The sequence below is a fragment of the Nocardia sp. NPDC004711 genome, from assembly GCF_053601595.1.
The window spans coordinates 1-57,671 of sequence record NZ_JBSGCB010000006.1 but is presented as its reverse complement, the minus strand read 5'-3'; the positions used below and the strand labels follow the sequence as shown (position 1 = coordinate 57,671).

At 67.6% G+C, this 57,671-nt stretch carries 45 protein-coding genes and 2 pseudogenes (1 of these 47 running past the window's edge); 33 read left to right on the top strand and 14 right to left on the bottom strand.

From position 1 onward, the window contains the following. The 4 genes from ACWEKS_RS07330 to ACWEKS_RS07315 form a co-directional block, all read left to right on the top strand. On the top strand, positions 1-885 hold the end of the coding sequence (locus ACWEKS_RS07330) for a putative bifunctional diguanylate cyclase/phosphodiesterase (protein WP_452339288.1). 984 nt of this gene lie to the left of the window's left edge; only the last 885 of its 1,869 coding nucleotides appear in the window; its start codon lies off the left edge, out of view; the stop codon is at positions 883-885. A 148-nt stretch (positions 886-1,033) separates the two neighbouring features. Beyond that, complete coding sequence (locus tag ACWEKS_RS07325) at positions 1,034-2,401, top strand: MFS transporter (protein WP_452339287.1); 1,368 nt, start codon at positions 1,034-1,036, stop codon at positions 2,399-2,401. Positions 2,402-2,584: 183 nt separating this feature from the next. Continuing rightward, complete coding sequence (locus ACWEKS_RS07320; RefSeq protein ID WP_452339426.1) at positions 2,585-3,517, top strand: DMT family transporter; 933 nt, start codon at positions 2,585-2,587, stop codon at positions 3,515-3,517. 56 nt (positions 3,518-3,573) lie between these two features. Then, entirely contained in the window at positions 3,574-4,227 is a 654-nt protein-coding gene (locus tag ACWEKS_RS07315; protein WP_452339286.1) for a MauE/DoxX family redox-associated membrane protein, read from the top strand. 48 nt (positions 4,228-4,275) lie between these two features. On the opposite strand, the gene ACWEKS_RS07310 is transcribed toward ACWEKS_RS07315, so the two are convergent. Together ACWEKS_RS07310 and ACWEKS_RS07305 are read right to left on the bottom strand one after the other, a co-directional pair. Beyond that, complete coding sequence (locus ACWEKS_RS07310) at positions 4,276-5,820, bottom strand: Rieske 2Fe-2S domain-containing protein (protein WP_452339425.1); 1,545 nt, start codon at positions 5,818-5,820, stop codon at positions 4,276-4,278. Between the two features lie 45 nt (positions 5,821-5,865). After that, a complete protein-coding gene (locus ACWEKS_RS07305; protein ID WP_452339285.1) occupies positions 5,866-6,708 on the bottom strand; it encodes a hypothetical protein in 843 nt (280 codons plus the stop codon). 99 nt (positions 6,709-6,807) lie between these two features. Between ACWEKS_RS07305 and ACWEKS_RS07300 the strand changes: the two genes are divergently transcribed. After that, on the top strand, positions 6,808-7,554 hold the full coding sequence (locus tag ACWEKS_RS07300) for a lysophospholipid acyltransferase family protein (RefSeq protein WP_452339284.1): 747 nt from the start codon (positions 6,808-6,810) through the stop codon (positions 7,552-7,554). 64 nt (positions 7,555-7,618) lie between these two features. Here the strand turns inward: ACWEKS_RS07300 and ACWEKS_RS07295 are convergent, their stop codons facing one another. Together ACWEKS_RS07295 and ACWEKS_RS07290 are read right to left on the bottom strand one after the other, a co-directional pair. Continuing rightward, positions 7,619-7,867, bottom strand: a complete 249-nt coding sequence (locus ACWEKS_RS07295; RefSeq protein WP_452339283.1) for a hypothetical protein — start codon at positions 7,865-7,867, stop codon at positions 7,619-7,621. After that, the gene (locus ACWEKS_RS07290; RefSeq protein ID WP_452339282.1) at positions 7,864-8,100 is read right to left on the bottom strand and encodes a hypothetical protein; all 237 of its coding nucleotides are present in this window, start codon (positions 8,098-8,100) and stop codon (positions 7,864-7,866) included. Before ACWEKS_RS07290 ends, ACWEKS_RS07295 begins: the two co-directional genes overlap by 4 nt. A 479-nt stretch (positions 8,101-8,579) precedes the next feature. Here ACWEKS_RS07290 and ACWEKS_RS07285 point away from each other — a divergent pair, with 479 nt between their 5' ends. Both ACWEKS_RS07285 and ACWEKS_RS07280 read left to right on the top strand, forming a co-directional pair. Next, on the top strand, positions 8,580-9,461 hold the full coding sequence (locus ACWEKS_RS07285) for a helix-turn-helix domain-containing protein (RefSeq protein WP_452339281.1): 882 nt from the start codon (positions 8,580-8,582) through the stop codon (positions 9,459-9,461). Next, entirely contained in the window at positions 9,458-9,652 is a 195-nt protein-coding gene (locus ACWEKS_RS07280) for a DUF397 domain-containing protein (RefSeq protein WP_452339280.1), read from the top strand. The genes ACWEKS_RS07285 and ACWEKS_RS07280 overlap by 4 nt, the downstream gene beginning before the upstream one ends. Before the next feature lie 60 nt (positions 9,653-9,712). Here ACWEKS_RS07280 and ACWEKS_RS07275 read toward each other — a convergent pair whose 3' ends face one another. Genes ACWEKS_RS07275 through ACWEKS_RS07255 form a run of 5 tightly spaced genes read right to left on the bottom strand, consistent with a single transcriptional unit; the run spans position 9,713 to position 15,879 of the window. Next, complete coding sequence (locus tag ACWEKS_RS07275) at positions 9,713-10,327, bottom strand: hypothetical protein (protein WP_452339279.1); 615 nt, start codon at positions 10,325-10,327, stop codon at positions 9,713-9,715. A gap of 38 nt (positions 10,328-10,365) precedes the next feature. After that, positions 10,366-12,048, bottom strand: a complete 1,683-nt coding sequence (locus ACWEKS_RS07270) for an ABC transporter family substrate-binding protein (RefSeq protein ID WP_452339278.1) — start codon at positions 12,046-12,048, stop codon at positions 10,366-10,368. A 44-nt stretch (positions 12,049-12,092) separates the two neighbouring features. Beyond that, entirely contained in the window at positions 12,093-13,952 is a 1,860-nt protein-coding gene (locus ACWEKS_RS07265; protein WP_452339277.1) for an ABC transporter ATP-binding protein, read from the bottom strand. Further along, entirely contained in the window at positions 13,949-14,902 is a 954-nt protein-coding gene (locus ACWEKS_RS07260; RefSeq protein ID WP_452339276.1) for an ABC transporter permease, read from the bottom strand. The genes ACWEKS_RS07265 and ACWEKS_RS07260 overlap by 4 nt, the downstream gene beginning before the upstream one ends. Continuing rightward, positions 14,899-15,879 carry an ABC transporter permease gene (locus tag ACWEKS_RS07255; protein WP_452339424.1) on the bottom strand — a complete coding sequence of 327 codons (981 nt, stop codon included), beginning with the start codon at positions 15,877-15,879 and terminating at the stop codon, positions 14,899-14,901. The genes ACWEKS_RS07260 and ACWEKS_RS07255 overlap by 4 nt, the downstream gene beginning before the upstream one ends. Before the next feature lie 260 nt (positions 15,880-16,139). Between ACWEKS_RS07255 and ACWEKS_RS07250 the strand changes: the two genes are divergently transcribed. Further along, on the top strand, positions 16,140-16,940 hold the full coding sequence (locus ACWEKS_RS07250; protein WP_452339423.1) for an HAD family hydrolase: 801 nt from the start codon (positions 16,140-16,142) through the stop codon (positions 16,938-16,940). A gap of 4 nt (positions 16,941-16,944) precedes the next feature. Here the strand turns inward: ACWEKS_RS07250 and ACWEKS_RS07245 are convergent, their stop codons facing one another. Beyond that, complete coding sequence (locus tag ACWEKS_RS07245; protein ID WP_452339275.1) at positions 16,945-18,987, bottom strand: N-acetylmuramoyl-L-alanine amidase; 2,043 nt, start codon at positions 18,985-18,987, stop codon at positions 16,945-16,947. Positions 18,988-19,306: 319 nt separating this feature from the next. On the opposite strand from ACWEKS_RS07245, the gene ACWEKS_RS07240 reads away from it, so the two are divergent. Next, positions 19,307-20,728, top strand: a complete 1,422-nt coding sequence (locus ACWEKS_RS07240; protein WP_452339274.1) for a SpoIID/LytB domain-containing protein — start codon at positions 19,307-19,309, stop codon at positions 20,726-20,728. Positions 20,729-20,745: 17 nt separating this feature from the next. On the opposite strand, the gene ACWEKS_RS07235 is transcribed toward ACWEKS_RS07240, so the two are convergent. Then, on the bottom strand, positions 20,746-21,246 hold the full coding sequence (locus tag ACWEKS_RS07235; protein WP_452339273.1) for a MarR family winged helix-turn-helix transcriptional regulator: 501 nt from the start codon (positions 21,244-21,246) through the stop codon (positions 20,746-20,748). Between the two features lie 107 nt (positions 21,247-21,353). Between ACWEKS_RS07235 and ACWEKS_RS07230 the strand changes: the two genes are divergently transcribed. Both ACWEKS_RS07230 and ACWEKS_RS07225 read left to right on the top strand, forming a co-directional pair. Then, positions 21,354-22,292, top strand: coding sequence for an EamA family transporter (locus ACWEKS_RS07230; RefSeq protein WP_452339272.1), 939 nt, complete (start codon positions 21,354-21,356; stop codon positions 22,290-22,292). A gap of 29 nt (positions 22,293-22,321) precedes the next feature. Continuing rightward, complete coding sequence (locus tag ACWEKS_RS07225) at positions 22,322-22,960, top strand: NAD(P)-dependent oxidoreductase (RefSeq protein WP_452339271.1); 639 nt, start codon at positions 22,322-22,324, stop codon at positions 22,958-22,960. A gap of 117 nt (positions 22,961-23,077) precedes the next feature. Here ACWEKS_RS07225 and ACWEKS_RS07220 read toward each other — a convergent pair whose 3' ends face one another. Continuing rightward, the gene (locus ACWEKS_RS07220; protein WP_452339270.1) at positions 23,078-23,809 is read right to left on the bottom strand and encodes a S1 family peptidase; all 732 of its coding nucleotides are present in this window, start codon (positions 23,807-23,809) and stop codon (positions 23,078-23,080) included. A 284-nt stretch (positions 23,810-24,093) separates the two neighbouring features. Here ACWEKS_RS07220 and ACWEKS_RS07215 point away from each other — a divergent pair, with 284 nt between their 5' ends. Continuing rightward, a complete protein-coding gene (locus ACWEKS_RS07215; RefSeq protein WP_452339269.1) occupies positions 24,094-24,546 on the top strand; it encodes a DUF4189 domain-containing protein in 453 nt (150 codons plus the stop codon). A 113-nt stretch (positions 24,547-24,659) separates the two neighbouring features. Beyond that, positions 24,660-25,415 (top strand): MerR family transcriptional regulator, encoded by a 756-nt coding sequence (locus ACWEKS_RS07210; protein ID WP_452339268.1) that lies wholly within the window; start codon positions 24,660-24,662, stop codon positions 25,413-25,415. Positions 25,416-25,621: 206 nt separating this feature from the next. Here ACWEKS_RS07210 and ACWEKS_RS07205 read toward each other — a convergent pair whose 3' ends face one another. Beyond that, the gene (locus ACWEKS_RS07205) at positions 25,622-26,440 is read right to left on the bottom strand and encodes a hypothetical protein (RefSeq protein WP_452339267.1); all 819 of its coding nucleotides are present in this window, start codon (positions 26,438-26,440) and stop codon (positions 25,622-25,624) included. Positions 26,441-26,476: 36 nt separating this feature from the next. Beyond that, positions 26,477-26,854, bottom strand: a complete 378-nt coding sequence (locus ACWEKS_RS07200) for a hypothetical protein (protein ID WP_452339266.1) — start codon at positions 26,852-26,854, stop codon at positions 26,477-26,479. A gap of 376 nt (positions 26,855-27,230) precedes the next feature. Here ACWEKS_RS07200 and glf point away from each other — a divergent pair, with 376 nt between their 5' ends. The 20 genes and pseudogenes from glf (at position 27,231) to ACWEKS_RS07100 (ending at position 57,565) form a co-directional block, all read left to right on the top strand. Next, positions 27,231-28,427: a UDP-galactopyranose mutase gene (glf, locus tag ACWEKS_RS07195; RefSeq protein WP_452339265.1), complete on the top strand. Its 1,197-nt coding sequence runs from the start codon at positions 27,231-27,233 to the stop codon at positions 28,425-28,427. A 23-nt stretch (positions 28,428-28,450) separates the two neighbouring features. After that, the gene (locus tag ACWEKS_RS07190) at positions 28,451-30,370 is read left to right on the top strand and encodes a glycosyltransferase (RefSeq protein ID WP_452339264.1); all 1,920 of its coding nucleotides are present in this window, start codon (positions 28,451-28,453) and stop codon (positions 30,368-30,370) included. Further along, positions 30,367-30,951: a phosphatase PAP2 family protein gene (locus tag ACWEKS_RS07185; RefSeq protein WP_452339263.1), complete on the top strand. Its 585-nt coding sequence runs from the start codon at positions 30,367-30,369 to the stop codon at positions 30,949-30,951. The genes ACWEKS_RS07190 and ACWEKS_RS07185 overlap by 4 nt, the downstream gene beginning before the upstream one ends. A 26-nt stretch (positions 30,952-30,977) precedes the next feature. Next, positions 30,978-31,925 carry a decaprenyl-phosphate phosphoribosyltransferase gene (locus tag ACWEKS_RS07180; RefSeq protein ID WP_379387520.1) on the top strand — a complete coding sequence of 316 codons (948 nt, stop codon included), beginning with the start codon at positions 30,978-30,980 and terminating at the stop codon, positions 31,923-31,925. A 1-nt stretch (position 31,926) separates the two neighbouring features. Next, positions 31,927-33,912, top strand: coding sequence for a flagellar motor control protein ZomB (gene zomB / locus ACWEKS_RS07175; RefSeq protein ID WP_452339262.1), 1,986 nt, complete (start codon positions 31,927-31,929; stop codon positions 33,910-33,912). Between the two features lie 271 nt (positions 33,913-34,183). Beyond that, positions 34,184-35,227, top strand: coding sequence for an alpha/beta hydrolase (locus ACWEKS_RS07170; protein WP_452339261.1), 1,044 nt, complete (start codon positions 34,184-34,186; stop codon positions 35,225-35,227). A 336-nt stretch (positions 35,228-35,563) separates the two neighbouring features. Further along, complete coding sequence (locus ACWEKS_RS07165) at positions 35,564-36,652, top strand: alpha/beta hydrolase (RefSeq protein ID WP_452339260.1); 1,089 nt, start codon at positions 35,564-35,566, stop codon at positions 36,650-36,652. 289 nt (positions 36,653-36,941) lie between these two features. Continuing rightward, positions 36,942-37,988, top strand: a complete 1,047-nt coding sequence (locus tag ACWEKS_RS07160; RefSeq protein WP_452339259.1) for an alpha/beta hydrolase — start codon at positions 36,942-36,944, stop codon at positions 37,986-37,988. A gap of 204 nt (positions 37,989-38,192) precedes the next feature. Continuing rightward, on the top strand, positions 38,193-39,197 hold the full coding sequence (locus ACWEKS_RS07155; protein ID WP_452339258.1) for an alpha/beta hydrolase: 1,005 nt from the start codon (positions 38,193-38,195) through the stop codon (positions 39,195-39,197). Positions 39,198-39,552: 355 nt separating this feature from the next. Beyond that, complete coding sequence (locus ACWEKS_RS07150) at positions 39,553-40,596, top strand: alpha/beta hydrolase (RefSeq protein WP_452339257.1); 1,044 nt, start codon at positions 39,553-39,555, stop codon at positions 40,594-40,596. Positions 40,597-40,714: 118 nt separating this feature from the next. After that, positions 40,715-42,067: pseudogene (locus ACWEKS_RS07145) on the top strand (alpha/beta hydrolase-fold protein); the annotation flags it as partial. Between the two features lie 193 nt (positions 42,068-42,260). Further along, the gene (locus ACWEKS_RS07140) at positions 42,261-43,238 is read left to right on the top strand and encodes an alpha/beta hydrolase (RefSeq protein WP_452339256.1); all 978 of its coding nucleotides are present in this window, start codon (positions 42,261-42,263) and stop codon (positions 43,236-43,238) included. Between the two features lie 264 nt (positions 43,239-43,502). Next, positions 43,503-45,299, top strand: a pseudogene (locus ACWEKS_RS07135) (alpha/beta hydrolase-fold protein); the annotation flags it as partial. Positions 45,300-45,816: 517 nt separating this feature from the next. After that, entirely contained in the window at positions 45,817-46,353 is a 537-nt protein-coding gene (locus tag ACWEKS_RS07130; protein ID WP_452339255.1) for a DUF732 domain-containing protein, read from the top strand. A gap of 38 nt (positions 46,354-46,391) precedes the next feature. Further along, positions 46,392-47,333, top strand: a complete 942-nt coding sequence (locus ACWEKS_RS07125) for a cutinase family protein (RefSeq protein WP_452339254.1) — start codon at positions 46,392-46,394, stop codon at positions 47,331-47,333. 472 nt (positions 47,334-47,805) lie between these two features. After that, positions 47,806-49,728 (top strand): long-chain-fatty-acid--AMP ligase FadD32, encoded by a 1,923-nt coding sequence (gene fadD32, locus ACWEKS_RS07120; protein ID WP_452339253.1) that lies wholly within the window; start codon positions 47,806-47,808, stop codon positions 49,726-49,728. Between the two features lie 168 nt (positions 49,729-49,896). Then, positions 49,897-55,038: a polyketide synthase Pks13 gene (gene pks13 / locus ACWEKS_RS07115; protein WP_452339252.1), complete on the top strand. Its 5,142-nt coding sequence runs from the start codon at positions 49,897-49,899 to the stop codon at positions 55,036-55,038. Between the two features lie 54 nt (positions 55,039-55,092). Further along, entirely contained in the window at positions 55,093-56,637 is a 1,545-nt protein-coding gene (locus tag ACWEKS_RS07110) for an acyl-CoA carboxylase subunit beta (RefSeq protein WP_452339251.1), read from the top strand. Between the two features lie 127 nt (positions 56,638-56,764). Beyond that, positions 56,765-57,241 carry a hypothetical protein gene (locus ACWEKS_RS07105; RefSeq protein WP_452339250.1) on the top strand — a complete coding sequence of 159 codons (477 nt, stop codon included), beginning with the start codon at positions 56,765-56,767 and terminating at the stop codon, positions 57,239-57,241. Positions 57,242-57,358: 117 nt separating this feature from the next. Further along, on the top strand, positions 57,359-57,565 hold the full coding sequence (locus ACWEKS_RS07100; protein WP_354851037.1) for a DUF5988 family protein: 207 nt from the start codon (positions 57,359-57,361) through the stop codon (positions 57,563-57,565). Positions 57,566-57,671: the final 106 nt, after the last annotated feature.

The window sequence follows — 57,671 nt, the reverse complement described above, 5'->3', positions numbered from 1 at the left end:
TCCTCGCGGCAGCTGCCGCTGGCGGTGGAGCTGCGGGAGGCCATCGATCGCGGCACGCTGGACGTGCAGTACCAGCCGATCGTGAGTCTCACCGATGGCGCGACCCGCGCGGTCGGCGTGGAAGCCCTGCTGCGCTGGTCTTCGCACGCGCAGCCCGATGTGACCACCGAGGGGCTGATCCGGGTCGCCGAGGAATACGACCTCATCTCCGATCTGGACGAGCTGGTGCTGCGACGGGCCTGCGCCGATGCCGCCCGGTTGCAGGAGACCTTCGCCCAGCTGGATCTGACCCTGAACGTCAATGTGAGCGGGCTGGAGCTGGCCGAAACCGAGTACGCCGACCGGGTTTCCGGCATCCTCGCGGAATCCGGCTGGCCCGCCGAGCAACTCGTGCTCGAGGTGACCGAGAGCGAGCTGGCCGCCGAATCCGAGACGGCCATCGCGAACCTGCACAAGCTGCGCGAGTTCGGCGTCCGCATCGCCATCGACGATTTCGGCACCGGCTACTCCTCGCTCAGCCGGCTGGCCACGCTGCCGTCGGACATCCTCAAGGTGGACCAGTCCTTCGTGGCGTCCATCCAGTCGGATTCCCCCGCGCCGCCGCTGCTGGGCGTGATCGCGGCGCTGAGCAAGTCGCTGGACCTGCAGGTCATCGCCGAGGGGGTGGAGACCGAATACCAGGCCGCCGTGCTCACCGAGCTCGGTTTCGCGCTGGCCCAGGGCTACCACTACAGCGATTCGCACCCGGTGTCCGAGCTCATCAGCGACCTCAATGACCGGCACGGTCTGGTCGGCGCGGCGGTGTCGGAGGGCGAGCCGTCGACCAATGGCTGGGTACCGCTGGACAATCCGCTTGACGGTGGGGCGCCCGGCGCGCAGGGTTGATCCCATGCGGCTGCTCATCTACGCCTGTTGATTCGTACTCCGTAGTGCGCTGCCCCGGGCTCACGCCGAGCGCGTGGGCTCTACGCACGCACCGACCCACCCGATCCGGGTACCAACCCACTCGATACGCGCACTGACGCTGCGGGCGATGCTGTTCGCCGTCACGGCGGACCTGATCCCGCTCTATGCGATCTACGCGCTGCTGTTCGCCGACCACGGCCTGAACACGGCGCAGATCTCGTCGCTGTTCGCCATCTGGTCCGCGACCTCGTTCCTGCTGGAGATTCCCTCCGGTGCCTGGGCCGACACGGTCTCGCGGCGCGGCCTGCTCGTGCTGTCGGGTGCGCTGCTGGCGGCGGGCTTCGCGGTGTGGACGCTGTACCCCTCCTACCTGGGATTCGCCGTCGGCTTCGTGCTGTGGGGTACTTCGGGCGCGCTCCGCTCGGGCACCTTCGAGGCGCTGATCTACGACGATCTGCACGCGCGTGCCGCGACGGCCGAATACCCGCGGCTGATGGGCTATGTCCGCGCCGCCACCGAATCGGCTGCGCTGGCGGGCATTCTGGTCGCGGCCCCGCTCTACGCGTGGGGCGGCTACGCGCTGGTCGCCTGGTCCAGTGTGGTGATCGCCGCCGTGCACACTGCCACCGCGGCCCTGCTGCCGACCGCACCGAAGTCGGTGTCCGCGGCGGAGGTGGAGGAGCTCGAAGACGCGGACGGTGGTGTCGAGGCCCCGGCTGACGATGCCGAGGACACAGACGGCGGTGTGTCCGGGCAGGAGCCGTACGTGCGAACTGATGACCGCGACCCCCCGTGCGAAACCCGCACAGCCGAATCGGAATCCATCGGCTACCTGGCCATGCTGCGCTTGGGTATGCGAGAGGCCATGCGGGTCAGGGTGATTCGGCGCGGGGTCATGCTGGTGGCGCTGCTGAACGGCATCACCGCGTTCGACGAGTACTTCGCCCTGCTGGCCGATCACGCCGGCGCCGGCCCGTCCCTGGCCGCGGTCCTGGTGGGTGTCACGGTGGCCGGAGCCCTGGCCGGCGCGACGCTGGCGGGCCGCACGGAGGGAATCCCGGCGCGAGTCATGGCTGTGGTGCTGGCCGTGGCCGGTGTCCTGTTCATCGCCGGTGTGCTGCTGGCGGGCGCGGCCGCCCATCAGCCGCAGGCAATGTATGTGCTGACGGCCGTGGGCTTTTCGGCGGTGGGCGTCGCTTACGGCATCGACTACAACGCCGACGTCATCGCCTCGGCCCGACTGCAGGACGCCATCTCGGGCCCCGCCCGTGCGACCGTGACCTCGGTGTCCGGCTTCGCCACCGAGATGATCGCCCTGCTGGTCTTCGTTTTCGCCGCGGTGGCCACGACCTGGCTGTCCTTGCCGGTGATGGTCGCTCTGCTGGGGGTGCCGCTGCTGCTGGCCGCGGCCCTGGTCCCTACCTGGCTGCCCCGGGCGGCAGCGGACTCGGATCGGGTGCCGGGGCCTGCTGCACGGGATTCGGAGCAGCCCTGATCCGGAGCGGCAGGGCGGCGGAGGTCGTCGGACGCTCGGGGTTGCGCCCGACAGTGGTTGCGGGTCGTCCTGTGCCGGAACGGGATCCGAGCCCAGTGTGGTGCGGTGTGTCGGAGCGACGCGCGACATGATCCGGTTGGTCGGTGCGGTGCCGGGGAAGGCGGGGACAATCGGGCGGTGGCAATGCGGCAGTGGGCGGGGTTGGGGTTCGGGGGGTCCATCGGCGCGGCCGTGGCCATTCAGGCGCGGATCAATGGGGAGCTGGGGCAGCGGCTGGGCGATGGGATTGCGGCGGCCACCATCAGTTTCGGGAGTGGATTGCTGATCCTGGCCGTCGTGTACGCGGGCAGCGGGCGCTTGCGGGCGGGGGTCGGGCGGGTGCGGGCCGCGCTCGGTACCGGGGAGTTGCGATGGTGGCAGCTGCTGGGTGGGCTGTCGGGCGCGTATTTCGTTGCGTGTCAGGGGCTCACGGTGGCGACCATCGGGGTGACGGCGTTCACGGTGGCCGCGGTGGCCGGGCAGCTGGTGAGCAGCCTGGTGGTGGATCGGCTGGGTTTGGGCCCGGGCGGACCGACGCCGGTGACGGCCGGGCGGATCGGTGCGGCGGTGCTGGGGCTGGTCGCCGTGCTGCTCGCGGTGCTCGGCCGGAGCGGCACCGGCCCGGTCGCCGGGCATTCGACGGCCTCGATGCTGCTGGTGGCGTTACCGCTGGTCGCCGGGCTGCTGGTGGCTTGGCAGCAGGCGGTGAACGGCCGGGTCGGTGCGGTTGGCGGACCGCTCTCGGCGACGCTGGGCAACTTCGCGACCGGCACGGCGGCGCTGGCGATCATCGAGGCGGGCGTACTGGTCCGGCGCGGTGGTCTCGGGCCGCTGCCGAGCGAACCGTGGCTGTATCTCGGTGGCCTGATCGGCATTTCGTTCGTGGCGCTGGCGGTGCTGGTGGTCCGCTGGATCGGGGTGCTGTTGCTGGGCCTGACCTCGGTGGCGGGCCAGCTGCTGGCGTCGCTGGTGCTGGACGTGGTGGCGCCGACCGGGATCGGGCTCTCGGTGTCGGCGATCATCGGCTGTGTGCTGACCTTCGTGGCGGTCGCCGTGGCCGCCCGATCGCGCGGATGAAATCTGTTCCCCGGATTCGTAATTCGCTGTCCACATGAGTGTGCGATGGTGCGATCATGGCTATCGACTACGTGGTGTGGGTCGCGCGTCTGGTGCTGGCCGTGGTGTTCGGCCTGTCGGCGTGGGGAAAGCTCGCCGATGGGCCCGGCACCCGGAAGGCGGTGGGGGAGTTCGGGATCCCGCTTGCCTGGACACCCGCGGTGGCCTGGGCGCTCCCGGCGGTGGAGGCCGTGGTGGCGGTGGCGCTGCTGCCGCCGTGGACCGCGGCCGGTGCGGCGCTGGTGGCGATACTGCTGCTGGGAATGTTCACCGGTGCGGTGGTGCGCCTGCTGCGCCAGGGAAAACGCCCTGTCTGTTCATGTTTCGGGGCCGCCAGCGCCGCCCCGATAGGGCGAGGCACGGTGGCACGCAATATCGTGCTGATCGTCCTGGCCGGCGTGACGGCCGTGGCGACGCTGGCGGAGCCGCAGGTGCCGGGCGGTCTGCCGGTGGACCATGTGGTCGCGATGGGGGTGGCGGCCGGATTCGGTGCGGTGCTGGTATCCCTCTGGGGTGAGCTGCGAGCCCTGCGCCGCCGCCTGGACGAGAAGGGGCTGCCGCCGGGTGCGGTCGCGCCGGAATTCGAGGTGCTGAAGACCGCGGGCGCCCGGGCCGGAGACCGCGCTGCGGTATCGCGTGCGCGGGACTCCCTCAGGCGTCCGCAGCACTGAGCAGGCCGGTGGCGGCCGATGCACCGGGCATCGGCCGCGATCACCGCATCAGACCAGTTTCTTCGAGCGCAGCTCGTGGCCCTTGGAGGTCTTGCAGCGGCCCGATTCCAGATCCCACTGCCAGCCGTGCAGGTTGCAGGTGAGCGTATTGCCCTCGACCACACCGAATTTCGACAGGTCGGCCTTGAGGTGGGGGCAGCGGCGCTGCACTTCCCAGCCGCTGAGCGCGGTGGAGGCGGAATCGTCGTGTGCCTCGGCGAACCAGCCGTCGGCGTAGGCGATGCGCTCGTCGGTGAGGCACTTGAAGAAGGTGTAGAGGAATTCGTTGTAGCCGCCGATGCGCCAGGTGGTGAAGCGCGTCGACAGGAAGATGGTGTTCACCCAGTCCGGCTCGTCGTCGCGCAGCACGGTGCGCACCAGCTGCGGGTCGATGCGGAATCCGTAGCGGTACTTGCCTTCTCCCTCGATGGGCTCGCGCACCACCCGTTTGGGGAAGTCGAGCACCACGGTCTCGCCGCCCATGACCAGGCCGACCGGGTAGCCGATGCCGTCGCAGATGAGGTCGCTCTGCGCCATGATCGGCTCGAACTTGGCCTTGAGCGCGGGCAGCAGCGGCTCGCCCTCGGCCGGGGCCCAGGTGGCCTTCTCGGCGGCCAGCACCGGCGCCATGCGCTGGGCCATGGCCTCGATGTAGGCGGCCTTGTCGCCGTAGATGGTGTCCGGGTCGACCGGGTGGGTGAGCGAATTCAGTTCCTTGCCACACAGATCCGCGGTCGAGCCGGGGATCATGAGCAGCCCGCCCTCGTTGCCGTGGATCTTCATCTGGTCCAGGAAGACGATCTGGTCGGGGAAGATATTGCCCTCGTCGCCGCGGTCGTCGTTGAGGTAGCGCAGCTCGTCGTCGAGGAAGACCGGCGGGCCGGCCGACGGGACGACCCAGGTGGCCCCGACCTGTTCGATGTAGGAGCGGCAGCGGTCCATGCCGCGCTGGCGCTTCTGCTTGCCGAAGTTGGCCTTGGTCTTGGTCGGAATGTCGTACACCATCGGATACCAGATGGCGCCGGAGTACTGCAGCAGGTGGATGTCCACGTGCCCGAAGGCGTCGTGCAGCATGTCCATGTCGACGGGCCGGGCGTCGTTCATGTTGAAGCACACGGTTTCCCCGTCGGCGACGACCAGGGCCGAGTCGCCGATCGGGCCGTCGGCGGGCGCGCGCAACGCGATGATCATGATGTCCAGATCCCCGCCGGGACCGGTGACGGTGGTCTTGACCGAGTCCTCGGTCTCCACGAACTTGGTGAAGCCGAGCTTCTCGAGCTCCCGCTTCAGGTCCGGCACCGGGTAGTCGGGCAGCAGGACGGTGGCGTCCTTGTTGACCTTGTCGGCCAGGTGCTTGGCGTCCCAGTGGTCACGGTGCAGGTGCGAGACATAGAGGAAATCGCAGTTGCCGAGCTCGTCCCAGTCCAGCTGGGTGTTGTCGGGGAACGGGAACCACGATCCGAAATAGGCCGGATTGACCCACGGATCGCAGAGGATCGTTCCGGCAGCGGTTCGAATGTGGAATCCGGCGTGTCCGACGCTGGTGATCTGCACGAGCTTCATTCCTCCCTGACCGTTACCAGCCACCCAGAGTACTGGCTAGCCGGAGACGTCGCCGATGCAGTAACCCTCGGAGCCCGACTTCAAGGTGTATATCTGTTTTGTCTGGTCCCCGGCGGCGGTGGTGACGGGAACCGACACCGTGATGTACCCGCCGCGCGGCCACTCCGACTTGATGGACTGGTCCACGAAGGTCCTTACCGCCCCCGGCTTCGACGGGTTCACCGCCAGCGGTGCGGTGGCAGGTTTCCCGGTGGCGTCCGGATCCCAGGTCCGGCCCGCGGCGCAGACCAGTGGATACGCGTCCTCCCGGTCAGTGGGATGCAGCGGCCGGCCCATGGAGCGAGAGAGGAAGCGCCGCACCGTGTGTCGCGCGTCGGCGTCATTGAAGCCGAGTTCGCCCCCGGTCGGGTAGACGTGCGGGCAGGCATAGCCGGTGGCGATGTCGCGGTCCTGCGCGGTCACCGTGACCTCGGCGTTCTGCCAGGTCACGGACTGGCCGCTGGACACGCCCGGTCCGGCGAGCGCATCGATGATGGCCTGCGGCTCGGCGTACATGCTCCGAATATTGGGCGGCGCCATGGTCCAGCAGCGGTCGGCCAGTTCGTCCAGCCCCCTTCCCTGCAGGTCGGCCGCCCAGCGCGCGACGGCCGACGCCGCATTCGGTTTCCCGGGCGCCGCCCCGACGCCGCCGCTCACCGCCGCGACGGGGCTGGGGCTACTGCTGGTTTCACGGGACATATCCAGGTCGGCCCCGAAATCCGTGCCCTCGATTCCGGCTTTCGAATCGCAGCCGCCGGCAAGGCAGGCCGCGCCGACTATCAGCGTCCCGAGCAACCCCTTGTGGATTTGTGCACGCAACGCTGTCCGGCCGTTTTCCACTCGTGCGAACCTCTTTCAGTGTCGAGAAGTCACATCAATTGAATTGCTGTTACCGGGATCACTGGATGCCGCGCGGGCAGCGACTAGGCTAGCGGAACTGTGGAACCCGTCTATTACCCCGTCATCGGCCTGGCCCGCACGATCTTCGCGCTGCAGGGCCTGAAGTTCACCGTCAAGGGCGACGAAAACATTCCGGCGACCGGTGGCGCGGTGATCGCGATCAACCACACCGGGTACATGGACTTCACGTACGCCGGTCTGCCCGCGCGCACCACCGGGCGGTACGTCCGCTTCATGGCCAAGAAGGAAGTCTTCGACAGCTCCGTCTCGGGGCCGATCATGCGTGCCCTCAAGCACATTCCGGTGGATCGTGCGGCGGGAGCGGAGTCCTACCACGAGGCCGTGAAGCGGCTGCGCGCCGGCGAACTGGTCGGCGTCTACCCCGAGGCCACCATCAGCCGCAGCTTCGAACTCAAGGAGTTCAAGTCCGGCGCGGCCCGCATGGCCATCGAGGCCGGCGTCCCCATCATCCCCATCGTCATCTGGGGCGCCCAGCGCGTATGGACCAAGGGCTTCCCGAAGCGCCTGGGCCGCACCAACACCCCCATCTCCATCGCGGTCGGCAAGCCCATCTCCCCCTTCGAGCCCGCCGCGGCCCTGACCGAGCAGCTACACAAGACCATGTCGGAAATGCTCCTGGACCTGCAGAAAGACTACGTCCATGAGCCCGGCGCGTACTGGGTGCCCGCGCGCCTGGGCGGCAGCGCCCCCACCCTCGAGGAGGCCAACGCCATGGACGCCGCCGAGGCTGCCGAAAAAGCAGCCCGCCGCGCTCAGACCGAATAGCTCTCTCGAAACCGGACACGGCCCGTCGCGGGGTGGAGCACCCCCGTGACGGGCCGTGTCCCGTTCAGCGATCGCTCGCGCGGAACAACGGCCGTACGGTCTTCCTACTGCGTGCGCGGGCATCGAATTTCTCGAAATAGCTTGTGTCGTCGGTCTTTCCCCGACGCAGATGCGCGATCATGAACCGCTCGCCGTTCGACAGGGTGATTCCGTGGTCGGTGGCCCGATCGACTCGGCATTCGACTGCCTCTCGTCCGGTCACTCGAAAGCGAACAACCGCAGTTGGTTCGGCCCACGATGGCAGTTTGTTCACGGCCGGGAATCCCCCTTCCGGCCTCGCCCGCACTCGTCGAGCAGGTACAGCCGCAGCGCACAGCCCGCCCGTCGGCAGGCGTCGTTGTCGTGCGCTTGTAGGAGGGCCTCGATGTCGCGGTCCGAGAGCGCCACGTGTGCCGACGGTTTCGCATGCCAGGCCGGGTGGCGGCGAATCGATTCCTCGGGATCGCGCCTCGGGAAGTTTCCAGGGGCCACATAAGGATTCGTCATCTCATCACCCGGCCCGATGCCTGCCGTGCACCCGATGCCGATTCTCTAGCGGCACCCGACGCAGCTCGAAGCCACCGGCCACGAGCACCGGATCACCCGTCCTCGCCGGAGCGGGGAGGCGGTCGTCGCCGACGCTCCAGCGCACACCTGCGACGAGAACGACGCAGGAAGCCACAACGAGAAGAAAAGTCCATGTGTCCAAAGGCATTTCGACATCCCTCGAGTCAGCTCGTTCTGATCTTCGTATGAATTCAGGGCGTCCAGTTCGGGGGAGGGCGGTTGCTCCGGACGCGCAATCAGCTCACCGTGAAACCAACTGCCGAACAACGGAATTTGGAGAATTCACCAGGGTTGCTCCAAACGGCCAGCGTAGAATTCAGGGGCATCGATCACCCAATTCACCGCGCGTATCACCTGATTCAGGGCTGCTTGAAACGTCATCCAGGATGCGAGTGTTTCGCATTCACATAGGAGGGAAGATGTCTCAGAACGGGTCCACAATCCCACGCCGGCAACTCGGGAGGCATCTGCGCGACCTACGGCAGCGGTCCGGTCTGACGATCGCCAACGTCGCCAAGGCAATCGAACGGGGCGACTCCACCGTGCAGCGACTGGAGACTGCTGATCCTGCCGTGCGGATTCGACTCTGGGACATCGAAGCGATCTGTCGCGTGCTCGGTGCCGACGAGACGACTACCGAGGGACTGAAGGGACTCGCGCAACAGGCCAACACCAAACACTGGTGGCACGAGTACGGCGACCTGATTCCGGAGGACTTCGACGTATACATAGGGCTGGAGGCCGATGCGACGAAGCTGACCTCCTACGCCGAACTGGTTCCCGGATTGGCACAGACTGCCAACTTCGCTCGATCGCTTTTCGCGACGGTCCACCCCGAGGCAACTCCCGCCGAGATCGACCGCCGCGTCGAAATACGCCTGAACCGACAGGTGCTGTTCACCCGCAAAGCGCATCCGATCGAGGTGGATATGGTGCTGGACCAGGCTGTGCTGCACCGAGTTATCGGCAGCGCCAAAATCATGGCTACCCAGCTTCGGCACCTCGCCGACCTGAGCACCCGTGACAACTTCACCATCAGGGTTCTGCCCTACTCGGCCGGGCTTCCCCTCGGTGACCTGACTGGCCCCTTCATCGTGCTGGACTTCGGCGCCGGAACGGACGGCCAACCCATCGAGCCGACCGTGGTCTATGTTGAGAGTTACACGGGAGCAATGTATTTCACTGATCAGCGCGTGGTGGAGCGATACCGACGTGCCGCCGCCGAACATCGCAAACTAGCGTTGAACGAGCCGGCCAGCAGGGACCTGCTCCGTAAGACGGCAAGGGAGTTCATGGCGTGAACATCGACTGGTCCACAGCGCAATGGCGCAAGAGTACACACAGCGGCGGTAGTGGCGGCGAATGCGTCGAAGTCGCGTTCGCAGGCGGCCAGGTCGGAATCCGCGACTCCAAAGACCCCGCCGGTCCCGCTCTGGTGTTCGCTGGCGAGGACTGGGATGGGTTTCTCGCCAGCGGGATATGGAAGCGCTGAAGCAACTTCCCGGAGCGCATTCGCCAGAATGTCTGGGTGGGCACGCTTCTGCTGCACGGGTCAGCTCGGATCCGAGCCGCGAACGGCCGAAAGCCAGGTAGCCGTGGCCGCCGCCACCACGGTGGCGGCCACGAAGGCCATCGATCCGCCGCCCGCCACGTACACCCACAACAGACCCGCGAACGGTCCGACGACAGCGGACTGCGCGTCCAGCAATATCCTGCGCCCCGGCCCGGTCCGGCCGATCGCCTCGGGATCCGGCCGCGTCGGATTGTCGATCAGCCGCCCCACCGGCTCCGAATTCCGCAGTCGCCCAGAGGGATACACCCGCAGTTGGCCGACACGCACTGTTCGCCCGGCCAATTCGGCCGTGTCCGGTGGGAGCGTCACCAGCCCCGGGTCGAAATACACCGGCAGCCACAAGTTCTTCCCGCCGATCGTGAACTCCAGCCACGACCGGCTCACCAGCCGATGCTGCTGCCGCACTCGCCGTACCGCGACCTCGCGACCGTCCTTGATGGTGGTCAACCCGGCGGGCAGGTACCCGACCGCGACGGCGAACCGGATCCCGGTGTAGCCCAGAATGATCGCGGCCACCGTGCCCAGCATGGCCACCTGCTCCGAATCGGCGAACGGGACCCAGGCGAGGGTGATCGCCAGGGTCCCGATCGTCACGAGTGCCGGATAGGCCAGGGGGTGGCCCGTCCGGGAATTCACTTCAGGAAGCCGATTTTGGTGTAGTCGAGGCTGGCCAGACCGGCCGCGCCGTAGTTGGCGAGGTTGGCGCGAACGGCGAGATTGCCGGGCGACTGCATGAGCGGCATCGAATGGCCTTCGGCGAACACCTGCTTGTCGACCTGGTTCGCCAGGTCGATCGCCTTGTCAGGATCGAGTTCGGAGACGGTCTTCTCGATCAGGTCGTTGAGCTCGGGCGAGCCGACTCGGCCGTAGTTGCCCTGGATGTTATCGGGGTGGTAGCCCCAGATCTGGTCGATGCTGCCGAGCGGGAACAGGTCGCCGACCCAGCTCCAAAAAGCGATATCGAAATCGCCGGGCTGAATGACCTTGGTGAAGAAGTCCTGGCCGGGCTTGGTGTCGATGGTGAGCTTCACACCGATCGCGGACAGATTCTGCTGCATGATCTGCGCCATCTGCACCCAGGTGTCGTCGTTGTACATGACGTCGCGGATCTCGAGCTTGCGCCCGTCCTTCTCCCGGGTGCCGCCGCCGGCGGGCACCTTCCAGCCGAGATCGTCGAGCTCCTTGGCGGCCTCGGTGGGGTCGAAGGCGGGCGCGTTGTCCTGGTAACCCTTCTGCCCGGCCATGTAGATGTGGTTGTTCAGCGGCTTCGGGTCGTTCACCAGACCGCTCTGGATCGCGGTCGCGATGCCCTGCCGGTCGACGGCCTTGCTGATGGCCACGCGCAGCTTGGGGTCGGCGAGAATCGATCCGGGCGCGCCGTTGAAGGTGAAGTGCGACCACTGGTTGCCGGGTGCGCGGCGGATGGCGATGCCATCGGTGCTCTGCGCGGTCTTGAGATCGTCGCGGCTGCCGATGCCGACGGCGTCGATCTCATTGTTCTGCAGGGCCGGAATCAGCGCCTGGCTGTTGAGGACGCTGAACGTGATGGTGTCCAACTTCGGCGTCGCGCCCCACCACTTCGGGTTGTGGCCCAGGACGATTCGGCCCTGGCCGCGGTCGGTGGACTGCACGACGAACGGGCCGGCGGTCGTCGTGATGGCGTCGACCAGGCTCTTGTTGAAGGCCTCCGGCGTGCTGGTCACGGACTTGGGGTAGAGGAAGGAGTTGCCCGCGAACTGGCCCTTCCACTCCGCGAAGTGCTTGTCGAAGGTGATGACGGCCTGCCGGTCGTCAACCCCGCGCTCGACCTTCCCGACGCGGTCGAAGCCCTGGTTGTTGGCGATCAGGAAGTCCTTGTTCTTGCCGCTGAGCGCATTGGCCTGGGAGGCGATGTCCTCCCAGGTGATCGGCGACCCGTCGGACCAGACGGCCTTCGGATTGATCGTGTACGTGACCTGCTGCGGATTCGTATTCGTCAGCTGGACATCGGTGAAGTAATTGGTGTCGACGGACAGATTGCCCGCCGCGTCGGACACGAACGCGCGCGGCATCATCGACCGCTCCACGCCGGTGATCTCGATTTCATTGCCGTCGATGTTCAGCGTGTTCCAGTTCGCCGGATACGCCGAAATGGCAAGCCGCAGATTGCCGCCGTCCTTCAGGTCCGCGACATCGTGCGGGTTGATATCGCTGGTGGTGCCGAGTTCGGCCTTGCCCTGCGGGGAGGTGTTGTCACCGCCACCGCATCCGGTCGCCACCATTGCCACGGCGACCAGTGGGACCGCGAGCCTCGAGCCGATCGAGCGAATCCTCACCGGTTGCTCCTTCCGTCGGAGTATTGCTGGAACACTGTGCGCCCCTATCCCGAAACGACCGGGACCGGGACAGCGTCGATGAGGGCGCGGGTGTACTCGTGCCGAGGATCGCCGAAAACCTGCTCGGCCGCCCCGTATTCGACGATCCGACCGCTATACATGACCGCGATATCGTGCGCCAGATTGCGCACCACCGACAGATCGTGTGATACGAACAGATACGACAGTCCGCGCTCGGCCTGCAGGTCGCGCAACAGGTTCAGCACTCCGGCCTGGATCGAGACATCGAGCGAGGACACCGGCTCGTCGAGCACCAGGATCTCCGGATCCAGGGCGAGCGCCCGCGCGATATTGATGCGCTGCTTCTGCCCGCCGGAGAAGTCGGCGGGATAACGGTCGGCGTGCTCGGGGCGCAGGCCTACGATGTTCAGCAATTCCTTTACCCGCCGCTGGATTTCCTCTCGCGGGCGGCCGTCGATGCGCAACGGCTCGGCGAGCGTGTCGGAGATCGGAAGCCGGGGATCCAGCGAGGCCGACGGGTCCTGGAACACGATCTGCAGCTTGCGCCGAATCTCGCGCCGCTGGGCCTTGGTGAGGGTGGCGACATCGCTGCCCAGCACCTCGATCCGGCCGCTCTCCGGCGCGATGAGGTCCATGATCTGGGTCAGTGTCGTCGATTTCCCGGAGCCGGACTCTCCGACCAGGGCCAGCGTGCGACCCGACTTGATCTCGAAGCTGACGCCGTCGACCGCCTTCACCTCGCCGGTCCGGCGTTTGAAGACCACGCCGGAGGTGATCGGGAAGGTCTTCCTCAGGTCCGAAACCCGGAGTACCACTTGCTCATCGGTGGGTATCGGAGCTTCGGTTGGCGGCACCTCGCGTCGGTAGGCCGTGAAGAGGTCCGCGGTTCCGACTTCGGCGACGCGGATGCAGGCGGCGCGATGTCCGGGCTCGGTGTCCTGCAGGGGAGGTTCCGCCGCCTGGCAGTCCTCCACCGCGACCGGGCATCGCGGTGCGAACGGGCAGCCGGGCGGTAGCGCGTGCATGGCCGGCGGCGCGCCGAAGATCGGTACCAACGGTACGCGTGCTGGACCGTCCAGCCGCGGGATGGAACCCAGTAGACCCACCGTGTACGGCATCCGTGGCGCGTTGAAAAGATCTTCGGTGCGGGCGGTTTCGATGATCCGACCGGCGTACATGACCGCGACCCGATCGGCCAGCGTGGCCGCGATGCCCATGTCGTGGGTGATGAAGACGACGCCCGCGCCGGTGATGTCGCGTGCCTTGCGGAGCAGATTCAGGATCTGCTTCTGCACAGTGACGTCCAGCGCCGTGGTCGGCTCGTCGCAGATGATGAGCTCGGGGTCGTTGGCAATGGCGATGGCGATGACCACCCGCTGCCGCATGCCGCCGGAGAACTCGTGCGGGAAGGCCTTGGCGCGCAACGCCGCATCGGGGATACCGACCAGATCGAGCAGTTCCACCGCCCGTTGGGCGGCCTCGCGCTTGCTCATCTTGCCGTGTGCCAGCAGCGCCTCGGCGATCTGGTCGCCGACCCGGTACACCGGCGTCAATGCAGAGAGCGGGTCCTGGAAGACCATGGAGATCTTGTTGCCGCGCAGCGTGGAAAGCTGCCGGTCACCCATGCCGAGCAGTTCCTGCCCACGCAGCCGGATGGATCCCTGCACCCGGGCCTGATCCGGCAGCAGCCCCATGATCGCCAGTGACGACACTGATTTACCGGAACCGGATTCGCCCACGATGGCCAGGACCTCGCCGTCCTGCACGGTGTAATTCACTCCGCGCACGGCGTCGATGCGGCCCTCTTCACTCGGGAAGCTCACCCGCAGATCGGAGACCTCGAGCAGTGGCGCGGTGGTGGTCCGGTTCATCTTGTCGGTCATGCCGCGGCCTTTCCGGCGGATTTCTGTGTGGCCACCCGGTCCCTACGGCGCGATCGCGCACGTCTCGCGCTCGGGTCGAAGGCATCGCGCAGACCGTCGCCGGCCAGGAACGTGCACAGCACGGTCAGGATCAGGAATCCGCCGGCGAAGAGGAACAACCATGGGTACGTGAGAGCCGACTTGGTGCCCGAGGCGATCAACGTGCCCAGCGACACGTCGGGCGGCTGCACACCGAATCCCAGGTAGCTCAGGCCGGTTTCGCCCATGATCGCCGCACCCACCGCGAGAGTGGTGTCGATGATCAGGAAGGATGCGACGTTCGGGATGATGTGGGTGGTGATGACCGTCCAGGTGGATGCGCCCATATAGCGTGCGGCCCTGACGAATTCACGCTCACGCAGGCTCAAGGTGAGTCCGCGCACGATGCGCGCGCTGATCATCCAGCCGAAGCCGCCGAGGAGCAGGATGAGCAGCACGATGCTGCCGCTGCCCTTCGCGCGCGGTGCGAAGAGGGCGACGATGATGAAACTGGGGATGACCAGCAGCAGGTCCACCAGCCACATGATCGCCAGATCGGTCCAGCCGCCCAGCAAGCCGGCCACCGATCCCGTGAAGGCCGCGATCAGGGCGGACATGAGGGCCACGGCGAAGCCGATGATCAATGACTTCTGTAGGCCGCGCAGCGTCTGGGCGAGGACGTCCTGGCCGATTTGGTTGGTGCCGAAGGGATGCCGTGAGCTGGGTGGCTTGAGCAGCGCTGTGTAATCGAGTTGCTGGTAGTCGTATTTCAGGAAAGGCGGCAGCGCGAAGGCGAGGATCAGCATCAGGACCAGAATCGCCAGTGCGATGACCGCGGGCTTGTTGCGCAGGAAGCGGCGCACCACCAGCTTGCGCCGGCCTGCGGCCATCGGCTCGGGAGCGCCCTGGGCGATGAGTTCGGTTTCGGTCATGACGCACGCACCCTGGGGTCGAGAATCGCTGTGACGATGTCGGACAGCAACCCGGACAACAGGATCACCAGCGCGACGAACCCGGTGATGGTCACCACGGGATACAGGTCCTGGGCGGTGATCGAGTCCACCAGCCACTCTCCGACGCCGTGCCACCCGAAGATCTTCTCCACGAAGGCAGTACCGGTGATCAGCGCGCCGAAGCTGTACGCGAACAGCGTCGCCATGGGGATGAGCGCGGTGCGCAGGCCGTGCTTGTACAGCGCCCGGGAGCGGGTGAGGCCCTTCGCCCGCGCGGTCCGGATGAAGTCGTTCTGGAGTACGTCGAGCATGGCAGCGCGCTGATAGCGGCTGTACCCGGCGGCCGCGCTGAGAATCAGGGCCCCCGTGGGAACGATCATGTGCTGCAAACGGTCGACGAACTGATCCCATGCTCCGTGGACCGCGTTCGCCGAGGTCTCGCCGGTGTAGTAGAAGATCTGCTGCCCGCTGACCGTATTGATCTCGTACGCGCCGTATTTCAACAATGTCGCGAGCAAGAACACCGGCGTGCTGATGATCAGGAGTGAGAGCACCGTAGTGAGGTAGTCGCTGAACTTGTACTGCCGGATCGCCCCGGCCGCACCGATCAGCACACCGAGAATCGTGCCGATGATCGAGCCGACCAGGACAAGTCGCAGACTGACCCCGATGCGCCGTGGCAGCTCCTGGTTCACGGGCTGTCCCGCCAGCGTCTTGCCGAAGTCGCCATGCGTGACGATGCCGCCGACCCACTCGGCGTAGCGCTGTGGGATCGGCAGATCCAGTTTCAGCTCATCGCGTTTGGCGTCGATCACCGACTGTGGTGGGCGCGGGTTGCGATGCTCGAGGCTGTCGAGCGGGCGAAAGGTGAGGGACGCGAGACCGAAAGCGAGGAACGACGCCAGCACCAGCAGCACGACATAGTTCAGCGCACGTCGCAGCAGAAAACCGGCCATCATTCCCTTTCGGGGTCGAGTTCTGACCCAGATCATAGGGAGTGAGAACCGTAAACGCGGGGTACGGACCGCGGACGGCACGGCAATCCGTGTGTTATTGCGCGCGTCCTGGTGGCTGTGGGGGTTGGCGGGGTGGTGTGGTGCGGAGCGATGTCCGAAAGGTCTCTTTTGTACGGCGAGGTCCGGAATCCACGGGCGCACCGGTCGTGGCTCGAGGCAGGATGGAGTAGGTGACGCTCTTTCACCTGCCCAAACCCAAGATGGTCGCCTCCGATGTGGACGGCACGCTCATCGACCACCGTGAGCAGGTGAGCGCCCGCACCAAGGCGGCGATCAACGCCCTCCTCACGGACGGGGTGCCGTTCGTGCTCGCCACCGGAAGGCCGCCGCGCTGGATCGATCCGGTCGTCGATGGGCTCGGCTTCTCGCCGCTGTGCGTGTGCGGCAACGGTGCGGTCATCTACGACAGCGCCGCGGATCGGGTGCTGGACACCCGCACCCTGGATATCGAAACCCTCACCTGGGCCGCCGATCTGGCCGAGCGCCTGCTGCCGGGCTGCGGGTTGGCCGCGGAACGGGTCGGTTCCAGCGCGCACGACGCGGCCACACCGCAGTTCGTCAGTTCGCCCGAATACGAGCACGCCTGGCTGAATCCGGACGACACCCAGGTCTCCCGCGAAGAAGTCATCTCCGCGCCCGCGATCAAGATGCTGATCCGCCTACCCGGTGCGTCCAGTGCGGACATGCGCGCCGTACTGGACCCGCACCTGGCCGGCCGCGCCGACCTCACCTACTCGACGGACAACGGCCTGATCGAACTGTCCGCCCCCGGCGTGACGAAGGCCACCGGCCTCGCGACCATCGCACAGCGCCTGGGCGTCCAGCACAGCTCCCTCATCGCCTTCGGCGACATGCCCAACGACGTCCCCATGCTCCTCATGGCCGGTCACGGCGTCGCCATGGCCAATGCCCACCCCGAGGCCATCGCCGCCGCCGACGAGGTGGCCCCCTCCAATATCGAGGACGGGGTCGCCCGCACCCTCGAACGCTGGTGGTCCTGACCGTCTAGTTCGGCGCGGCCGCGGGGATGGGGGCGGCCTGGGCGGGGATGGACTTGCCGGGGATGGGGTCCTGGACCGCGCCGTAGTTCTTCAGGATGGTGGTGACGATTCCGGTGATCTTGTTGAAGATCAGGGCGCCGTTCTGGAAGTCGGTGCGGAAGCCGTCCTGGACCGGATATTCATTGCTCGTGGGCAGGCCGAGAAGGCCTGTGCCCGCGCCCAATTGCAGGAAGCGCTCCAGAATCTTGCCGACCACCGTGAAGATCTGACCGGTCGGCGAGGAATACACGTAGCCATTGGTGAATTGGCCGTACTGGCCGCCGTCGGCCAAGGCGATCGGTTCCGCTTTCGGTTGTCCCAGTGGGCCGTTCGCGCCGCCCTGATCGTTCCAGTAACGGGCCACCGGGCTGCGGTCGAGCATGTTCAGGATCTTCTGGGTGAGATCGGCCAGGGCGGCCAGATCCGCCTGGCCGTCGGCGTCGGGAGCGGGGGCGGGTTGCGGATTGCCCGCGTTCTGGCCGGGACGGACCCGCGTCGGACTCGGATCCTCGGGCGCGTTCGTGCCGGCCGCCACGTCCTCGGCGATCTGCCGGATCTTGTCCATCAGCGCGTAGGCGGCGTCACCCGGGCAGGTGGTGTTGCCGACATCGCGGTGCGCGAAGATGTTCGGCAGCTTGACCGCCTGTCCCAGAGCGTATTTCGTGTAGTCACTGCCCTCGGAGTACATGGTGGTCTGACCCTCGGGATCGATGCCCGCCACCTTGGCCCGCCAGCCGATGTACTTGCCGATCGCCTGGATGGACACGTCCGTCGGAGTCTCGTCCTCGTAATCGCCCATCAGCGCGACCCCCGCGGTATTGATATTGAAGCCGCCCGCGTGTGCGCCCTCGACCGGTTTGTCCAGGCCGCCGTAGCGGCCCTCGAAGATCTGCCCGTACTTGTCGACCAGGGCGTTGTAGCCGATGTCGCACCAGCCCAGCGTCTTCGCGTGATACGAGTAGATGGCGCGCACGATGCCCGCGGACTCGGCCTTGGTGTAGTCGTTGCGACCCGCGGTGTGGTGCACGGTGATCGCGGAGACGCCGTCGTCGTAGGTGGGTTCCTCGCAGCGCAGCGATTCGTCCGCGCCCCACTGCGCGCGGGTGATCACCTTGGGCCCGCCGCCGGGCAGCGGCGCCGCCACCGTCTGCAGGTTCTCGTCGATGCTGCCGCGGCCCGGATCGATCAGCACCGCGGCCAGCTTCTCCAGATTGATCTGCGCCGGATCGGCCGAACCGTCGTCCAGCGGTTTGGGTTCGGCGGGCGCGGCGGCCGGGTTGCGGGTCACCAGCATCTGCACGGTCTTGGTATTGCCGACGTAGATCGGCTCGGTGCCGGTGCGCTTGCCCGGCGCGGGATGGTCCCTGCCGTTCTCGGTTTCGGCGTCGTACCAGGGCCCCCAGGTGCCGTCGGGACGCTGGGCGCGGAGCTTGGTGGTGGTGCCGGCCAGGTCCGCCGCGGTGAGCGCGACCATGCTGAACGGGGTGTCCCGGGTCAGCTCCTTGACCTGTGCGCCGACCTTGTCGACCAGATCGGTGGGCACCGCACCCGCGTTCAGGGCGGGGGTGCGCAGGTCACCGGTGAGGCCGGGCACGGGATGCGGGCCGGGGGCGGCCGGATTGTCGGCGGTCGGGATCGGCGGCTCGGGGACCTCGGGCCCGGGTTCGGCGATGAAGCCGGGCGCGCCCGCGGCCGGGCCGGTCGGCCGGGCGGAACCGGGCGTGACGATGGTGGCGTTGGGGAGCGAGCCCGGGAGGGTGGGGCGGGTGACGTGCGGCCCGTTGTCGGACGCGGGCCCGACGGGCTGCTGCGGCGATTCGCTCAGCCGCGGTAGTGGAATCTCGCTGGGTAGTTGGACGCCCGGAATGAGATTCGGCGGGATCGGAATCGATTTGGGCAGCGGCAGCATTCGCAGATCGGACAGCCGCAGGTCGGGCAGGTCCAGCCCGGTGAGCTCGCGCAGCGGCAGCACGATGTCGGGCGCCGAGTCCAGGGCGACTTCCGCCATTTGTGCAGGTATTGCTGCCCAATTGCTTTCATCGGCGTTCCGGACATCTCGGGAATCGCTCAGCGCCAGAATGCCGACGGGAGCGGACAGCGCGAGGACGGTGATGACCGGGAGCGCATACGCGGGTTTCGGTCTGTGATAAGGCACAAGCATCTCCCATTCAGGTAAATCCGTCTAACCGCGCCCGGAGCACAAGCTTGCTACTTGGCGCATCAACGATCACACTAGTCCCTACTGTCACATTCCCTGAACGTATGGTTGAGGCTTAGTTTCGGGGTAACTCGAATGTAGCTTCGCCTCTCGACAGAACGGGTATGACATGCCGAACGGGTACCTAGCCAAGCGCCGTAGACGGCGCGGTCTGCTCACCCTCTCCCTCGCCGTCGCGGCCACCACCGGCGGCACCGCAGTACTGGTCTGGGCCTGGCCCGACAATGCCTTCCTCTTCACCGCCGGCGCCGGTCACGGGCGCGGCCTGAGCCAGAACGGCGCCTTCGACAAGGCCGTCGCGGGCTGGAACGCGGACCGCATCCTGGCCACCTATTACGCCGGAGCCGATCTCGCCGACGTCGGCCGGGCCACGGTCCGTGTCCGCCTCATGGAGCAGGACGACAAGAGCCTCGACCTCGCCTCCGACTCCGTCTTCTACGTCGCCGGCCGCCGCGTCATCCCCGGCCAGGCCGCGCATCTGACGCCCACCGCCACCGGCGCCGACGTCACCATCACCCAGGGCTGCGACGGAAACACCCTCTGGGCGGGCAGCACCGACGACCCGTGGGCCTACCCCGTCACCGACGGCACCGACCGCCCCGCCAACGAGCAACTCGAGATCTGCGGCGGCAACGCCTACCGCGGCGTCCTCGGCGTCGCCCTCGACAACGGCTCCCCCCGCACCGTCAACGAGGTCGACCTCGACGACTACCTCAAGGGCGTCGTCCCCGCCGAAATGGTCCCCGGCTGGGCCGACCAGGGCGGCGCCGAGGCCCTGCGCGCCCAGGCCATCGCCGCCCGCTCCTACGCCCTCGCCGAAGACCGCTACTCCTACGCCCAGACCTGCGACACCACCGACTGCCAGATGTACCTCGGCACCGACAAGGAAGACTCCCGCACCACCAGCGCCGTCGAGGTCACCTCCGGCCGAGTCCTGGTGCGCGACAACCGCATCCTGCGCGCCGAATACTCCGCCGCCCCCGACGGCGGCCTCCCCACCCCCGCCTCCGCCATGGAGGTCGGCCCCGCCCTCACCGACTTCCCCGCCGCCGCAACCCCCGCCGACCCCAACCTCCCCTTCCCCGACCCCCAAACCCAGCCCACCCCAACAGAATCCGACCCCGCCGCCCCCGCAACCCTGGACGCCACCACCACGAACCCCGTCACCCCGGGTGCTGCGACCCCGGACGCAACGGTCCCGACCTACCCCGACCCGGCCAACACCGTCCCCGGCGCCCGAACCCCCGTCACCCCGGGCAATGTCCCCCCGGCGATCCCGCAGCGCCCCACCCCCGACGACCGCTCACGGATCACCATCCCCCTGCCGTCCCCCGGCAGCGCCGACCCCAACTCCACGCCCTCCAACCCCCGCACCGCCCCGGCCCCAGCGAGCTCGGGCCCGGCCAATCTGGTGATCCGGACCGCGACTCCGGCCCCCCGGCCCGCCTCCACCCCCAACCCGCCATCCTCGTCGGACCCAGTCCCGGCCAACGCTCCGGCGCAACCGATCCCTCCTGCCTTGGCGCACTAGCGGTTTCGTCCAGTAGTTCAGTCCAATGACAGGTCGCCGAGGGATTCGGCGAACTTGCGGAGTAGGGGGATGAGGGTTTCGCGGTCGGCCGGGGAGAGGTCGGCTAGGAGGCGTTGTTCGTTTTCCATGTGTAAAGGGAGGATTCGGTCGATCAGGGCTCGGCCGGAGTCGGTCAGGTGGACTTGGATGGCTCGGCGGTCCTTGGGGTCGGGGACGCGTTCGACCCAGCCTTTGGCGGTGAGGCGGTCGATGCGGTTGGTGATCGCGCCGGAGGTGATCATGGCGGCCTTGTTGAGGGCGCCTGCGCTGAGGCCGGATTCGTTGCCGGAGCGGCGGAGGGTGGCGAGGACGTCGAATTCCCAGCGTTCCAGGCCGTGGGTGCGGAAGAAGTCGGAGAGCTCGCGGTCGACGATGCGGCCCAGGCGGGCGAGGCGCCCGAAGATCTCCATGGGGGAGGTGTCGACGTCGGGGCGCTGCTGACGCCAGGCGGCGGTGATCTGGTCGACGGCGTCGGGCACCGGCGGTCTCCTCTCGGGGCGGAATAAATCTCAACATTGAGATACTTGACGGTGAGGTATCTAGATGATGTTATCTCAACGTTGAGATTATCAATGAGGAGCTATCGATGACCACCGCACGCGCCGGAGCCGCCGGACTCGCCGGGACGCTCGCCCTGACCGGGCTCGCGCCACTGGTCTGGGGGTCGACCTACGCCGTCACCACGACGTTCCTGCCGCCCGAGCGGCCCATGTTCACCGCGCTCATGCGGGTGCTGCCCGCGGGGCTGCTGTTGCTCGCCATCACGCGGAAACTGCCGCACGGGCAATGGATTCCACGCGCGCTGGTGCTGGGCGGGCTGAACATCGGAGTATTCACCGCGCTGTTGTTCGTGGCCGCCTATCGGCTGCCGGGCGGGGTGGCGGCGGTGCTCGCCGCGGCCGCGCCGCTGTTCGCGGTCGGTTTCGCCGCCCTCGGCCTCAATGAGCGGCTCACCGTGCGCAAGGTGGCGGCGGCGCTGATCGGGCTGGCCGGCGTGGCACTCGTAGTACTCAGGGCCACAGCCACTCTCGACACGCTCGGCATCATCGCCGGGCTGGTGGCCGCCATCGCCATGGCGGGGGGCACAGTGCTGACCAAGCGCTGGGGACGGCCCGAGGGCATCGGCCCGCTGGCCATGACGGGCTGGCAGCTCACCGCCGGCGGACTCCTGCTGCTACCGGTCGCCGCCATCGCTGAGGGCGCGCCGCCCGCGCTGGACGGCCGGGCCATCGGCGGCTACCTCTACCTCGGCCTGATCGGCACCGCCGCCGCGTACGCGCTGTGGTTCCGCGGCATCGCCAAGGCCAATGCCACCTCGGTGGCCTTCCTCGGCCTGCTCAGCCCGCTGTCGGCGGCTGTCATCGGCTGGGCCGCGCTCGGTCAGGCGCTGGCCCCGCTGCAGATCCTGGGCATGGCCATCGCGCTGGGCGGCACCCTGCTCGGCCAGACCGGATCCGCGCCCCGCACAACGGAACCCGCGCCGCAGACCGATGACGACACTCCCAAGAACCGCGTCGCGGCGTGATTCGAACCCTCGATAAGGAGCGAAAGACCATGCAGATCACAGTGTTCGGAGCGAGTGGAGATGCCGGGAGCCGGGTCGTGGCCGAGGCGTTGAGCCGGGGCCACCGGGTGCGGGCGGTCGCGCGCACCGCCGAGCGGCTGCGGGAGCTGCCCGCAGAGGTCGAGGTGTGGACCGGCAATGCCGCCGATCCCGCCGATGTCGAGAAGGCGGCGGCCGGCAGCGATGTCGTGGTCAGTGCGACCCGCCCGGCCCCGGGCCGCGAGCACGAACTGGCCGAGGTCGCCGCCGCGCTGCTGGAGGGCCTGGCGGACAGCGGGATTCGGCTGCTGGTGATCGGCGGCGCGGGCAGCCTCACCGTCGCGGGGACCGGCAAGACCGTCACCGAGCAGCCGGGCTTCCCGGCCGAGCTGGTGCCCATCGCCGAGGGTGGCAGCCGCCAGCTCGAGGTGTTCCGGACGACCCCGCACGCGGTCAACTGGGCCTACGTCAGCCCGGCCGCACTGTTCGAACCCGGCGAGCGCACCGGCGCCTACCGCCTCGGCCGGGACGACCTGCTCACCGACGACCAGGGCGATTCCTCGATCTCCATGGAGGACATGGCCATCGCCGTGCTCGACGAGATCGAGCAGCCCGCGCACCACCGGACCCGGTTCACCGTCGGCTACTGAAAGATTCACCGCCGGCTACCGAGAAACCGCACGGCACAACCGAATACCTGTCGAATGCGCCGCGGGGCGTGACCGGAGGACCCGGTCACGCCCCGCGGCGTAGAACTGTCTCGGAGATCAGGCGACGTGGAAGCCCGCGCCCGCTCCGCCGTGCCGGTCGATATCCGCCAGCACGGTGCTGATGTTGGTGGCCAGCTCCGGCTCGTGGATCAGGTTGCCGCCGCCGGTGCACAGCGGCAGCTCGATGCTGACCGGCCCGGCGTCGAAGTCGGTGCCCGCCACCACCATGCCGATCAGCTGGTCGCCGCGCAGCACCGGCGCGCCGGAGTCACCGTGGTTGGCGCACACCTGGCTGCGGAAGTAGGTGGACTTGGTCTCCCAGACCGGGCCGCAGGTGAAGCCGGTGGTGCGGCCGTTCTTGCAGACGTTCTCGCCGATCTGCGGCGGCGCGCCGACCGAATTGATGACCGACTGCGCGACCTGACGGGTCGGGTTCACCCGGTCCGGGTTGAACACGATGATGCCCCAGTCCATCTCCTCGCTCTTCTCGGCGACGACGCCGATGCCCCCGGAGCGGGTGTACTCGGCCGCGACGCGCGCGCCGACCTCGCCGCAGTGGCCGGCGGTCAGGCCCACGAGTTGGTTCTTGTTGTCGTAGCCGATGGCGGTGATGGTGCAGTCGTTGACCGAGCTGGAGTCGGTGAGGTCCTCGACATAGACGCCGGAACCACCGCCGAGCACCACCGGTGCGGCCGCGTCCGCGGGCCCGGCGAGCAGGAGCGTGGAGCTCACGGCGGTGGCGGCCACGGCCGCCCAGGACAGAACTCGGGCGCGGCCCGCAGACAACATTGGGTTTTCCTCATCCCCCGAATATCGAAATTCGTGCGCGCGCGGAAATCGGGAGTCCGGTAGCGCGCGCGTGGAGCATGTCACGCCCGCCTACCCGGCGCAAGTCACGTCCGGCCCGACCGATTCGATGGCCTATTCGGAACGCTTTGCGCGGCAGTCGGTTCCGGCGCGAAACCGACTTGGCCGTGTCGGTGGCCCGTGATAGAACTCCGGCAGTGGTGATCGCACCACGGGAGTGCAACCGGAGCGGCCATTTTCGCCGCTGCCGAATGGGGAGAATTCCAATGGCTTTTTCGGGCAAACTCGCCCTGACCATGTTCGTTTCCGCTGCCGCGGTGCTGGTTTCGACGGTGGGGGCCGGCACCGCGAGCGCCGAGCGCGGACCGGACGGCTCGCTGTACGGCTCGCTCGCGATGAGCACCGACGGCGGCACCTTCTACGGCGCGGCCTGGAACTACCCGAGCTGGGGCGGCTCCGACGCCGACGCGCTGGGCCAGTGCGGGCACCGCGGCTGCAAGATCATGGTGCAGTTCCGGGACGGCTGCGGCGCCATCGCCGAGAGCGACGACCACACCTACTACTACGGCGGTTCGGGCAGCAACCGCGCCGACGCCGAGCAGGACGCCATGACCCGGCTGACCAACTGGATGCCCTCGCCGCCGGCCATGTTCGGCAGCTCGGCCCCGCCGAAGCAGTCCGTGCACATCCGCTACAGCCAGTGCACCGACGGCGCGTAGCCCGTCGTCCGCGCCCCGGACGGGCGCATACTGGTCGAGGCTTGACCTTGACGCAACGTCAACTTGCATCCTGAATTCGTCGAGGAGAACGAGGGGAAACGAAAGGCCCGAACGTGGCAGCCGAATGGTCCATCCAGGAATTGGCCAAAGTCGCCCGAACCACCAGCCGCACCCTGCGGCATTACGGTGACCTCGGGCTGCTGCCGCCCAGCCGGATCGGATCCAACGGCTATCGCTATTACGACCAGGAATCCCTCGTACGGTTGCAGCGCATCCTTTTGCTCCGGGAACTCGGCCTGGGCCTGCCGGCCATCGCCGAAGTCCTCGCCGGGCAAAAGGACACCGCTGCCGCCCTGCGCACCCATCTGGAATTGCTGAAACACGAGCAGGACCGGATCGCGCGGCAAATCACCTCGGTGCAAACCACATTGCGCAAAACGGAAGCAGGTGAGCAACTGATGGCGAACGAGGTATTCGAAGGATTCGACCACGCCCAGTACCGGGACGAGGTCATCGAACGCTGGGGCAAGGACGCCTGGGAGAGTGGCAACCGCTGGTGGAACTCCATGAGCGAGGCCGAAAAGAAGGCCCACCTTCAGACCCACGTGGATATCGCCGCCGACTATGGCCGCGCCCACTCGGACGGAATCCCGGTCGACAGCGACGAGGTACAGGCGATCGTGCAGCGCCACTACGACTGGCTCGGTACGACTCCGACCGGCGGACCCGTCAGCGCCCAGTACTTCAACGGTCTCGGTGACATGTACGTAGCCGACCCGCGATTCGCGAAGAACTACGACAAGCACGGCGAGGGAACCGCCGAGTACGTCCGCGACGCGATGCGGGTGTACGCCGACACTCGGCTGTAGCCGGAAAACCCGCCGCCGCAGCTCCGCGAATCGCGGTGCAGCATCGCGCCGGTCGTACTCGCGTGCCTCTCCGACGTCATGCGCGTGTCTACGTCCCACGCCGGACGCGGGCGGTCAGCCGACGCGCCGACGTGTGCAGCGACCGACTCGGAAAGCGAACAGCCGCACGGTCGTTCGGCCGGGCGGCTGTTCGTGCTGTCGGTGGATCAGGCCGCGCACACGGACTGCATGACACCGCGCAGGATCGGCGCCCCGTAGGTGGCGGGCGCGAAGGCGATGGTCTGGGCGATGCCCAGCGGAGTCGTGATGGTCGAGGCCACACCGGTGAATCCGGCGATCGTGTTGCCGACGGTGAGCAGCAGGCTGGTGGTGTCGAGCGCGAAGGTGATGAGCGCGAAGACGTTCTCCACCTTCACATCCGCCAGGGGCACGGTGTTGAGGGCGCGGCCCTCGTAGATGTCGAAGCCCAGGTTGGCCAGGAAGGTGAGCGGGCCGTAGTCCAGCGCGTCCACGATCGGTCCGAGCTGCTCGGTACGGCGCAGCATCATCACGTCGGCGACCCGGTTGCTCTGCAGGAAGCCTTGCAGCGCATCGGCATTGGCGTTCACGGCGGCCGGGTCGACGGGCAGCCCGGCGGCGGTGGTGAGGAAGTTGCGGGTGCGCTCGACCAGTTCGGAGGTCTTCAGCTCGGCCAGCGGGGTGCAGCTGCCGTCGGCCTTGACCAGCTGGTTGGCCAGGTCGATGAGCGGCTGCGGCACGTCCACGTGCTCATCGGGCAGATCGAGTCGCAGCTTCTGGTAGACGCCGTTGGCTCCGCAGCCCACCGACAGCTGCGACTGCACCGCCCGCGCCAGCGACTTCACGCCGTTGAACAGCGCGCCCACGACGGGCTTGAGCACGAAGCCGACGGTCGGCACCAGGCTGGCGGCGAACTGGGCCGGGATCTTCACGATCCGGGTGGCCAGGATGAAGACCTCGACCACGTCGCGCACCTTCAGCTGCGAGAGCGCGATGGTCTGGTGCACCTGCCCGGTCCTGAGGGCGTCGAGGTTGTTGACGATCTAGGTGACGATCGGGTCGTCGAGGAACTGGGTGCGATCGTTCACCTCGTCGGGGCTCAGCGGCAGGAATCCGTGGCGGTGCACGTGGATCGCGGCGACGCTCTGCCGGAAGTCGTCGACGGACCGGTCGTAGGCGGTCTGCTGCTCGGCCGGGACCACCGTGCGGATGGCGGTGGCCGCCGCGGTGATGACGTCGTCGAAGGTGGCCGCGCCGGGCTTGCCGCAGACGTCGCCGGCGTCGGCGATCTCGGCGGCGGCCAGGGTGCTGTCGCCGTCGTCGGCGCGGGCGGGGGCAGCGGCGGGGATCAGGGCGGCGGTGCCCAGCAGGGCGGTGATGGTCAGCGCGCCCACGAGTGGGGCGAGGCGTGCGAGGCGCATGTACGTGGTCTTCCGGGTCGAGCGAACGGCACGCGCGCGAAGCACACGGCACGGAACTGGTCAGTCGTTCAATTTCGAGTCGATATGTAATACAGCTCCCGTGACGCCGCTGTCTGCGCTTTCGTGAACGCTGCGCGAAAACCTTGCGACCTTTCGCGCTCGCTGGAATGACGCACGCCACTGCGCCGAGCCCACCGCACAACAGCCCATAGAGGGGCAAAAGCCCAAAGAAGGGCAAAACTGACGGTTCGCGGCCCGGCTCGGTCTGGACCGACGGAGCGGGGGAGCGAAGCGGAGGAGGGAAGACCGAGCTTGCAGGGCCGCGAACCGCCCGGAGCGAAGCGGAGGGCAATTGGACCCAGTAGTCTGGGCACCCGTGACCGTCGCATCCCCGTTCGATCTCATCGTCGTCGGCTCCGGCTTCTTCGGGCTGACCATCGCAGAACGCACCGCCAAGCTGCTGGGCAAGCGCGTATTGGTGGTGGAACGTCGCTATCACCTGGGCGGCAACGCCTACTCGGAAGCCGACCCGGAAACCGGCATCGAGATCCACAAGTACGGGGCGCACCTCTTCCACACCTCCAACAAGCGGGTGTGGGACTACGTCAACGAGTTCACCGAGTTCACCAACTACCAGCACCGGGTCTTCGGACTGCACAAGGGCCAGGCGTACCCGCTGCCCATGGGGCTGGGCATGATCTCGCAGTTCTTCGGCCGCTACTACACCCCGGACGAGGCGCGGGCGCTCATCGCCGAGCAGTCGGCGGAGATCGACAGCAAGGACGTGACCAACCTCGAGGAGAAGGGCATCTCGCTGATCGGCCGCCCGCTCTACGAGGCGTTCATCCGCGACTACACGGCCAAGCAGTGGCAGACCGATCCCAGGGAACTGCCGTCGAGCATCATCACCCGGCTGCCGGTCCGCTACACCTTCGACAACCGCTACTTCAACGACACCTACGAGGGTCTGCCCAAGGACGGCTACACCGCGTGGCTGTCGAAGATGGCCGAGCACCCGAACATCGAGGTGCGCCTGAACACCGACTGGTTCGACGTGCGCGACGAGGTCCGCGCCCAGAACCCGGACGCCCCGGTCGTCTACACCGGCCCGCTGGACCACTACTTCGACTACAGCGAGGGCGAACTCGGCTGGCGCACCATCGATTTCGAGACCGAGGTGCTCGAAACCGGTGACTTCCAGGGCATCCCGGTGATGAACTACAACGACGCGGACGTGCCGTTCACCCGCATCATCGAGCCGCGCCACTTCCACCCCGAGCGCGACTACCCGACCGACAAGACGGTCATCATGCGCGAGTTCTCGCGCTTCGCCCAGACCGGCGACGAACCGTACTACCCGATCAACACCCCCGACGACCGGGCCAAGCTGCTGGCCTACCGGGAGCGCGCCAAGACCGAGACCACCGAGGCCAAGGTGCTGTTCGGTGGCCGCCTGGGCACCTACCAGTACCTGGACATGCACATGGCCATCGGCGCCGCGCTCAGCATGTTCGACAATGTGCTGCGCCCGCACCTGGAATCCGGTGCGCCGCTGGTGGACGTCGCCGAATGACCGCCCAACTCACTCGGGAAGACATGACCACCGAGACTCGCGCCGTATCCCTGCTCCAGCGCATCATCCTGCCCCGGCCGGGTGAACCGCTGGACGTGCGCAAGCTGTACCTCGAGGAATCCGAGACCAATTCCCGTCGCGCGCATGCCATTACGCGCACCGCGCTGGCCATCGGCGCGGAGTCGGAGGTCTCCTTCTGCACCTACTTCAATGCGGTCCCGGCCAGCTACTGGCGGCGCTGGAGCGTGCTGAAGTCGGTGGTGCTGAAGCTGGAGCTGTCCGGCCACGGTCGCGTGGACGTGTACCGCTCCAAGGCCGACGGATCGCGAATCCACGTGCAGGGCAACGAGTTCAGCACGCCCGGTGAGGGCGCGGCGGCCGCCGCCTTCGTCGAGTTCGAGGTGGATCTGGGCCCGTTCGAGGACGGCGGTTGGATCTGGTTCGACATCACCACCGACAGCCATGTCGAAATGCGCAGCGGCGGTTGGTACGCGCCGATCGAGGCGCCGGGTGAGGGCAGCATCGCCGTCGGCATGCCGACCTTCAACCGCCCCACCGACGCGGTGAAAACCCTGACCGCCCTCGGCTCCGACCCGCTGGTGCTGGCGAAGATCAAGGCCGTCATCATTCCCGACCAGGGCACCCGCAAGGTGGTCGACGAGCCCGGCTTCACCGAGGCCGCGGCCCGCCTGGCCGGCCGGCTGGCCATCCACGACCAGCCCAACCTGGGCGGTTCCGGCGGATACAGCCGGGTCATGTACGAGGCGCTCGAGACCACCGACGCCGAATACATCGTCTACATGGACGACGACATCGAGATCGAGCCGGACTGCATCCTGCGCGCGCTGGCCTTCTCGCGATTCGCCAAGTCGCCCATCCTGACCGGTGGCCAGATGCTCAACCTGCAGGAGCGTTCGCACCTGCACGTCATGGGCGAGGTGGTGGACCGCTCCATCTTCATGTGGACCGCGGCCCCGAACGTGGAGTACGACCACGACTTCGCCAAGAACCCGCTGCGCGACCGCGACAACTCCAAGCTGCTGCACCGGCGCATCGACGTCGACTTCAACGGCTGGTGGACCTGCGTCATCCCGCGGCAGGTGGCCGAGGAGATCGGGCAGCCGCTGCCGCTGTTCCTCAAGTGGGACGACGCCGAATACGGTTTGCGCGCACGCGAACACGGCTACCCGACCGTCACCCTGCCGGGTGCGGCGGTGTGGCACATGGCCTGGTCCGACAAGGACGACGCCATCGACTGGCAGGCCTACTTCCACCTGCGCAACCGCCTGGTGGTGGCGTCGCTGCACCTGCCCAACGACGGCCGGCCGATGGTGGTCAACACCATCAAGGCCACGCTGAAACACCTGCTGTGCCTGGAGTATTCGACCGTCGCCATCCAGAACGAGGCGATCCGCGACTACCTGGCCGGACCGGACAAGCTGTTCGAGCTGCTGCCGACCGCGCTGGGCAAGGTGCACGCCATGCGCAAGGAGTACCCGGACGCGGTGGTCGTGCCGTCCTCCACCGAACTGCCGCTGGCCTCGCACGCCGAGGTGGGCGCGGTCGGCGAGCCGGGCAATCCGATCGCCAAGGTGGCCCGGCTCGGCAAGGGCGTGCTGCACAACTTCCGCAAGGCCAACCCGAAGCACCATGAGACCCCGCAGCTGAACGTGCCCACGTTGGACGCGCGCTGGTTCCTGCTCTCGCAGGTGGACGGTGTCACCGTTACCACTGCCGACGGCCGCGGCGTCGTCTACCGTAAGCGGGATCCGCGAAAGGCCATGGAGCTGTTCAAGGAAGCGATGCGCCTGCGCAAGGAGCTGGCCGAGCGCTTCCCGGAGGTGCGCGAGCAGTACCGTCGCGCGCACGCGCAGCTCACGAGCAAGGCCGCGTGGGAGAACGTCTTCGGTATCGATACTGAATCAGGAAACGAACCCAAATGACCGCTGCTCATACTGCTTCCGGCCCGGACCGCGGCCTGCACGTGGTCCCGGACGCGCCGGCGGCCCCGGTCGCGTCCCCGGCCGAGGTCAAGATCATCAACCTGGTGCAGGGCACCATCGGGCAGCATCCGGCGGTCGTCAAGGCCGCGCGCGGTATGTCGCATTTCGGTGAGCACTCGCTGGGCTGGCTGGGCATCGCCGCGGCCGGAGCGCTGCTCGACAAGCCGCGCCGCAGCCAGTGGGCGGGCGTGGCGGTCGGCGCGTTCGGCGCGCACGCGGCCTCGGTGGTCATCAAGCGCATCGTCCGCCGACCCCGCCCGCACGATCCGTCCGTGCAGGTCAACGTGTCGACGCCGTCGAAGCTCAGCTTCCCGTCCTCGCACGCCACCTCCACCACGGCGGCGGCTGTGTTGCTGGGCAGGCTCACCGGGCTACCCTTGCCTGCGGTGCTCGTCCCGCCGATGCTGCTCTCCCGGGTCGTCCTCGGCGTGCATTACCCCTCCGACGTGCTCGCGGGTTCCGCGCTGGGCGCAGCATCAGCCGCAGCCGTGCTCGCCGCCGAAAAGAGACTCGCCAAGTGACAGCCCAGGAAAGAGCCACCGTTGACATGAGCGAAGAGCCGACCACCACCGACCTGGCAGAGGCGGTCATCAAGGGACCGCCGAAGACGTTGGGCGGCGGCTTGATCAAGGCCATGCGCCCCCGGCAGTGGATCAAGAACGTGCTGGTGCTCGCCGCGCCGCTGGCCGCCGGGAAGACCGCCGGCGGCACGCTCGTGATCACCGACCTGTCGGTGCTCGGGCACGTCGCCATCGCCTTCGTGGTGTTCTGCATGGCCGCCTCGGGCATCTACCTGGTCAACGACGCGCTCGACGTGGAGGCCGACCGGGCGCACCCGACCAAGCGTTTCCGGCCCATCGCGGCCGGCGTGGTGCCGGTGAACCTGGCCTACGGGCTATCGGCGGTGCTGCTGCTCGGCTCGATCCTGTTGTCCTTCACCGCGAACTGGCATCTGGCCGTGGTGATGGCGGTGTACATCGGCATCCAGCTGGCCTACTGCTTCGGTCTCAAGCACCAGGCGGTGCTGGACATCTGCATCGTGTCCTCGGGCTTCCTGCTGCGCGCGGTCGCCGGTGGCGTCTCCTCGGATATCCGTCTGTCCCAGTGGTTCCTGCTGATCATGGCGTTCGGCTCGCTGTTCATGGCGGCCGGAAAGCGTTACGCCGAGCTGAAGATCGCGCTCGACACCGGCGCCAAGATCCGGAAGTCGCTGGAGTACTACACGCCGACCTACCTGCGTTTCGTCTGGACCCTGTCGGCCACCGCTGTCGTCGTGTTCTACGGTCTGTGGGCGTTCGAGCAGGATCGCGCCAAGGACACCATCTGGTTCGCCATTTCCATGATTCCGTTCGTCATCGCCATCATGCGGTACGCGGTGGACGTCGACGGCGGCGAAGCGGGTGAGCCGGAAGAGATCGCCCTGGGGGACCGTGTCCTCCAGTTCCTCGCAGTCGCCTTGATCGGAGCCCTGGGTGTCGCTGTCTATCTCACCTGACGTGGTAGAGGGAGAAGAGCGAGAGACGGGCGCGCCGACGGCACAATTGCCGGTCGGTCGCGCCCGTCGGCGTGCGGATGCCTCCGCACGCTTCTCGCGACTATCCCGCGCCACGTTCATCGGTGGGATCGTGCTGACCGCGACGCTGTTCGCGGCCGGCGCGTGGCAGCGGCGCTGGATCGCCGACGACGGCCTGATCGTCCTGCGCACGGTGCGAAACCTGATGGCGGGCAACGGTCCGGTCTTCAATCCGGGCGAACGCGTCGAGACCAATACCAGCGCGGCCTGGACCTACGTCGTCTGGTTCTTCAGCTGGCTCACGCACCTGCGGCTGGAGTACGTGGTGCTCGGCATCACGCTCACGCTCTCGGTGCTGGCCATGGTGTTCGCCATGCTGGGCGCGGCCCGGCTGTGGGGCGGCACCCGGTCCGCGCTGCTGGTGCCCGCGGGCGCGCTGGTCTACATCGCGCTGCCCCCGGCCCGCGACTACGCCACCTCCGGACTGGAGAACTGCCTGGTCATCTTCTGGCTGGCGGTGCTGTGGTGGGGGCTGATTCGCTGGAGTCAGGCCGAACAGGTCCGTCCCGCAGGCTTTTTCGGCCTGGTGTTCTTCGCCGGGCTGGCGCCGCTGGTGCGGCCGGAGATGACGGTGGTCGGCGGCCTGGCGCTGCTGATCCTGTTCTGCGCGCCGGTGCCGCAAACCCGGCTGCGGCCCTGGGTTTTCCGCTGCCTGGTGGTGGCGGTGGCCGGCCTGGTGCCGCTGGGATACCAGATCTGGCGGATGGGCTACTACGGCCTTCCCTATCCGAATACCGCCGTGGCCAAGGACGCCGGTGGCGCGAAGTGGCACCAGGGCGTCATCTACCTGTGGGACCTGGTGGGTCCGTACTGGTTGTGGCTGCCGCTGCTGGTGCTGGCGATCGCCGCGATCGTGCTGGTCCGGCAGCACCGGGCCGAGCATCCGGCCGCCGCGGACGCGACCGCCGGCGCCGGAGACGAGAACTGGCGCACGCGGATTCACCGCTTCAGCGGGTGGCTGCGCACCCCCGCCGCGATCGTGACGCTCATGGTCGGCAGCGGTGTGCTGCTCACCGTCTACGAGGTTCGCGTCGGCGGCGACTTCATGCACGGCCGCATGCTGCTGCCGCAGCTGTTCCTGCTGCTCCTGCCGGTGTCGGTGCTGCCGCTGCGGCCCGCGCGGGGCTTCGGCCGGGGTGAGTCCGGAATGCGCGGCCTGGACTGGGCTTTCGTACTGGTGGCGGCCGCCTTCGTGGGCACGGCGGGCTGGGCGCTGTTCGCGGCGAACACCACCGCCATCACCACCGGGACCAAGATCCGCGCCAACGGCATTGTGGACGAGCGCATCTACTACGTGCTCAATACCGGGCACGACCACCCGATCCGCGCCGAGGACTACCTGGACTATCCGCGCATGCGCGCCATGGTCCGGGACATCGCCAACTCGCCGGACGGGGCACTGCTGCTCAACTCGCCGTCGTTCATGAACTGGTACCTGGTGCCCGCGCCGGTGCCGGAGGGCAATGGCGAGCACGTGGTCTTCTTCCTGAATCTGGGCATGACCAGCATGAACGTCCCGCTGGACGTGCGTGTCATCGACCAGATGGGTCTGGCGTATCCGCTTGCCTCGCATACCGATCGGCTCACCGACGGCCGCATCGGGCACGACAAGAACCTCTACCCCGACTGGGTGGTCGTGGACACCGGCATGGTGGACCGGCACCCGTGGATGCCGTGGTTCCTGGACGAGAAGTGGAGCGACCAGGCCCGAACGGCGCTGTCCTGCCCGGATACTCAGGCGATGCTGGCCTCCTCGCGGGCGCCGCTGACCTTCGACCGCTGGCGGCACAACCTGATGCAGGCGTTCGACTTCGCGAAGTACCGCATCGACCGGGTGCCGAAGTACGAGATCCAGCGCTGCCATCTGGAGGATCCGACGCAGCCGGCGCCGCCCGCGCCACCGAGGTGATCCGCGCGCTGCCCGTATGACAAGACCCCGCATCCGGTCCGGATGCGGGGTCTTCGCTTGTCCGTGAGGGGGTTTGACCGAAACGTCACGTTCAGGGGTGTGAGTTGTGGTTAGCTATCTCGATTTGGTAACACCCCGGCGCGGGTTTCGCGATAAGCTCCGCGAGTACTCCCGGCGCCGACCAGAAACCTGCTGTGCGGCAACGGTTGTCGCAATACGAACCCGGGCGGGCGGACAGGGAGGCCCGGGGCGCACGGACGGAAGGCCGAATATGCGGGGCGTGACGGTTCAGGGTGGGGCGCGGAGCTGGTTGCGAAAGTCGGTGCTGGCCTTGGCATTGGCGACCATGGTGCCGATGGGGGTATCGGTCCTGGGCGCGCCCGCCGCGCAGGCCGCCTTCAGTCCGGACGGGATGGACTTCTACGTCGATTCCAGCATGGGCCCGATCAAGTCACGCGTCTTCCGTGCGGCAGACGGCAATACCAACCGGGTTGTCTACGCGCTGGACGGTGAACGCGCGCGCGAGGACGACAACGGCTGGGAGATCAATACCGATGTCGCGCACGCGCTGACGGCCGCCAATATCAATGTCGTCATGCCGGTCGGCGGCCAATCCAGCTGGTACGCCGACTGGAACTCGCCGAGCACCTTCCTCGGCATGCCGGCGGGCACCGCCTCCGTGCAGTCCGGATCCGGTGCCACCCAGGTACTTTCCGGCGGTCCCGGCAAGTCCTACACCTACAGGTGGGAAACCTTCCTCACCACCGATCTGCCCAACGCGCTACGGGATCGCCTGGGCTTCAGCACGACTCGCAACGGCATCTTCGGCCTGTCCATGAGTGGCGGTTCCGCGCTGATGATGGCGGCCTTCCACCCGAACCAATTCGCCTACGCCGGTTCGCTGTCCGGTGCGCTGGACCTGTCGCTGCCCGAAATGCGCACCGCCGTCCGGCTGGCCATGGTGGACGCCGGCGGCTACAACATCGACGCGCTGGCCGGGCCGAAGGACCTGAAGTGGCAGCACCTGGATCCGTTCCAGTTCGCGCCCAAGCTGAAGGCCAACGGCACCAAGATGTTCATCTCGGCGGGCAGCGGCCTGCCCGCGTCCACCGACGCCATCAATGCCTCGACCATCGAGGCCATGGGCATCGAAGCGGTGGCGCTGGTCGGCACCAAGGCCTTCCAGGCCCGCTGGGCGGCGCTGGGTGGCGGCAATGTCGTCTACGACTTCCCGGCCGTCGGCGTGCACAACTGGCGCAATTGGGAAGCCGAGCTGAATCGGATGCTCCCGGACCTGTCCGCGAACATCGGGTGAGCCGGGGCGGTCGGCGGTGAATTCTCTGAGAATTTCGAGAGACGCAGCGCGCCTTGGATATTCGCCTTGTGTTATCGGGGATGCTGAAGTTGCGCAGTGTGATTCGCGCAGTATGGAGTGATAGTTGATGTGCATGAGTCTGCGGGGGCGGAATTCGACTCTCGAGTCGCAAGCTGGCGCTGATGTGCGCCACATTCCTCATCGACAGTGGCGCTCGTCACTTTTGTCACGATCGGATAACGTCTCGTTGGCCCGGGCACGATAGGGTCGCCGAGACCTCAAACGTGGTTACGAGCACACGGTGAGACCGAACGACCGGAAAGGCCGGACAAATAAATGCGAGGCGATAGACGTCACAGATCCCGCGGTTGGCTCAAGAATTCCGTGGTCGGATTGGCGCTGGCGATTGCACTGCCGTTCGGGGTGTCGGCGGTCGGCGTCGGCACAGCGAACGCGGCACTGGACCCCGACGGGTTCGACTTCTACGTCGACTCGGCGTCCATGGGCCCGGTCAAGTCGCGCGTCTTCCGCGCGGCCGATGGCAATACCTCCCGCGTCGTCTATGCCCTCGACGGCATGCGCGCCCAGCAGGACCTGAGCGGCTGGGAGATCAACACCGACATCGCGCACGCGCTGACCGCGGCGAACATCAATGTGGTGATGCCGATCGGCGGCCAGTCCAGCTTCTACGCCGACTGGAACGCGCCCAGCAGCGTGCTCGGCGTGGGTGACGGCGCCGGCTCTTCCTCCGGCTCCGCCAAGCTGGGCTCCGGCTCGGCCTCGGGCTCGTCGTCGGGCTCGGGCGCCCTCCAGATCCTGGGCGGCGGCCCCGGCAAGAGCTACCGCTACACCTGGGAGACCTTCCTGTCCCAGGACCTGCCCAGCGCGCTGCAGAGCCGGCTCGGCTTCAGCCGCACTCGCAATGGCGTCTTCGGTCTCTCCATGGGTGGTTCCGGCGCGCTGACCCTGGCCGCCTACCACCCGGATCAGTTCAGCTTCGCGGGCTCGTACTCCGGCTACCTGAACATCTCCGCGCCCGGCATGCGTGAGGCCATCCGCCTGGCCATGATCGACGCCGGCGGCTACAACGTCGACTCCATGGCTCCGCCGTGGGGCCCGCAGTGGCTGCACATGGACCCGTTCGTCTTCGCGCCGCGCCTGAAGGACAACAACACTCGCCTGTGGATCTCGGCCGCGAGCGCGATTCCCGGCGCGGGTGATGTCTCGGGCGTGATGTCGGTGATCCAGGGCATGCCGCTCGAGGCTCTCGCCCTGGCGAACACCCGTGCCTTCCAGGCTCGGATGGCGTCCCTGGGCGCCGGCAACGTCACCTACGACTTCCCGGGGACCGGTGTCCACAACTGGAACAACTGGAACGCCGAGGTCTACCGGATGCTGCCGGATCTCTCGGCCAACATCGGCTGACAGCGCCGGGTCTCCACGCTGCAGAAAGCCCCCGCCTGCTCAGGCGGGGGCTTTTCGCATGTCTCGCCACCCTGTCCTGGATCGCCAGGGATACGCGGCGGAAATGGCAGGGAGGCCTGCGCGTGGCTCTGGATCGTTGAGGGCGCGGTACCGAATCGTTGAGGATCGATTCGCGACTCGCCGTAGCGACCGCACGGGACACGCCCAGTTGGGCATCCGATACTCAGTTTGTAGCGAAGATCTGTTCTGCGTGATCAATGTTCTGCTCAAACCGAGAAGGGCTGGGTCGATGCGGGTTCGAGGCTTCACACGGAAGGTATTGGGCGTCGCCGCTGCCGCCCTGCTGGTTCCCCTGATGGCGGTGATCGAATCGCCACCGGCCACCGCGGCGTTCGACCCGGCCATCTTCGATTTCTGGGTCGATTCGCCGAGCATGGGCCCGATCAAGACCCGTGTCCTGCGCGCTCGCGACGGCAATACTCAGCGCGTCGCCTACGTCCTGGACGGGATGCGCGCCCAGCAGGATCTGAGCGGCTGGGAGATCAACACCAATGTCGCCGAGGTGATGGCGGATCAGAACATCAATGTGGTGATGCCGATCGGCGGCGAGTCCAGCTTCTACGCCGACTGGGATGCGCCCAGCTCGTTCTTCGGCGCCGCGCCGGGCACCGGATCCGCGGCCTACAGCACCGGGTCGGGCATCACCGAGTCCATGGGCGGCGGCCCGGGCAAGAGCTACCGCTACACCTGGGAAGACTTCCTCACCAACCATCTGCGCTGGGAGCTGCAGAACCGCCTGGGCTTCAATCCCTATCGCAACGGCGTGTTCGGGTTGTCGATGGGCGGCAGCGCCGCGCTCAGCCTGGCCGCGTACCACCCCGACTTCTTCAGCTACGCCGGTTCGTACTCCGGCTACCTGAACATCTCGGCGCCCGGTATGCGCGAGGCCATCCGGGGCGCCATGCTCGACGCGGGCGGCTACAACGTGGACTCCATGGCTCCGCCGTGGGGGCCCCAGTGGCTGCGCATGGACCCGTTCGTCTTCGCGCCCACCCTGATCGCCAACAACACCCGGATGTGGATCTCCGCCGGCAGTGGCGCGCCCAGGCCCGACGATCTGAACATCCCGCTCGGCGTGGCGGCCGACCGGCTGATCCGCGGCGCGCCGCTGGAAACGTTGGCGCTGGCCAATACTCGCGCTTTCCAGGTCCGCATGCTCTCCCTGGGCGCGCAGAACATTGTCTGGGACTTTCCGGCCACCGGGCTGCACGCCTGGACGAACTGGCAGGACGACGCCTATCGAATGATCCCGGATATGTCCGCGCACATCGGATAGACCCGACTCCCGGAAGCGGCCGCCGTCCTCGTGGACGGCGGCCGTCGTGTGTTCCGCACCGGGGTGGTGATCCATCACGGTTTGGTCGCGGGGGGTGTTTCGCTGCCCGGCGACTCCGAATATGCGCCTAAGAAAGATCCTGCGACAACAGCTTCTGCATTTCGGATGTGGTCATCGGAGACCACGCTCGTGAAAGGCGAGTCGATGCGGTCTGTTCGGGTACGCGAGTGGGTGCAGCGGTCAATGACCGGTTCGGTCCGGGCGGTTTTGGCCGTTTTGGCTGTGGCGGTGACGGTTCCGCTGGCTGGGACAATCGGAGGGATGGCGCCCGCGCATGCGTCATTCGATCCGGGCGGTTACGACTTCTGGGTCGATTCCGACATGGGCCCGATCAAGTCGCGCATCTTCCGCGCCCATGACGGCAATACCCGCCGCGTGGTGTACGCGCTGGACGGATTGCGCGCCCGCAACGACCTTTCCGGCTGGGAGATCAACACCGATATCGAGCGGGCGCTCACCGCATGGAACATCAATGTGGTGATGCCGGTGGGCGGCCAGTCCAGCTTCTATTCGGATTGGGTGGCCCCGTCCGATACCAATGGCCAGACCGTGCCGTATGCCTGGGAGACCTTCCTGACCCGGGACCTGCGCCGGGCGCTGGCCGCCCGGCTGGGCTTCAATCCGCGCGGGAACGGGGTGTTCGGGCTGTCCATGGGCGGCAGTGCGGCGCTGGTGCTGGCGGCCTATCATCCGGATCAGTTCCGTTATGCCGGATCGTATTCCGGCTATTTGAACATATCGGGCCCGGGCATGCGGGAGGCCCTGCGGGCGGCGCTGCTGGACGCGGGCGGCTTCAACATCGACGACATGTGGGGGCCGCCCTGGAGCGAATTGTGGCTGCGCAACGATCCTTTCGAAATCGCGCCGATGTTGCGGGACAACGGCACCAGGATGTGGATCTCCAGCGGCAGCGGTGTTCCGGGCGCGCGGGATGTCGTGCAAACCCCGCTGGACGCGTACAACGTGACGGTCGGGATGGGTCTGGAATCCATAGCGCTTACGAATACTCGCGCGTTCCAGGCGCGCATGGACTCCCTGGGCCCCAGCAATGCGGTGTTCGACTACACCGCCGAGGGTGTGCACGCGTGGCCCTACTGGTCGGATCAGGTCTACAAGATGCTGCCGGACCTGAGCGCCAACCTCGGCTGAGCGAAACCGCCAAGCTTCCTTGCGGCGTAAGGGATTTGCACGTCGCCGCGACATCACGAGGGATTCGCGATATGGTCACCGCACCATTACGGTCGTATGCGATAGTGACTGAGTTGATTCACTGAACCAGCCACTCATTAGCGTGGCCTTGCCAACCGCTCGGAGCGTCGAATACCCTCCAGCGAGCAAGTGTTGACCAACCCGTGGTAGCGCTTCACTCACAGGGAAGTGTCGGGATTCGCTGTGAGCGGTGATTGCGCATGTCCGCGCATGGCTTTGTCATGCCGGGGGTACGCGATTGACAACTTAAGACACCGCAGCAGCGCAGTGCTGCGGTAGAGAAGGAGCAATATCCATGCGTTTCGGCAGGTCTGCCGTGCCGGGAGGAGTTTCGTCGCGACGCCGTGCGCAGAGTGCTTGGCGCACACGGCTTGTCGCGGCCACCGTAACCGCGGCGGCGCTCGCAGTCCCGACCACCTCCCTGGCCGTCCCGTCCATCGCCTCGGCCGCCCCGGCGTTCGGCCCGATGCACCGCGGTATTCCGGGCAGCTTCGAAGAGCTGATGGTGCCGTCCAGCATGGGTCCGATCAAGGTCCAGGTGCAGTGGGCCAAGAACGGTGGCAGCTCCGCGGTCTACATGCTCGACGGCATGCGCGCCCGCGATGATCGCAATGCGTGGGCCAATGCCGATGAGGGCGACGCCCCCGGCATCTTCGCCAACGACGACGTGAACGTCATCATGCCGGTCGGTGGTCAGTCCAGCTTCTACGCCGACTGGGTGTCGCCGTCCAACACCAACGGCCAGAAGTACACCTACAAATGGGAGACCTTCCTGACCAGGGAGCTCCCCGATTTCCTTTCCGGCTACGGTGTTTCGCGCAACAACACCGCCATCGCGGGTCTGTCCATGGGTGGTTCGGCCGCCCTCATGATGGCCGCCTACCACCGCGACATGTTCAAGCAGGCCACCTCGATGTCGGGCTACCTGAACCTGTCCGCGCCGGGCATGCGTGAGGCCATCCGCCTGGCCATGCTGGACGCCGGCCGCTTCAATGTCGACTCGATGGCCGCGCCGTGGAGCCCGGCCTGGCTGCGCATGGACCCGTTCGTGTTCGCGCCGCAGCTCAAGGGTCTGCCGATGTACATCTCGTCCGGTAACGGCATCCCCGGCCCGTACGACGGCGTCGGTTCCGCCGCAGACGTTTTCAACACCGGTAACGCCATCGCGCTGGAGGCGCTGGCGAGCGTGAACACCCGTGCCTTCCAGGCGCGGCTGGGGCAGATCAACGTTCCGGCCCAGTTCGACTTCACCGCGACCGGTACCCACAAATGGCGCTACTGGCACGACGAGCTGGTGAAGGCCCGCCCGCAGATGCTGAGCGCGCTGGGTCTCGCCTAGTAGGAACAACCGCTGCTCGCCCCGGGCGATAGCGTGAACGAATGAACCGGCCATCCGACAGGATGGCCGGTTCTTTTATGCCTCCCCATCATTCGCCGCGACGCGGTAGAAACCTACTGTGACAGCTGTGGCAATTGGTAGATGGGGGAGCGGCGGCCGCAGAGGGGTGGTCGCGCTCGCGGTAGCCACGACGGCCTTGCTGACGGGTGGGGTTGCCGGTGGGGGCGCAACGGCATTCGCGGAACCGGGGGGCGCTCCACCAGCGGGTGAACCCGCGAAACCCACCAAGCCCGATATTCGAAATGTGGTGTGGCTGAGCGACAGACGTGTCGCCCTGTGGGTGGATTCCCCCGCCATGGGCACCCGGATCCAGGTGCAACTGCTGCTGGCCAGAGACTGGAAAGCCAAGCCGGACAGCAAATTTCCCGTGCTCTACCTGCTCGACGGTATGCGCGCGGGTGACGATCAGAGCGGGTGGACCAAAGACGCTGGGGCGGAAGGCTTCTACGCCGACAAGAACATCACGGTGGTGCTGCCCGTCGGCGGCGCGGCCAGCTTCTATTCCGATTGGAAGCAGCCCGACAACGGCAAGACCTACAAGTGGGAAAGCTTCCTCACCAGGGAATTACCGCCGCTGCTGGACCGCGACTGGCGCACCACGAATGTGCGCGGCCTGACCGGGCTCTCCATGGGCGGCACCGCGGCCATGGCGCTGGCGTCCCGCAATCCCGGATTCGTGCGCTACGCCGCGTCCTTCTCCGGCTTCCTCACGCTGACGAGTCTCGGTATGCCGCAGGCGATCGCGTACGCCATGCGGGACGCGGGCGGCTACAACGCCGACGCCATGTACGGCCCGCCCACCGACGCGGAATGGGAATCGCACGATCCCTACGCGCTCGCGGAAAAATTGAAGGGCCTCAGCCTGTATGTGTCCAGCGGCAGCGGCCTGGCGGGCGTCCACGATATTCCGGCCGGGGTTCCGGGCGTGAGCACCAACTGGGTCGGCATGGCGCTGGAAGTGCTGTCGCGCTTCTCTTCTCAGCAGTTCGTGGCCAAGCTGGACAAGCTCAGCATTCCGGTGCAGGTGAACTACCGGCCCTCCGGCACGCATTCCTGGCCGTACTGGGATTTCGAGATGCGGCAGTCCTGGCCGCAGGCGGCCGCCGCGCTGGGCGTGGAGGCGACCAAGCCGGACTGCGCCGCCGCGGGCGCGATTGCGCCTGTGGCGCTGGCGAAGTCGTGGCTGGGCGACTGCCTGACCACGGAGTATCCGGTGGCCGGTGGTGCGGCGCAGGACTTCCGGGGCGGGCGGGTGGTGTGGTCGGCGGCCACCGGCGCGCATCCGGTGGGCGGCATGATCGGCGGCGCGTACGCGGGGGCGGCGGGACCCGCTGGCGCACTCGGCTTTCCCACCTCCGATGAAACGCCCATACCGGGCGGAGCACAGCAGGCTTTCCAGCACGGCACCATCGTTTTCCACGACGGCAGGGCCGAGATACACGCCAGCTGAACCGGATACCCGCCGATTACCTCCGGATCGACGGTAGAGTGCACCGTTGTCCGTGACTCCCGTCACGTCGGTGTGGTTCCCCCTGCGGTTCAGGAGATCGATCTCTATGGCAGTACAGGGCGCTTCGTCATGCCCGCAGCACGGTTCGATTCGGATGTCCGGACGCGCCCGCGTCAGACGCGGCTGGCGGCGCGCCCTCGCGGTCGCCGCGGCCGTGCTGGCGCTCCCGGCGCTGGCGGCGCCCGCCCTCGCCATGCCCGCGCATCCTCAGCACCGCGCCCGCGAGGGCGGCTTCGAGGAGCTGATGGTGCCCTCCAGCATGGGCCCGATCAAGGTGCAGGTGCAGTGGGCCGCGCACGGCGGCGGCGCGGCGCTGTACCTGCTCGACGGCCTGCGCGCCCGCGACGACTCCAATGCCTGGAGCTTCGAGACCAATGCCCTGCAGCAATTCGCCAATGACAATGTCACCCTGGTGATGCCGGTCGGCGGGCAGTCCAGCTTCTATACCGACTGGCGATCGCCTTCGAACACCAACGGGCAGAAGTTCACCTACCGGTGGGAGACCTTCCTGACCGACGAGCTGCCCGCCTTCCTCGAGGGCTACGGCGTCTCCCGGACCAACAATGCGGTGGCCGGACTGTCCATGGGCGGGTCGGCGGCCCTGGCGCTGGCCGCTTATCACCGCGACCAGTTCAAGCACGCCTCCTCGTTCTCGGGCTACCTGAACATCTCCGCGCCCGGCATGCGCGAGGCCATCCGCATCGCCATGCTCGACGCCGGCCGTTTCAATGTCGATTCGATGGCCTGGCCGTGGAGCCCGCAGTGGCTGCGCATGGACCCGTTCGTCTTCGCACCGCAGCTCCGCAACCTGCCCATGTTCATCTCCGCATCGTGGGGCGTGCTCGGCCCGCACGACCACCCGGACTCCCCCGTCGGCATCTTCAACACCGCGAATGCCGTTGCGCTGGAGGCCCTGTCGATGGTGAACACCCTCTCGTTCGTGGGCCGGATGACCCAGCTCGGCATCGGCGCCCACTACAACCTCCAGGTCCAGGGCACCCATTCATGGCCCTACTGGCAGGACCAGCTGGCCACCGCCCGCCCCGACATCCTCGCCGCACTGGGGGTTTGATTCCGGACGGATGCCGACGTGGCAGCTGATTTCGTGACGGTCGGGGTAACTCCGGGGTACGAAATCGGTTTGCCATCTGACCGCCGGAACGCGTGCGGGACGCCGACGGCTCGCGGCTGTGCGCTGAAGATGTGGGGAGGCGGGTCGACAACTGGACGTTTGCTGTGGAACTGTCCGTTTCCGTGTGTCCTGCCGGGACTCGCGGGCTTGCGGAGGTACAACACTTGTGTGGCTAGAGTTGTCCGTGGGATCAAAAGCAGGCGCATGCGCTGGATGGCATGTGCTGTAGCGGCGCTGTTTCCGCTGGCCGCGGGCACTTTCGCGCAGTGCGGACCAGCAAGCGCCGCGCCGGATGCGCCCGCCGCACCCGCGGCGTCCATCCAGAAGATGTCGTGGCTCAACGACCACCGGGTCGCCCTGTGGGTGAATTCGCCGGCCACCGGCGCACCCGTCGAAGTCCAGTTGCTGCTGCCGCGTGACTGGAACGCCAAGCCGGATGCCAGGTTCCCCGTCGTCTACATGCTCGACGGTCTGCGGGCCACCGACGACGAGAACGGCTGGACCAAGGAGGCGGGCGCGGCCGGCTTCTACGCCGACAAGAATGCCCTGGTGGTGCTGCCGATCGGCGGCCAGTCCAGCTTCTACGCCGACTGGCTGGCCCCCGACAACGGCCACAACTACCAGTGGGAGACCTTCCTGGTGAAGGAGCTCCCGCCGTTGCTGGAGAGCCAGTTCCGCGCCACCGATGCGCGTGCGGTGGAGGGACTCTCGATGGGCGGCACCGCGGCCATGATGCTGGCCGCCCGCAATCCCGGCTGGGTCCGCTCGGCCGCGTCCTACTCCGGCTTTCTCACCCTGACCTCGCTCGGTATGCCCCAGGCGGTCGACTTCGCCATGCACGACGCGGGCGGCTTCGACTCGGCGAAGATGTTCGGCCCGCCGGGCAGCCCGGCCTGGAAGGAACACGACCCCTACGAGCTGGCCGACAAGCTCAAGGGCGTGGCCCTCTACGTCTCCAGCGGCAACGGCGTCGCGGGCACGACCGACCCGCTCTCCGACGTTCCGGGCATCACAAGCAATTACGCGGGCCTGGGACTCGAAGTGCTGTCCCGGCTGAGCAGCCAGAACTTCGTGGCCAAACTCGACAAACTGAACATCCCCGTCTCGGTGAACTACCGCCCGTCCGGCACCCACACCTGGCCGTACTGGGATTTCGAGATGCGCCAGGCCTGGCCGCAGACGGCCACCGCGCTGGGCGTGGACGCGACCCCCGTCGACTGCAGGACCGGTGGCGCGATCGCGCCGGTGGCGCAGGGCAACTCCTGGCTCGGTGACTGCCTCACCGCGGAGTACCCGCTGTCCGGCGGCGTGGCCCAGGACTTCCGCGGCGGCAAGGTGTTCTACTCGCCGGCCACCGGCGCCCAGCCGGTCGCGGGTGCGATCGGCGGCAGCTATGGCGGACTGGGCGCGGCGGCAAGCGCTCTGGGCTTCCCGATCGCGGGCGAGGGCGGCCTGCCCGACGGCCGCGGCCGACTGCAGCCGTTCCAGCACGGGTCGATCTACTGGACCCCGCAGACCGGTGCGCAGGCGGTGCGCGGGGCCATCCTCGACGAATGGGCCAGGCAGGGCTACGAGCGTGGCCCGGCCGGGTACCCCACCGGCCAGGAGGCCCGGACGCCCCAGAAGGACGGCGCGGTACAGGGTTTCGAGAACGGGCCCATGTACTTCAGCGCCAGGACCGGCGCGCACCTGGTGCAGGGCCTGATCCTGGGCAAGTACGCGCAGCTCGGATTCGAGAACAGCCCTTACGGTTTCCCGACCTCGGGTGAGCAGCCGGTGCGCGACTTCGGCCGCTGGTCCGGGTTCGAGGGCGGCAATGTCTACTGGAGCCCGCTCTCGGGCGCCTGGGGCGTGCGGGCCGGTCCGATCATGGACGCCTGGGGCGCAACCGGATTCGAGAACGGACCGCTCGGCTACCCGATCTCCGACGAGAGCCCGACCCCGGGCGGCGCCCAGCAGACCTTCCAGGGCGGCACCATCACCATCCGCGACGGCCGGGCCGCGGCGGCCACCCTCGACGGCCGCCCGATCGCCATCCCCGGCGCCGAGCAACCCAAGCCGGACCCGGCCCGGCCGGCCGCCCAGCAGCCCGCACTCCCGCTGCCGGGCCTGCCCGCCCTGCCGCTGCCGCCGGCCCCCGCCCCCGAGGTCCCGGTCCCGGTGCCGGCGACCCCGGCCGCCGCCCCCGCCACTCCTGCCGCGCCGGCCGCGACCCTCGCACCTGCTCCGGCACCCGCACCCGCGGCGGCTCCGGCACCGGCACCCGCGGCGGCTCCGGCACCGGCACCCGCGGCGGCTCCGGCCCCGGCACCCGAGCCCCCACCTGCCGATCCCGCGCAGCCCGCGCCCATTCCGGCGCTGGGTCCGGAGGTCCGTCCCAACTGAGACTTTCCGGCCGAACCGCCCTGATCGGCCCTAAGAAGTGGATGTGGTTCCGTTGTGGCCCGGGACTCCGTCCCGGGTTGCGGCTAGCCTGGGGACGACCTCTTGCCCCTGGACAGATATAGGAAGCAAATTGATGCACGGTACCCGTGGAAAGGTATTCGGCGTGGTGGCCGCCCTCGCCGCCGCTGGACTGCTCGCCGCCTGTGGTAGCAACGACTCGACCGCCAAGAGCACGCCCACGCTCACCACGACCAAGACCACGGCCGCCGCGCCCGCCACCCCGGGCGACGCCGCGCCGTCCACGGACCAGCAGGCTCCGCAGGCCGCGCCGGATGCCGGGACTCCCAGCTCCACGGCCGAGCGCCCGGCGCCGGTGCCGAGCCAGTTCATCACCACCCCGAACGGCTCCCCGGCGCTGTCGGACAAGGAGAAGAGCTTCCTCGACGACCTGAAGAAGGCCGGTATCACCCCGGGTTCCCCGGACATCGCCGTCACCGCGGCCAATCTGGTGTGCCAGGGTAAGTCGGAGAACGCCCCGCAGGATCAGATCATCACCTACGTGACCGCGATCGCCGGTTCCGATCCGTCCTTCGATCCGTCCAAGATGACGGTCGAGCAGGCCGGCAAGATCTACTACGACGTCGCCTCGAAGAGCTACTGCAACAAGTGACGACGCGACGCCGAATCGGACAAACCCGGTCGCGACCAGTGGGTTGCCTGCTGCTCGCCATCGCCGCGATCGTGATCGTGGTCGTGGTGGCGCTGCTGCTGTGGTACCTGCTGGCCGGGCGGTTGCGGCTGCCCGGCCCCAAGCCGCCGGCCCCGCCCCGTCCGAGTTCGCAGCCGGCCACCTGCCCGGACGTGCTCATGCTGTCCGTACCGGGCACCTGGGAGTCGAACAGCCACGACGACCCCTACAGCCCGGCCGCGAACCCGGCGTCGCTGATGTTGAACATCTCCAACCCGATTCGGGCCAAGTTCCCCGATGAGCGGGTCGAGGTCTACACCGTCCCGTACGTGGCGCAGTTCTCCAATCCGGTCGCCATTCCGCCGGACGGGCAGTCCTCCTACAACAACAGTCGTTCCGAGGGCGCCAAGCGGGCCACCGACAAGCTTGCGCAGACCGCCGCCCAATGCCCGCTCACCACTTACGTTCTGGCGGGTTTCTCGCAGGGCGCGGTGATCGTCGGTGACATCGCCACGCAGATCGGCGCGGGCAAGGGCCCGGTGGCCGAGGATCTGGTGCTGGGCGTGACGACCATCGCCGACGGCCGCCGCGATGTCGGCGATCCGGGCGAGGCCATCGAGATCGGCCCGACCCCGCCCGGCGTGGGCGCGGAGGTGGCGCTCAAGGGCCTGAACGTCCCCGGTATCACCATGACCGGACCGCGCGGCGGCTACGGCAAGCTCACCGGCCGCACCTTCACCATCTGTGCCGCAGGCGATTTGATCTGTGATTCCCCTCGGCAGGCGCTGAGCCCGAACAATATCCTCGGCAGCCTGAACATCCTGGTCCGCGCCGCGGGCAATCCGGTCCACAGCCTCTACAACGGATACCAGGTGGACGACAACGGCACCACCGCCACCGAGTGGACGGTGAACTGGGCGTCGGGTCTCATCGAAAACGCTCCGCACCCTGCACATATGTAAGCCGTTGCGCAGCGAACCTTATGCGTTCGGGCGCACCCTGGTCGATGGGTACTTCACCGGCGGTGTGACCCCCACCGACCGACCCCCCAGTTTCGGGGTCACCCGGTAAAGTGCTCCGGGTTGCGACACTGCCGAGACCCGGTGCGTGCGGCAACTCACATCCAGTCCTAGTTGTGTCCTATGTGGGGCGCTCCCCACCCATTTGGAGGCATTCGCGCCGGTGAAGCACTAGTCCAGAGGTGTGAGCTGGGGGAGGTTCGGCCGCTCCGAAGCATGGCCGGGCGGCTCCTCTGTAACATGTCCCTGGTTTGAGAACATCTAGCCATTAGACGGTCACCGCGCAGACCGCAACACAATTCTGCAGGTTGGCTCTCGCATGGAGCTCCCGCGGGCGAAGAGAGTCGGGGCCTCACAGGTAACAGCGGCAATGCATGCCGTCTCATGCCGCGTGTGCCTCGGAGGAGAAGAAGGAATGGACGAGACTTTCGACGATTACCTCGACGAAACGGGGAACATCACGATTCCCGAGGGACGCACCCTCGTCGACTACGTCGAGAAGCACACTCACGGTAACGACGCCAATGACTTGGCCTACCGCTACATCGATTACTCACGCGAGCGCGACGGTGAGTACCAGGACCTCACTTGGAGTCAGTTCGGTACGCGGCTGCGCGCGGTGGCCGCCCGACTGCAGCAGGTGACCAAGCGGGGCGATCGGGTCGCGATCCTGGCTCCGCAGGGCCTGGATTACGTCATCTCCTTCTTCGCCGCCATCTACGCGGGCACCATCTCCGTGCCGCTGTTCGATCCGGACGAGCCGGGCCACACCGATCGCCTGCACGCGGTCCTCGGTGACTGCACGCCCGCCGCGATCCTGACGGCGAGCTCCTCCGCCGCCGGTGTCCGCCAGTTCTTCCGGTCGCTGCCCGCGGCCCAGCGCCCGCGCATCATCGCCGTCGACGCGATTCCCGACAGCGTCGGGGAGTCCTGGATCCGCCCCGACATCGTGGTCGACGACATCGCCTACCTGCAGTACACCTCCGGCTCCACCCGGGTGCCCGCCGGTGTCGAGATCACCCACCGCGGTGTCGGCACCAATGTGCTGCAGATGGTGAACGCGCTTGATCTGAACGAGAATTCGCGCGGCGTGACCTGGCTGCCGCTGTACCACGACATGGGTCTGCTGACGGTGATCCTGCCCGCCGTGGGCGGCAAGTACATCACCATCATGTCCCCGGCCTCGTTCGTGCGCCGGCCCTCGCGCTGGATCAACGAACTGGCCGCGGTGTCCGACGGCGCCGGAACCTTCGCCGCCGCACCGAACTTCGCCTTCGAGCACGCCGCCGTGCGCGGCCTGCCCAAGCCGGGCGAGTCGCTGGACCTGTCGAACGTGCTCGGCCTGATCAACGGCTCCGAGCCGGTGACCACCACCTCGATGAAGAAGTTCAACGAGGCGTTCGCCCCGTACGGCCTGCCCAAGACCGCCATCAAGCCGTGCTACGGCATGGCCGAGGCCACCCTGTTCGTGTCGGCCACCCGGCACGAGGACGAGGCCAAGGTCATCTACGTGGACCGGGTGGAGCTCAATGCCGGTCGGGTGAAGAAGGTCGAGCAGGGCGCGGAGAACTCCATCGCCCAGGTGTCCTGCGGTTACATCGCGCTGTCGCAGTGGGCGACCATCGTGGACGGCGACTCCATCGACTCGCCCGAGGGCGCGCGTGAGCTGCCCGACGGGCAGGTCGGCGAGATCTGGCTGCACGGCAACAACATCGGCATCGGCTACTGGGGCCGCGCCGAGGAGACCCAGAAGACCTTCCGTAACCAGCTCGCGCATCGACTGCCCGAGCACAGCCACGCGGAGGGCGTGCCGGCCGACGGCATCTGGCTGCGCACCGGTGACTACGGCGTCTACGTGGACGGCGAGCTCTACATCACCGGCCGCGTCAAGGACCTGGTCATCGTGGACGGCCGCAACCACTACCCGCAGGATCTCGAGTACTCCGCCCAGGAGGCCTCGACCATGCTGCGTCCCGGTTTCATCGCCGCCTTCGCGGTGCCCGCCAACCAGCTGCCCGCCGAAGTCTTTGCGCAGGACAGCCATTCCGGCCTGAAGTACGACGCCGACGATGCCAGCGAGCAGCTGGTCATCGTGGCCGAGCGCGGCCCGGGCGCGGGCAAGGCCGACCCGGGGCCCATCGCGGATGCGGTCCGCGCGGCCATCTCGTCCCGGCACGGTGTCACCGCGCGTGACATCCTCCTCGTTCCGGCCGGTTCGATCCCGCGTACCTCCAGCGGCAAGATCGCTCGTCGTGCCTGCAAGGCGGAGTACATCGGCGGCACGCTGCGTGGTGGTTACACGCAGCAGGCCTTCCCCGATGCACCAGACGAGGAGTGAGACGACCGTCTCGAAGTTGGATGGCGCGAGCCCGTTCGGTTCGCGCCATTCATGCATGAAAGGCAGTGCCGTTCCGGCACGCGAAGACAGAGCCGTTCGGGCAGGGAACGGCGAGAGTCTCGATAACAACGCCGCGCACCGTGAGCAGACAGGTAGCTTGAGGAACTGATGGCTGAGAACGAGGGCACGGACCCCACCCAGACGACCGAGAACGCACCGGCGGCCGAAGGTGCGGCCACGCAGAAACCTGCCGCGGCCGACATGTCGGTGGCCGACCTGCGGGAATGGCTGCGCCGCTGGGTCGCCGACGCGACCGGGCAGCCGATCGAGAACATCACCGTGGACCGGCCGATGGAGGAGTTCGGCCTGGCCTCGCGCGATGCCCTCGCACTCGGTGGCGATATCGAGGAGCTGACGGGGGTCCTGCTGAACGCGACCATCGTCTACCAGCACCCGACCATCGCCTCGCTGGCCGAGCGAATCATCAATGGGGAGCCCGACCTTCCGGCCGACGTGGCCGACGACTCGTTCTACACCCGGGGCTTCCAGCCGGGCGAGGCGCACGATGTCGCCATCGTCGGTCTGTCCACCCGGCTGCCGGGTGCGGGCGATACGCCCGAATCCACCTGGGACTTCCTGATCAACCGCGGTGACGCGATCCGCGACCTACCCGAGGGCCGCTGGTCGGAGTTCCTCGACGATCCGCGCTTGGTAGAGCAGATCGCCAAGTCCAACACCAAGGGCGGCTACCTCGACCAGGACGTCCTCAAGAGCTTCGATGCCGAGTTCTTCGCCCACTCGCCGGTCGAGGTGGAGCGCATGGACCCGCAGCAGCGGTGGGCGCTGGAGTTGACCTGGGAGGCCTTGGAGCACGCCAGGATTCCCGCCAACACCCTCAAGGGTGAGCAGGTCGGCGTCTTCATCGGTTCGACCAGCACCGAGTTCATGATCATCGCGGGCATGGCGGTCGGGAACACCGATCCGGGCACGCCGCTCTCGGCCGAGGGCTACGGCATCATGGGCAGCGTTTCGGCCATCATCCCCAACCGGGTCTCGTACTTCTACGACTTCCGCGGCCCATCGGTGGCCGTCGACACCGCGTGCTCGTCCTCGCTGGTCGCGGTGCACCAGGCCGTTCGGGCGCTGCGCAACGGCGAAGCCGATCTGGCGCTGGCCGGTGGCACGAACGTGCTGCTGTCCCCGGCCGCGACGCTGGCCTTCGACGCCAATGGCGGTGTGTCGAAGGACGGTCACATCAAGGCGTTCTCGTCGGACGCCGACGGCATGGTCCGCTCCGAGGGCGGCGGTCTGGTCGTGCTCAAGCGGCTGGCCGACGCCGAGCGCGACGGCGACACCATCTACGCGGTCGTCAAGGGCTCCGCGGTCAACAGCGACGGCCGGTCCAACGGCCTGCTGGCCCCGAACCCGGACGCGCAGGCCGATGTGCTGCGCAGCGCCTACCGGGACGCCGGAATCCCGCCGTCCCAGGTCGACTACATCGAGGCACACGGCACCGGCACCCCCATCGGCGACCCGATCGAGGCGGATGCGCTCGGCCGCGTCATCGGCCGGGGCCGTGAGGCCGACAAGCCCGCCCTGCTGGGTTCGGCCAAGACCAATTTCGGTCACCTGGAGGCCGCGGCCGGCGCCGCGGCTCTCGCGAAGGTCATCATGGCGTTGCAGCACAACGTCATTCCGCCGCACCTCAACTACGCGGGTCCCAGCCCCTTCATCCCGTTCGACCAGGCGCACCTGAAGGTCACCGACCAGCCCACCGAATTCCCGCGCTACAGCGGCAAGGCCACCATCGGCGTCTCCGGCTTCGGCTTCGGCGGCACCAATGCGCACGTGGTCATCCAGGAGTACGTGCCGGCCCTCGCCGCAGCGGAGGTTTCCGAGACCACCGGCCTCGACAACGAGACCACCGACGTGGTCGCCGAGGCCGAGGCCATCACCGAAACCGTTGTGCCGGAACCGGAGTGGGGCAATCGCGAAGAGCCGATGCCGCTGATCCTCCCGGTGTCGGGTTACCTGCCGTCGCGGCGCAAGCGCGCCGCCAAGGATCTGGCCGACTGGCTGGAATCCGAAGCGGGACAGGCGACTCCGCTGGCGGATGTGGCCCGGACGCTGGCGAAGCGCAACCACGGCCGCTCGCGCGGCGTGGTGGTGGCCAAGACCCATGACGAGGCCATCGCGGGCCTGCGGGCCATCGCCGAGGGCAAGCCGGGCAATGGCGTCTGGACCGCCGATTCCCCCGCCGCCAAGGGCGCGCTGTGGGTGATGGCCGGTTTCGGTGCGCAGCACCGCAAGATGGGCAAGCAGCTCTACACCGAGAACTCGATCTTCCGTAAGGCCGTCGATCAGGTCGACGAGCTGGTCATGGACGAGGCCGGGTACTCGGTCAAGGAGATGATCCTCGACGACTCCATGGACTGGGACATCGGCACGGGCCAGGTCGGTACCTTCACCATCCAGGTGGGTCTGGCCTCGATCCTGCGCGCGCACGGCGCCGAGCCCGAGGGCGTGGTCGGCCACTCCCAGGGTGAGGTTGCGGGAGCGTACATTTCGGGCGGTCTGCCGCTCGAGGACGCGGTCCGGGTGATCTGCGCGCGCTCGCGGCTGATGGCCGAGGGCGAGGCCATGCTCACCGACGACCAGGTCCGCAATATGGCGCTGCTGGAGTACTCCGCCGAGGAGATCGCCAAGCTCGTCGAGACCGAGTTCCCCGAGATCGAGGTCGCGGTGTACGCCGCGCCCAACAACACGGTGATCGGCGGCATGCCGGACCAGGTGCACGCGATCGTGGCGCGCGCCGAGGCCGAGGGCAAGTTCGCCCGCGTGCTGCAGACCCGCGGCGCGGGCCACACCTCGCAGATGGACATGCTGCTGGGCGAACTCGCCGCCGAGCTGGCCGGCATCGAGCCCACCAAGCTCAAGCGCGACCTCTACTCGACCGTCCACAAGGACACCGTCTACCGCGCCGGGCACGCGCCCGTGCAGGACGTGGACTACTGGGTCATGAACATGCGCGGCTCGGTGTACTTCACCAACGCCATCCGGCAGGCCGTCGACACCGGTATCACCACCTTCCTGGAACTCGCGCCGAATTCCGTTGCGCTCATGCAGGTCCTGGGCACCACCTTCGCGGCGGGCGTGCACAATGCGGCACTCATCCCGACCCTCAAGCGCAAGGAGGACGAGGCCGCGGGCGTCATCTCCGCGCTGGCGCAGCTGTACGTGCACGGCCACAAGGTGGACCTGCCCTCACTGCTGCCCGCCGGTGACTACGCCACCGCGCCGCGCACCGCGTTCCTGCGCAAGCAGCACTGGCCCAAGGTGACCGGCGGTTTCGGCGGCGGCGCGGGCAATGCTCGTGTCCCGGGCGCGCACGTCGCGCTGCCGGACGGCCGCCACGTCTGGGAGGTGCAGGCCCCGGCCGTCACCGACCTAGCCGCACTGGTTAATGCCGCTGCCGCGCAGGTGCTCTCGGATGTCACCGTCGGCGCCTCCATCGCGCACGGCGCGGTCCCTGCCACGGGCACGCTGACCACCACGCTCACCCCCCACCCGGGCGGCGCGTCGGTGTCGGTGCACGCCAAGGAGGGCAATGCCTTCCGCCCGCTCTTCGACGCCGTCGTCACTGCGTCTCTCCCCACCCACGGACTCCTGGCCGCACCGCTGCCGGAATCGGCTGTGGCGCAGCCGGTCGCGGCCGTCCAGGCGGCTCCCGCTGTCGAGGTGGTCGAGGCGGCCCCCGGCGAGCGCTGGGATCCCAAGGGCACGCAGACCATCGAGCAGCGCCTGGCCATCATCGTGGCCGAGTCCATGGGCTACGCGGTCGAGGATCTCCCGATGGAGATTCCGCTGATGGAGCTGGGTCTGGACTCGCTGATGGCCATGCGCATCAAGAACCGCGTGGAATACGAGTTCGACATTCCGCAGCTGCAGATCCAGGCCGTGCGCGATGCCAGCCTGCTCGAAGTCGGCAAGGTGCTGCGCTACGCCATCGAGCACCGCGATCAGCTCGACGACATCGCCGCGCGGCAGGCCGCCGGTGAGGACATCGCCGTCGACGCCGACTTCATCTCCGCCGCGCGGGCCGCCATGGCCGCCGGCGAGGATCCGGCCGCGCTGCTGCCCCAGGCCGAGACCACCGATGTGGTGGCCGAGGCCGAGGAGATCGTCGCGAAGCACGAGTCCGCCGCGCCGATCGCCGAGACCGACGCCGACAATGTGCCCCCGCGCAACGGCGAGGAGCGACTCGCCTTCGCCACCTGGGCGCTGGTGACCGGCAAGACGGCGGGCGGCATCTTCAACCCGCTGCCCGAGATCGACGACACCACGCTGGAGAAGCTGGTGGCCCGGCTGTCGGAGCGGGTCAAGGCCGAGGTCGATCCGGCCGACGTGCGGGCCTGCAAGACCATCGAGCAGCTGTCCGAGGTCGTTGTCCGCTATCAGGGCAAGAGCTCCGATCTGGAGGGCTTCGTGCGCACGCTGCGCGCGAAGGAGGCCGGTTCGAATGCGGTGCCGGTCTTCGTGTTCCACGCTTCGGGCGGCAACACCCTGGTGTACGAGCCGCTGCTGAACCGGCTCCCGGCCGGGACTCCGATGTACGGCCTGGAGCGGGTCGAGGGCACCATCGAAGAGCGTGCGCACCAGTACATTTCGGAGATCCGCAAGCGGCAGCCGGAGGGCCCGTACGTGTTCTACGGCTGGTCGCTGGGCGCGGTGTTCGCGCTCAAGGTCGCCGAGATCATGCGTGCCGAGGGCGCCGATGTCCGGCAGGTCGGCCTGATCGACCTGGCGCTGCCCGTCGAGCCGTTCAGCGACGCTCCCGAGGAGCGGGTGGAGCGGATCCGGCGCTACCAGGCGTTCGCGCAGAAGACCTACGGCTTCAATGGCGAACTCGATCAGGAGCAGCTCGAGGAACTGGCCGCGGCGTCCGACGCGGAGCAGATCGACATCATCATGGAGCTGCTGAAGTTCGCCGGGGTCGACATCCCGGGCGGCGTGATCGAGCATCAGCGCACCTCGTGGATCGACAGCAAGGAGCTGCAGAAGATCGAGCCGTCGAAGTACGACGGCGCTGTCGCTCTCTACCTCGCCGATCGCTACCACGACGGAATGATCGAGCTGGAACCGCGTTTCGCCGACCGGCGGCCGAACGGCGGCTGGCAGGAACACATTCCGAATCTGGAGATCATCCACATTCCGGGTGATCACATCCAGATCATCGACGAGCCGCGGATCGCCACCATCGGCGCCGATCTCACCAAGAGATTGTCGGAGATCGACTCCACAACGAAATAGCACCACGGCGACACGAATTCTGCGAAAGTAGGTTTTTGCTGAGAGGAGTGTCCAGTGAGCACCACCGCCGACAAACTCGCCGACCTTCGACACAAGCTCGACATCGCGAGGGAACCGGCGGGAGATGCGGGAATCGCCAAGCGGGCCAGGAAGGGAATTCCCTCGGCCCGCGACCGCATCGAGATGCTGCTGGATCCCGGCACTTTCGTGGAAGTCGGTGCGCTGGTGCGCAATCCGGGCGACGAGGCCGCTCTCTTCGGGGATGGCGTGGTCACCGGCCACGGCCTGGTGGAGGGTCGCCCGGTGGCCGTCTTCTCGCACGACCAGACCGTCTACGGCGGTTCGGTCGGCGAGATGTTCGGCCGCAAGGTCGCGGGCATCCTGGAATTCGCGGCCAAGATGGGCTGCCCGGTGGTCGGCATCAACGACTCCGGCGGCGCCCGCGTGCAGGAGGCGGTGACCTCCCTGGCCTGGTACGCCGAGCTGGGCCGGCGTCAGGAACCGTTGTCCGGCTTGGTGCCTCAGATCTCCATGATCCTGGGCAGCTGCGCGGGCGGCGCGGTCTACGCGCCCATCAATACCGACGTGGTGGTGGCCACCGAAGCGGCCTACATGTTCGTCACCGGGCCCAAGGTGATTCGCGAGGTCACCGGTGAGGACGTCAGCCTCGAGGAGCTCGGCGGCGCGAAATCCCAAGCCCAGTACGGCAATATCCACCACGTGGCCCCGGACGAGGCCGCCGCCTTCGAGTGGGTGCGCGAGTACCTCGGCTATCTGCCGTCGAGCTGCACGGAGCTGCCGCCGGTGGTGAATCCCGGGCTGGAGCCGGAGATCACCGACACCGATCTGGAACTCAACGGCATCGTGCCCGATGCCGACAATGCCGGCTACGACATGCACGAGATCCTGCTCCGGATCTTCGACGACGGCGGGTTCCACGAATTCGGTGAGGCGGCGGGCAAGAACGTCATCTGCGGCTTCAGTCGCGTGGACGGCCGCACGGTCGGCGTCGTGGCCAATCAGCCCCTGGTCTCCGCCGGTGCGCTCGATGCCCGCGCCTCGGACAAGGCCGCCCATTTCGTGCGGCTCTGCGACGCCTTCGAAATCCCGCTGGTCTTCGTCGTCGACACCCCGGGCTTCCTGCCCGGGGTGGAGCAGGAGAAGATCGGCGTCATCAAGCGCGGCGGCCGGTTCATCTTCTCCTTCGTGGAGGCCACCGTCCCGAAGGTCACCGTGGTCATCCGCAAGTCCTACGGCGGCGGTTATGCCGTCATGGGGTCCAAACAGCTGGGCGCGGACGTGAATCTGGCCTGGCCCACCGCCCGGATCGCGGTCATGGGCGCGGAGAGCGCGGTGTCGCTCATCGGCGCCAAGACCCTGGCGGCGGCCCCGGAGCCGGAGCGCGCGGCCATGCGCAAGCAGATGATCGAGTTCTACAACGCCACCGTCGCGACGCCGTGGGTGGCGGCCGAACGCGGCTATATCGACGCGGTCATCGAGCCCGCCACCACCCGCCTGGAAATTCGGCGCGCCCTGCACCTGTTGCGCGACAAGAAGACTCCGGGCAATCCCCGTAAACACCATCTGCTGCCGTTGTAGCCGCGCCTGTTCCGGCGGGTCCGGCGCGCGCCATTGCGGGATTCGGCGCCGGCCATTGCGACGTGACCTCGCGTGTGAAAACATCTCATTTCAATTTCTAAAATGAGAGCTTGGGAGCGAAGCAGAAATGGCTACCCTTCGAATTCGGCACACGATCATCGGCGGCGCGGCCACCGCCGCGACCGCCCTGGCGGTCCTCTCCGCCGCACCGGCCGCCTCCGCTCAGGTCACCGGGCTGTGGGCCGGGACCGGGCTGGCGCACATCAATACGACCTACACCCTCACCGCCTCCGTCGGCGGCTCGAACGCGGGCACCCAGGTGGGCTTCTGGATCACAAACCCGTCCGGCGGCGCAGCCGTGTACATGGGCGCCTCTCCGGTGGATTCCACCGGGCACGCGACTTACCAGTGGACCCCGACCACGGTGGGTTCGTACACGCTCATCGCGAGTGACGACGGCAGCAGCACCAGCAGCAACGCCCAGACCATGGGGATCAGCGTCACCGCGGTTCCGGTGGGCGGCATGGGCACCGGCAGCGCCTCGAAGATTCCGATCATCGGCGGCCTGCTGAGCAGCCTGCTGAGCCAGTTCGGCCTCGCCTGACACCGATTCGCTCCGTCCGAAACCGGCTTCGCCCCGCTCACGGGCGGCTTGTTCAGGCGGCTCGCCGATTGCGCTGAATCTATCGGGTGACCCCTACAGATGTGAGAGCCTTCAGCTATGAGTACCTCACCTTTGGCGCTACTCGAAGGCGGGCCGGATGGCCTCGAAACGCGGATCGTCCCGATCACGCCACCGGGCGTCGAGCTGCGGGTGGCGTTCGGGGACGGGTACGAGCGCTACAAAGTGACGTCACGCTGGCAGGACACTCCGGAGGGGAGTCTGCCCGTCTACGAGTGGGTGGCACACGTGGACGTCAAGAAATAGCAACTGGAATTCGATAGGACCCTAAAGCTGGAGAAGGCCCCCGAGGGCACCGCCGCCCAGCAGGCCGCCGCCATCCTGGTCGATCAGGTCACCGCCAACGTCAAGC

Coding starts and splice junctions, on each gene's coding strand:
- ACWEKS_RS07290 (WP_452339282.1), bottom strand. CDS start 8,100: ATGACGAATCCTTATGTGGCCCCTGGAAACTTCCCGAGGCGCGATCCC.
- ACWEKS_RS07240 (WP_452339274.1), top strand. CDS start 19,307: ATGCCGAACGGGTACCTAGCCAAGCGCCGTAGACGGCGCGGTCTGCTC.
- ACWEKS_RS07180 (WP_379387520.1), top strand. CDS start 30,978: ATGAGCGAAGAGCCGACCACCACCGACCTGGCAGAGGCGGTCATCAAG.
- ACWEKS_RS07245 (WP_452339275.1), bottom strand. CDS start 18,987: ATGGCGGAAGTCGCCCTGGACTCGGCGCCCGACATCGTGCTGCCGCTG.
- pks13 (WP_452339252.1), top strand. CDS start 49,897: ATGGCTGAGAACGAGGGCACGGACCCCACCCAGACGACCGAGAACGCA.
- ACWEKS_RS07130 (WP_452339255.1), top strand. CDS start 45,817: ATGCACGGTACCCGTGGAAAGGTATTCGGCGTGGTGGCCGCCCTCGCC.
- ACWEKS_RS07100 (WP_354851037.1), top strand. CDS start 57,359: ATGAGTACCTCACCTTTGGCGCTACTCGAAGGCGGGCCGGATGGCCTC.
- ACWEKS_RS07150 (WP_452339257.1), top strand. CDS start 39,553: ATGCGTTTCGGCAGGTCTGCCGTGCCGGGAGGAGTTTCGTCGCGACGC.
- ACWEKS_RS07250 (WP_452339423.1), top strand. CDS start 16,140: ATGGTCGCCTCCGATGTGGACGGCACGCTCATCGACCACCGTGAGCAG.
- ACWEKS_RS07260 (WP_452339276.1), bottom strand. CDS start 14,902: ATGACCGAAACCGAACTCATCGCCCAGGGCGCTCCCGAGCCGATGGCC.
- ACWEKS_RS07255 (WP_452339424.1), bottom strand. CDS start 15,879: ATGGCCGGTTTTCTGCTGCGACGTGCGCTGAACTATGTCGTGCTGCTG.
- ACWEKS_RS07155 (WP_452339258.1), top strand. CDS start 38,193: ATGCGGTCTGTTCGGGTACGCGAGTGGGTGCAGCGGTCAATGACCGGT.
- fadD32 (WP_452339253.1), top strand. CDS start 47,806: ATGGACGAGACTTTCGACGATTACCTCGACGAAACGGGGAACATCACG.
- ACWEKS_RS07165 (WP_452339260.1), top strand. CDS start 35,564: ATGCGAGGCGATAGACGTCACAGATCCCGCGGTTGGCTCAAGAATTCC.
- ACWEKS_RS07265 (WP_452339277.1), bottom strand. CDS start 13,952: ATGACCGACAAGATGAACCGGACCACCACCGCGCCACTGCTCGAGGTC.
- ACWEKS_RS07320 (WP_452339426.1), top strand. CDS start 2,585: ATGCGGCAGTGGGCGGGGTTGGGGTTCGGGGGGTCCATCGGCGCGGCC.
- ACWEKS_RS07170 (WP_452339261.1), top strand. CDS start 34,184: ATGCGGGGCGTGACGGTTCAGGGTGGGGCGCGGAGCTGGTTGCGAAAG.
- ACWEKS_RS07105 (WP_452339250.1), top strand. CDS start 56,765: ATGGCTACCCTTCGAATTCGGCACACGATCATCGGCGGCGCGGCCACC.
- ACWEKS_RS07185 (WP_452339263.1), top strand. CDS start 30,367: ATGACCGCTGCTCATACTGCTTCCGGCCCGGACCGCGGCCTGCACGTG.
- ACWEKS_RS07160 (WP_452339259.1), top strand. CDS start 36,942: ATGCGGGTTCGAGGCTTCACACGGAAGGTATTGGGCGTCGCCGCTGCC.
- ACWEKS_RS07200 (WP_452339266.1), bottom strand. CDS start 26,854: ATGCGCCTCGCACGCCTCGCCCCACTCGTGGGCGCGCTGACCATCACC.
- ACWEKS_RS07315 (WP_452339286.1), top strand. CDS start 3,574: ATGGCTATCGACTACGTGGTGTGGGTCGCGCGTCTGGTGCTGGCCGTG.
- ACWEKS_RS07325 (WP_452339287.1), top strand. CDS start 1,034: ATGCTGTTCGCCGTCACGGCGGACCTGATCCCGCTCTATGCGATCTAC.
- ACWEKS_RS07140 (WP_452339256.1), top strand. CDS start 42,261: ATGTCCGGACGCGCCCGCGTCAGACGCGGCTGGCGGCGCGCCCTCGCG.
- ACWEKS_RS07225 (WP_452339271.1), top strand. CDS start 22,322: ATGCAGATCACAGTGTTCGGAGCGAGTGGAGATGCCGGGAGCCGGGTC.
- ACWEKS_RS07220 (WP_452339270.1), bottom strand. CDS start 23,809: ATGTTGTCTGCGGGCCGCGCCCGAGTTCTGTCCTGGGCGGCCGTGGCC.
- ACWEKS_RS07215 (WP_452339269.1), top strand. CDS start 24,094: ATGGCTTTTTCGGGCAAACTCGCCCTGACCATGTTCGTTTCCGCTGCC.
- ACWEKS_RS07285 (WP_452339281.1), top strand. CDS start 8,580: ATGTCTCAGAACGGGTCCACAATCCCACGCCGGCAACTCGGGAGGCAT.
- ACWEKS_RS07230 (WP_452339272.1), top strand. CDS start 21,354: ATGACCACCGCACGCGCCGGAGCCGCCGGACTCGCCGGGACGCTCGCC.
- ACWEKS_RS07190 (WP_452339264.1), top strand. CDS start 28,451: ATGACCACCGAGACTCGCGCCGTATCCCTGCTCCAGCGCATCATCCTG.